At 68.0% G+C, this 42,597-nt stretch carries 26 protein-coding genes and 3 pseudogenes; 21 read left to right on the top strand and 8 right to left on the bottom strand.

Going from position 1 to position 42,597, the window contains the following annotated elements; all coding sequences use genetic code 11:
* The 3 genes and pseudogenes from R6Y94_RS44320 to R6Y94_RS44310 form a co-directional block, all read right to left on the bottom strand.
* Positions 1-273: pseudogene (locus R6Y94_RS44320) on the bottom strand (glycosyltransferase); the annotation flags it as partial.
* Complete coding sequence (locus R6Y94_RS44315; RefSeq protein ID WP_318403299.1) at positions 270-710, bottom strand: glycosyltransferase; 441 nt, start codon at positions 708-710, stop codon at positions 270-272. The gene R6Y94_RS44315 and the pseudogene R6Y94_RS44320, both read right to left, overlap by 4 nt.
* A 47-nt stretch (positions 711-757) precedes the next feature.
* Positions 758-2,176 carry an FAD-dependent oxidoreductase gene (locus R6Y94_RS44310; RefSeq protein WP_318403297.1) on the bottom strand — a complete coding sequence of 473 codons (1,419 nt, stop codon included), beginning with the start codon at positions 2,174-2,176 and terminating at the stop codon, positions 758-760.
* Positions 2,177-2,322: 146 nt separating this feature from the next.
* Between R6Y94_RS44310 and R6Y94_RS44305 the strand changes: the two genes are divergently transcribed.
* The 17 genes and pseudogenes from R6Y94_RS44305 (at position 2,323) to R6Y94_RS44225 (ending at position 30,382) form a co-directional block, all read left to right on the top strand.
* The gene (locus R6Y94_RS44305; RefSeq protein WP_318403295.1) at positions 2,323-3,108 is read left to right on the top strand and encodes a FadR/GntR family transcriptional regulator; all 786 of its coding nucleotides are present in this window, start codon (positions 2,323-2,325) and stop codon (positions 3,106-3,108) included.
* Complete coding sequence (locus R6Y94_RS44300; RefSeq protein ID WP_318403293.1) at positions 3,105-4,349, top strand: ABC transporter substrate-binding protein; 1,245 nt, start codon at positions 3,105-3,107, stop codon at positions 4,347-4,349. The genes R6Y94_RS44305 and R6Y94_RS44300 overlap by 4 nt, the downstream gene beginning before the upstream one ends.
* An 80-nt stretch (positions 4,350-4,429) precedes the next feature.
* Positions 4,430-5,365 carry a sugar ABC transporter permease gene (locus R6Y94_RS44295; protein ID WP_318403292.1) on the top strand — a complete coding sequence of 312 codons (936 nt, stop codon included), beginning with the start codon at positions 4,430-4,432 and terminating at the stop codon, positions 5,363-5,365.
* A complete protein-coding gene (locus R6Y94_RS44290; RefSeq protein ID WP_318403290.1) occupies positions 5,358-6,194 on the top strand; it encodes a carbohydrate ABC transporter permease in 837 nt (278 codons plus the stop codon). The genes R6Y94_RS44295 and R6Y94_RS44290 overlap by 8 nt, the downstream gene beginning before the upstream one ends.
* A 28-nt stretch (positions 6,195-6,222) precedes the next feature.
* Positions 6,223-7,131 (top strand): dihydrodipicolinate synthase family protein, encoded by a 909-nt coding sequence (locus tag R6Y94_RS44285; RefSeq protein ID WP_318403288.1) that lies wholly within the window; start codon positions 6,223-6,225, stop codon positions 7,129-7,131.
* Positions 7,124-8,749, top strand: a complete 1,626-nt coding sequence (locus R6Y94_RS44280) for an FAD-dependent oxidoreductase (protein ID WP_318403286.1) — start codon at positions 7,124-7,126, stop codon at positions 8,747-8,749. The genes R6Y94_RS44285 and R6Y94_RS44280 overlap by 8 nt, the downstream gene beginning before the upstream one ends.
* A 15-nt stretch (positions 8,750-8,764) precedes the next feature.
* A complete protein-coding gene (locus tag R6Y94_RS44275) occupies positions 8,765-10,411 on the top strand; it encodes an exo-alpha-sialidase (RefSeq protein WP_318403284.1) in 1,647 nt (548 codons plus the stop codon).
* Positions 10,412-10,572: 161 nt separating this feature from the next.
* Complete coding sequence (locus R6Y94_RS44270) at positions 10,573-12,936, top strand: beta-galactosidase (protein WP_318403282.1); 2,364 nt, start codon at positions 10,573-10,575, stop codon at positions 12,934-12,936.
* 4 nt (positions 12,937-12,940) lie between these two features.
* Positions 12,941-16,675: a glycosyl hydrolase gene (locus R6Y94_RS44265; RefSeq protein WP_318403280.1), complete on the top strand. Its 3,735-nt coding sequence runs from the start codon at positions 12,941-12,943 to the stop codon at positions 16,673-16,675.
* A 117-nt stretch (positions 16,676-16,792) separates the two neighbouring features.
* Complete coding sequence (locus tag R6Y94_RS44260; RefSeq protein WP_318403278.1) at positions 16,793-16,915, top strand: hypothetical protein; 123 nt, start codon at positions 16,793-16,795, stop codon at positions 16,913-16,915.
* 118 nt (positions 16,916-17,033) lie between these two features.
* Entirely contained in the window at positions 17,034-17,225 is a 192-nt protein-coding gene (locus R6Y94_RS44255; protein ID WP_318403303.1) for a transposase, read from the top strand.
* Positions 17,226-17,270: 45 nt separating this feature from the next.
* Positions 17,271-17,513, top strand: coding sequence for a hypothetical protein (locus R6Y94_RS44250; protein ID WP_318403276.1), 243 nt, complete (start codon positions 17,271-17,273; stop codon positions 17,511-17,513).
* 69 nt (positions 17,514-17,582) lie between these two features.
* Positions 17,583-18,023, top strand: a pseudogene (locus R6Y94_RS44245) (transposase); the annotation flags it as partial.
* A 334-nt stretch (positions 18,024-18,357) separates the two neighbouring features.
* Positions 18,358-18,774 carry a hypothetical protein gene (locus R6Y94_RS44240; protein WP_318403275.1) on the top strand — a complete coding sequence of 139 codons (417 nt, stop codon included), beginning with the start codon at positions 18,358-18,360 and terminating at the stop codon, positions 18,772-18,774.
* A gap of 225 nt (positions 18,775-18,999) precedes the next feature.
* Positions 19,000-20,889: a BTAD domain-containing putative transcriptional regulator gene (locus R6Y94_RS44235; RefSeq protein WP_318403273.1), complete on the top strand. Its 1,890-nt coding sequence runs from the start codon at positions 19,000-19,002 to the stop codon at positions 20,887-20,889.
* 202 nt (positions 20,890-21,091) lie between these two features.
* The gene (locus R6Y94_RS44230; RefSeq protein WP_318403271.1) at positions 21,092-29,737 is read left to right on the top strand and encodes a DNRLRE domain-containing protein; all 8,646 of its coding nucleotides are present in this window, start codon (positions 21,092-21,094) and stop codon (positions 29,735-29,737) included.
* A 21-nt stretch (positions 29,738-29,758) separates the two neighbouring features.
* Positions 29,759-30,382, top strand: coding sequence for a hypothetical protein (locus R6Y94_RS44225; RefSeq protein WP_318403269.1), 624 nt, complete (start codon positions 29,759-29,761; stop codon positions 30,380-30,382).
* 497 nt (positions 30,383-30,879) lie between these two features.
* Here R6Y94_RS44225 and R6Y94_RS44220 read toward each other — a convergent pair whose 3' ends face one another.
* Positions 30,880-31,914 carry a beta family protein gene (locus R6Y94_RS44220; RefSeq protein WP_318403268.1) on the bottom strand — a complete coding sequence of 345 codons (1,035 nt, stop codon included), beginning with the start codon at positions 31,912-31,914 and terminating at the stop codon, positions 30,880-30,882.
* 607 nt (positions 31,915-32,521) lie between these two features.
* Between R6Y94_RS44220 and R6Y94_RS44215 the strand changes: the two genes are divergently transcribed.
* On the top strand, positions 32,522-33,643 hold the full coding sequence (locus tag R6Y94_RS44215) for a recombinase family protein (RefSeq protein WP_318403266.1): 1,122 nt from the start codon (positions 32,522-32,524) through the stop codon (positions 33,641-33,643).
* Between the two features lie 701 nt (positions 33,644-34,344).
* Here the strand turns inward: R6Y94_RS44215 and R6Y94_RS44210 are convergent.
* The 3 genes from R6Y94_RS44210 to R6Y94_RS44200 form a co-directional block, all read right to left on the bottom strand.
* A complete protein-coding gene (locus R6Y94_RS44210) occupies positions 34,345-35,097 on the bottom strand; it encodes a hypothetical protein (protein WP_318403264.1) in 753 nt (250 codons plus the stop codon).
* A 67-nt stretch (positions 35,098-35,164) separates the two neighbouring features.
* On the bottom strand, positions 35,165-37,351 hold the full coding sequence (locus R6Y94_RS44205) for a hypothetical protein (RefSeq protein ID WP_318403262.1): 2,187 nt from the start codon (positions 37,349-37,351) through the stop codon (positions 35,165-35,167).
* Entirely contained in the window at positions 37,348-38,112 is a 765-nt protein-coding gene (locus R6Y94_RS44200; RefSeq protein WP_318403301.1) for a hypothetical protein, read from the bottom strand. The genes R6Y94_RS44205 and R6Y94_RS44200 overlap by 4 nt, the downstream gene beginning before the upstream one ends.
* 270 nt (positions 38,113-38,382) lie before the next feature.
* Between R6Y94_RS44200 and R6Y94_RS44195 the strand changes: the two genes are divergently transcribed.
* The 3 genes from R6Y94_RS44195 to R6Y94_RS44185 all read left to right on the top strand — a co-directional run bounded on the left by R6Y94_RS44195 (position 38,383) and on the right by R6Y94_RS44185 (position 41,191).
* Positions 38,383-38,856 carry a hypothetical protein gene (locus R6Y94_RS44195; protein ID WP_318403259.1) on the top strand — a complete coding sequence of 158 codons (474 nt, stop codon included), beginning with the start codon at positions 38,383-38,385 and terminating at the stop codon, positions 38,854-38,856.
* A gap of 70 nt (positions 38,857-38,926) precedes the next feature.
* Positions 38,927-39,628, top strand: a complete 702-nt coding sequence (locus R6Y94_RS44190; RefSeq protein WP_318403257.1) for a Crp/Fnr family transcriptional regulator — start codon at positions 38,927-38,929, stop codon at positions 39,626-39,628.
* Between the two features lie 267 nt (positions 39,629-39,895).
* Positions 39,896-41,191 carry a recombinase family protein gene (locus R6Y94_RS44185; protein WP_318403256.1) on the top strand — a complete coding sequence of 432 codons (1,296 nt, stop codon included), beginning with the start codon at positions 39,896-39,898 and terminating at the stop codon, positions 41,189-41,191.
* Here the strand turns inward: R6Y94_RS44185 and R6Y94_RS44180 are convergent.
* Positions 41,169-42,435 (bottom strand): annotated as a pseudogene (locus tag R6Y94_RS44180) (IS701 family transposase). The gene R6Y94_RS44185 and the pseudogene R6Y94_RS44180 overlap by 23 nt on opposite strands.
* Positions 42,436-42,597: the final 162 nt, after the last annotated feature.

Below are 42,597 nucleotides of genomic sequence, written 5' to 3'. Positions count from 1 at the left end.
GTGACCGAGCCGGTTGTGGAAGGCGCCGCTGTCGTCCTGGGCGTGGGTGAGGAAGGTCAGGTAGCACTCGGCGAGTTGCAGCACGGCGTCGGGCGGATCGGGTTCGCGGCTGGTGACGACCAGTCCACGGGCGACGTCGTCGGTGCAGTAGCCGTGCTCGCGGCGTACGGTGGCATTCCGGGCATGTTCGAACAGGCCGGTGTCGTCGGTCAGCCGGGCCAGGTGCGCGAAACTGGGCGCGGGCACAGGCACGCGGGATGCGGCTGCGGTCATGCCGGTGCGGCGGTCACGGCAGGCGAGCCACCGGCGCGGACCCTGTCGGTGAGGAGCCGCTCGGCGAGGGCGTGGTATCGGGCCGCCACCGCAGGCCATCGGAGTGTCGAACTCCTGGTGCGGGTGCGATCGGCGAGGCTGCTGGCCAGGCCGGGTTCGGTCAGGATCCGTCGGATGGCGGCGGCCAGTGCCGCCGGATCCTCGTGGGGTACGAGCAGGCCGGGACCGTCGGTGAGCAACTCGACGGCGTGCGGGAAGGGCGTCGCGACGACGGGGACTCCGGCGGCGACCGCCGCGACGAGTACGCCGGAGGTGACCTGCTCCCGAGAGTCGTAGGGCAGCACGACGGCGTCAGCGGAGCGGATCAACCGGCCCAGCGCGCTCTCCTCGTGGTAGACCGGCTGGTAGTCGACGGCGTGCGAGACACCCAGTAACAATCTCGATTACAGGACAGGCCCAAACACGGAAATCGACACACTTCCGATCAGGTGGGCAGGGCTCCGTACCGTTCGATCAGGGCGGGGTCGGCGGGTGGGAGTGTCTCTCGCAGCTGCGCTCCGTCGTGCCGAAGGCGGTTTCGCAGGGAGCTGTACGGAACCTCGCGGGGGTCTTTGTCCCGGGCGGCGGCGAGTGCGGCGACGGTGCCTGCGGCCTGGCCCTGGGCCATGCAGGTTGGTATGACGCGGGTGGACGCCAGGGCCTCGTGGCTGGCGGACACGCACTTTCCAGCGATGAGGAGATTCTCGATCCCTTTGGCGGTCAGGCAGCGCAGCGGGATGTCGTAGGGCCGTACACTCCTGGAGTCGACCCATGAGCCGTCCGGGCGGTGGATGTCGATATGGTAGGCGCCGATGGCGACAGCGTCAGGAAACGTCGCTCCGGTGCTGACATCGTCGGTGGTGAGCAGGTAGTCGCCGTGGACACGCCGACTCTCCCGGATACCGAGCATGGGTGCGATCTCAAGCAGGCGGCAACCGGCGAAGCCGGGGATCGCCTTAGTGAAGAACGCGAGCAGCTGTGGAATCTGGGCGTAGGCCTCGGTGTAGGCCCGGCTGATCGCGGCGGTGTCGGTGGGATCGAAGTCGGCGACTTTCGTGCTGACGGCCGCGAACTCGTCGGTGGGGTGGGTCTTGACGCCGACGACGCGGGTGGCTGGTACATCGATGGTGCCCGCTTGTCTGGCTTCGGCGAGTGCGCGGGTGAACCCGCCGAAGACGATGACGTCCTGCTCGGGGAGCCGGTCGAGTAGTTTGGCCAGGACGGTCGGGTGGTCGGCCAGCAGGTCGCGGAAGAGGCCGTGGTCGCGGCGCAATCCTTCGACCATGGCGGTACGGTCGACGCCGCCCACGCGGAAGACCAGGGTCGGGGCCTGAACGCGTCCGTCAGCCGTGCGGCCCTTGGACCACGTCGCGCCCGCGTGGTATCCGACGTCTCCGTCGCCACTGGCATCGATGAAGATGTCGCCGGGGATGGACTGCCGCCCGGACTTGTTCTCAACGTGCACGGCGGTGACGCGGTCGTCGCGGCGGTCGACACCGACGACTGGACTGTGCAACAGCAGTCGTACCCCGGCGTCGTGGAGGAGTCGCATGACCCGGATCCGGTAGTGGTGGTTGTCCAGCGAGACCGCGGAGCCGCAGACCGGGTCAAGGACGAACCCGGATGCGTGGCCCTGACGGTGGAGGTCGGTGACGAGCTCGGCGGCGATGCCGCGCACGACCTGACGGTAGTCCCGGGAGTGGAATCCCAACCAGGGCAGGATCGCGGAGTTGCCGCCGACGAAGCCCTGTGCCTCGATCAGGGTGGTCGCCGCGCCAGCGCGGGCGGCACACACGGCGGCTGCGATGCCGGCGGCGCCACCGCCGACGACCACGACGCCACGGTTACCAGCAGCCTTCGTCACCTGGACTCCTCTGGTGCCTCTGCCCGGCAGCTGACGTACCGGGTCGGTGCCGTGGTCGGGCTCTTGACTGTCGCTCGCACGGCCCCTACGGTCCAACACATCAGATGAGCCGGAAGGTTAGCAGATGAATCCTCTAAAGTGATCTGATGACTACCGGGAGAATTCCGCTCTACCGGCGAATCCAGGAGGATCTGCGCCGGTACATCGACGAGCATGGCTTGCGCCCAGGGGACGCACTGCCATCGGAGGCCGAACTGGCTTCCGCGTTCAGCGTCAGTCGCCTGTCGCTCCGCGAGGCGATCAAGTCCCTGGAGTCGGTCGGCGTGCTGCATGCGCGCCATGGTGGCGGTGTCTACGTCGCGGAGTTCTCGTTCGCGCCGATCCTGGAGAACCTGCCGTACGGGTTTCAGCTCAGTGAACGCGACCTCCGTGAGTTGCTGGAGCTGCGTGAGTCGTTGGAGGAGGGACTGATGCCGAAGGTGCGCCAGGCGATCAGACCGTCCGACCTGCGGGAACTCGACGCGCTGGCGCAATCGATGCAGCAGGCCGAAGTGGAGCCGATCGCCGCTGAACTGGACCGCCAGTTCCACCGGCGGCTGTTCGAACCGCTCGACAACCGTCTCGTCCTTCAGATGATCGACCTGTTCTGGGAGGTGTTCCACCGGATGCGCCACGGACTGGACCGGACCCCTCCAGCGGCCGACGCCCGCGCCGCCCGGCACCAGGCGATCGTCGACGCGCTGCGGACCGGCGACGACGCAAGTGCCGCTGCCGCGATGAGCGACCACTTCGCCGACCTGCGGGACTGGCTCGCCCGTCGTGACGCCGAACGACTGCTCGCGGGAGCCCGCGAGCGACTCGCCGGCAACGCTCGTCCGTCCACCTCAGACGCTGGTACGCCAACGGCCGCTCCATCGGGAGATGACACATGACCACCATCACCAGACGACGCCTGCTCGGCGGAGTCGCCAGCCTCGCCGGTGTATCGCTGCTGCCCGCGTGCGGCGGCGACGATTCCGGGTCCTCGAACAAGTTGACCATCTGGACCTTTTCCACCAACCAGAAGCAACATCTCGAGGCGTTCGCGGCGGCGCATCCCGACCTCGACGTCGACATCGTCAGTTACTCGCTCGACGACCTGCACGAGCGGCTGCTCGTAGCGCTGACCGGCGGTACGGGCCTGCCTGATGTGACCCAACTCGTTCTGCGCCGATCCGACGAGTTCTTCCGGACCCGGCAGTTTCTCGACCTCACCGACACCCTCGGCCCGCTCGAGAAGGACTTTCCGCCCGGCTATCTGCTCGGCTTCAACGGCAGGATCCACGCATTTCTCATGGGTCCGGGCAACATGGGGCTCTGGGCCAACCGCGAGGCCCTCGCCCGGCATGGCATCGACGTCGACACCCTGGACACCTGGAGCGCGATGGCGGAGGCCGGTCGTGCGCTCAAACAGGCCACCGGCGGCAAGAAACACCTGTTCCTGCAGCCGGGTGGCGTCGACGGGTTCAACTACTTCAACGGCTTCTACCACTCCAGAGGCGGGCAGTGGATCGCCGAGGACGGCACGGTCGTCGCCGATGCGGCGCTGGTCGCCGACACCCTTGACTACTTCGCGCAGCGCCGGAAGGAGGAGATCGCCTACCGCGGCTACTGGGCGGAACCGTCGTTCTTCGACGCGGTCAAGTCCGAGACGGTGGTCGGGTTCGGCGCCAACTTCTCGGTGGGATCGCTCACCCTGCCGAAGAACGTGCCGGACCAGGCGGGCAAGTGGCGCCTGCTGACCTGGCCCAAGTGGGCCGCTGACGCACCGGTCCAGACCGGTGGTTTCGGCGGCAGCCTGTACGCGGGCCTGGCCCGTACCCGCAACCCCGACGGTGTACGCCAGTTCGTCAAGTGGTGGCTGACCCCGGAAGGGCTCAAGGCGCAGCAGCAGGCACTCGGCCTGATCGGCTACAAGCCGGCCGCGCAGTTGTTGGAGCCGGAGCAGCCGAACCCGTACTTCGGCCAGAAGATCGGCGCTGACCTGGCCGCAGTTACTCTGCCGCCGTTCAGCTATGCCGACTGGGCTGCGGTCACCAAGACCGTCCAGTACGCGCTGGACCAGACCCTGCTCGGCAAGTGGACACCGCAGCAGGCTGCGAGCGAGTCCCTCGCCGAACTGCGGCGTCGCTAGCCGTGCGAGCGATTCGTCCCGGTAGCCAATCCGAGGGCCGGACACCGATCGCTACCAGGTCTGTTCAGAAAACCGCCGAGGTGGTGCCGCCCCCGCCACCCGCGCCGGAGGCACCGGGCATTCGCCGTCGTCGAGCCAGGCGCGACCAGCGCCCGTACCGGCCGTACCTGCCGTACCTGTTCATCGCCCCGTTCTTCGCCCTGTTCCTCCCGTTCGGTGCCGGTTCGGTCGTACTGGCCGCGGGGATGAGCTTCGCCGACTGGCCGATCGGCGCGAGTCCCACGTTCAGCGGCGTCGACAACTACAAGCGGGCGATCGACGATCCCATCTTCGGGACCGCGCTGGGGAACACCACCACGATGCTGCTGTCCTACCTGGCGCTCCTGCTACCCGTGTGCCTGGTCGTGGCAGTCGGGCTCGGCCAGCTCCGCGCGCGGACCCGCAACGCCGTACAGATCCTCGTCTTCATCCCGGTGACCATGTCGCTGATCGCCGTGTCGATGGTCTTCGACCTGCTGTACAACGAGAACCTCGGGTTCATCAACCAGAGCCTGGCCAGGCTGGGCGTGGAGCCGATCGGGTTCCTCAGTGACCCGGCCCTGGCTCCGTGGTCGATCGTCGTGCTGCGGGTCTGGCGGGTCGTCGGGTACTACGCCATCATCCTCTTCGCCGGCCTGCAGGCCATCCCGCTCGATCTCTACGAGGCCGCACAGATCGACGGCGCCGGGCCGTGGCGCCGGTTCTGGAACATCACGCTGCCACTGCTGCGCCCGGTCACCATGTTCGTCCTCGTCGCGTCGTCGATCGCCGCGTGGGAGCTGTTCGCCGAACCGCAGGTTCTCACCGAGGGCGGCCCGGCCCGGTCGACCCTCACTGCGGTGATGTACATCTACCAGGCATCCTTCCTCGAGTTCGACCTGGGCAAGGGCGCGGCGTCGTCCGTCCTGCTCGCTCTTCTGATCATCACCACCACCTTGGTGATCACCCGGTTGCTGAGGAGCAAGACCGATGCGTGAACGCACTCTGGCCCGGCGGCTGCCCTACTATGTGATGTTCGCGGTCGTCGCGCTGTTCGCCGCCGTTCCGCTGTACTGGCTGGTGCTGTCCTCCATCAAGCCGGTGGAGGACCTGTCGGACCCGTCGCCGGTTCCCGCCCGGCTGACCCTGGACAACTACCTCATCGCGTTGACCGATACCGAGATTCCGCGGTGGTTGGGTAACACGCTGCTGATCGCCATTGCGACCACCGCGCTGGGACTGGCGGTCAGCGCGCTGGCCGCATTCAGCTTCGCGCGGCACGTCTTCGCCGGGCGTTCCGTCCTGTTCGGGATGGTGATCGCCAGCCTCGCGATCCCGGAGTACGTTACGGTCATTCCCCAGTACACGATCATGCGGGAACTCGGCCTGCTCAACACGTACGCGGCGGTGGTGCTCCCGCTGGCGGCGCACGCGCTGACCCTCTTCCTGCTCCGCCAGTACTTCCGGCAGCTACCGGACGAGCTGTTCGACGCCGCCCGCCTCGACGGCGCCAGCGAGTGGTCGACCTTCCTCAAGGTGGCGTTCCCGCTCATCCGGCCGGGGCTCGGCGCGGCCGGCCTGATGCTGTTCCTGAGCAGCTGGAACGCCTATCTCCTCCCACTCATCATGCTGCAGAGTTCGGACCAGTTCACCCTGCCGATGGGCCTGGCCTTCCTGCACAGCCAGATCCAGCTCGGTGACGCCGCGATCTCACCCTGGTCGGCGATCACCGCCGGGACCGTGTTGTCGATCCTGCCGTTGGTGGTCTGCCTGCTCGCCATGCAGCGGCACTTCATCGCCGGCATCACCCAGGGTGCCGTGCGCTGAGGCAGACCCCATCCATGGAAGGAACCACGTGATCGAACTGCGGGGCAACATCCCACCGGTCATCACCCCACTGCGTCCGGACGGCACGGTGGACCTGCCGGCGGTGGCCCGGCTGACCGAACACCTCGTCCACGGTGGAGTGTCGGGGCTGTTCGTTCTGGGATCCTGCGGTGAGGGCCCGACCCTCACCACGGCCGTCCGCACCGAAGTCGTCAAGGCGTTCCAGGCGGAGGCGGCGGGGCGGGTGCCGGTACTGGCCGGCGTACCCGAGGCAGGAACCCGGCGGGTGATCGAGGCCGCCGAACAGGCCATGGCCGCCGGGGCCGACGCCGTGGTCGTGATGGCTCCGCAGTACTTCGTGTTCGACGGGCACGAGCCCGTCGCGGAGCATCTGCACGCCGTGGCCGCCAGCACCCCGGCCCCGATCGTCCTGTACAACCTGCCCTCGGCGACGCAGAACCCGATCACGCCCGAGGTGGTCGACGCCGTGGCGGTTCTGCCGAACGTGGTGGCGCTCAAGGACTCCAGCGCGGACTGGGACGCGTACACCCAGCTGTCCGACGCGGCCCGGCAGCACGGTCTCGCGGTGTTCCAGGGTGCCGAGCGGCTCATCGCCCGCAGCCTCGACCATGGCGCGGACGGGGCCGTGGCCGGCATCGCCAACATCGACCCGGACGTGGTGACCGCCGCGATCGGGGCCGCCGCCGCAGGGGACCGGGCCGCCCTGGCCCGGGCCCAGGGGCGCATCGACACGTTGTTCGGGTTGTACGAGGCGGGATTCTGGCTCAGCGCGCTGAAGACGGCCGCGAGCCTGCGTCGGCTGTGCGGCCCCGAGCTGACCGCACCGCTGCCCCGCCTCGGCCCGGGCGGGGCGGATCGTATCCGCGCCGTGCTGCGTCGAGCGGGCGTACCCGTCCTGGACGCGGCCGATGAGTGAGCTGCGCACCGGGATCCTCATCGTCGGCGGCGGGCTCGGCGGGGTCGCCGCCGCGCTCGCCGTGGCACGCTGCGGGCATCGCGCGATTCTCACCGAGCCGACCCGGTGGCTCGGCGGTCAGCTCACCTCCCAGGCGGTGCCACCGGACGAACATCCGTGGATCGAGCAGTTCGGGGCGACGGCCAGCTACCGCTCGCTGCGCGACGGCATACGCGAGTACTACCGGCGCTGGTATCCACTGTCCGCCCGGGCGCGGGCGGTCCGCCACCTCAACCCGGGACGCGGTTCCGTGTCCGCCCTGTGTCACGAGCCCACCGTCGCCCTGGCCGTCATCGAGGCGATGATGGCGCCACACCGCGCGGCCGGCACCGTCCAGGTGCTCCACGCACACCGTCCGATCGCGGCCACCGTGGACGCCGACCGGGTCAGCTCCGTCCGATTCGTCGACGAGGCGACCGGTCACGAGGTCGACATCCACGCCGACTACGTCCTGGATGCCACGGAAACGGGTGACCTGCTGCCCCTGGCCGGGGTCGAGTACGTCACCGGAGCCGAGCCGGCCGGCGAGACCGGTGAGCCGCACGCCGCCGCAGACGCCGAGCCGCAGCGGATGCAGGGATTCACCGTCTGCTTCGCGATGGACCACCGGGCCGGGGAGGATCACACCATCGACCGGCCCGTCGACTACGACCGCTGGCGGGCGGCCGATGCCCCGGTCCGCCCCGCACAGCAGATCGGCTGGCCGAACCCGGAACCCGGCCACGGAGTCCTGCGACCGAACCCGGATGCGGCGTCGGACGAAAAGGTCATCGTCTCCGCCTCCCACACCGGCCGGTTTGCCCCGCCGGCCGGCTGGAGCCCGATCGCCGACCTGTGGCGCTTCCGGCGGCTGCTGTGCCGACACAACCTCACGCCGTCCCCGCCCAGCGACATCACCCTGGTCAACTGGTCGGCCAACGACTACCACGGCGGGTCCATCGTGGACGTGCCGGCGACGTTGGCGGAGGCCAACCTGCGTGCGGCGCGGCAGCTCAGCCTCAGTCTGTTCTACTGGCTGCAGACCGAGGCGCCTCGGGCCGACGGTGGCACCGGATTCCCCGGCCTGCGGCTGCGTCCTGACGTCACTGGCACACCCGACGGCCTGGCCATGGCCCCGTACATCCGGGAGAGCCGGCGCATCCGGGCGGTCACCACCATCCGGGAACACGACATTGCCGTCGCCGACCGTGGTGAGTACGGCGCCGTCCGGCACGCCGACAGCGTCGGCATCGGCAGCTACAAGATCGACCTCCACCCCGGAACCCACGGCGGCGCGCGAATGTACGCCGCCGCCCACCCTTTTGAGATCCCCCTCGGTGCCCTCCTGCCGGTGCGCATGCGCAACCTGCTCCCGGCCGCCAAGAACATCGGTACCACGCACATCACCAACGGCTGCTACCGCGTCCACCCCGTCGAATGGAACGTCGGCGAGGCCGCGGGACACCTTGCCGCCTACTGCCTGGGCCACGGCACCGAACCTCACCAGGTGCGGGAAGATCCCCGGCACCTGGGCACCTTTCAGAGCATCCTCACCAGTCACGGCGTCGAGCTGCGGTGGCCCGAGGTCCGTGGCTACTGATCGAAAGGACCGACCTTGAAACCGCGAAGACATCTGCTCGCAACCGCTGCCGTCGGCGTCGCCGTCGCGCAGGTTTTCGCCGCCACCCCCGTCGCGGCCTCGCCGAATCGACGACCCGTGCCGCAGGTCGTTTTCGCGCACGCCACTACCGCCTCCAGCGTCGCACTGGCCTGGCGATGGACGTACGGCGTACCACGCCCGCAACGGTTCGAGATCGAGGCCGGCACAGTCGCCGACGGCGCCGGCGAACCCACACCCGCCACCTGGACCGCCCAGGGCTCGACCCCCGGTACCGCCCATGCCTTCACCGCCGGCGGTCTTGCCGCCAGCACCACGTACGTGTTCCGGATCCGGGCACGGACCGCGAAGGGTGACACCGACTGGGCCGTCTCGTCCCCGGTGACCACGGCGGCCATCAACTCGCTGACCCGTGCGACCGTGGTGGCGCCCACGATGCTCGGCAATCCCCGCAACGGCGAAGGTTCGCTGGTGGAGCTGCGCGACGGCCGGCTGATGTACACCTACGGTCGCTACGAAGGGCTGGGCGACCTTTCCGCGTCCACCATTGCCGCGCGTACCTCGGGCGATGGCGGTGCCACCTGGTCCGCCGAGTCGGTTCTGTTCGGACAGCTCGGCGGTACGCAGAGCTTCATCCAGCCGTCGGTCGTCCGGATGGCCGACGGTGGCCTGGGCCTCAGCTACACCGTCGCCGAGGCGACGGACTCCGCTTGGAAGGTCTTCAGCCGCAGCTATGACGAGGGCGTCACCTGGAGCAGTCCGACGACCATCACGGACGGTTCGTTCGGCTACATGACGGGTAGCAACGCGCGCCTGTACGTGCTGTCCACCGGGCGGCTGTTGCAAGCGATCAACATCAAGCTGTCGGATCCGGACAGCCGCGCCGTCATCATTTTTACCTCCGACGACAACGGCCGGACCTGGACCAACCAGACCCCGGGCGGGTTGCGAGCCGACATCCGGCTCGGTCTCATCGAGCCGGCCATCGCCGAGTACGGTCCGGGCCAGTTGCTGATGCTCATGCGCACCACGCAGGGATTCCTGTGGCAGTCGCGATCCCGGGACTTTGGCGCGAGTTGGACCACGCCGGAACGCAGCGACGTCACTCACCCGGCCGCGCCACCGTTGCTGACCCGGATGCCGAACGGCCCCGGGATCGTGCTCATCACCACGGCAGACGCCCCGGAGGGCAGCCGACGGGTGCTGGCGTCGAGGATCAGTCTGGACGGCGGCGTCACCTGGACCAACTACCGGCAGATCGAGTACCGGAGCAACGCCCGGGTCCACTATCCAGCCATGCTCTACGCACGGGACCGCATCCACCTCGTCTACTACACGGCTCCGGGGAGCTTCGGCGGGACGGGTCACCTGTCGCTGCCGAAGGACTGGTTCCGGGCCAGGGAGGCGTTCCCGTACGGTCCGTCGACAACTGTCCACATCGCCGGCGAGACGGCCACGTTCACCGCGGTCAGCGGCGGTGCAAACCCGGTGGCGGGCACCGAAGTACTCGTCGACGGCCGGCCCGTCACCCTGGTGGACGGCCGGTTGATCCTCGCGCCGGGCTACCACACGGTCGCCTACCGGTCGACCGACACCGCCGGGTCCGCCGAACGCTGGCGGGAAACCGCTGCCGTGGTGTGGTGATGCGGGAGTCCGGCTAGCGTACGGCCGCGGTCCTCGATCAGCCTGTCTCCGCCCCCGGGGATGGGCTGACCGAGGCCGTCCATATTGGATCGGTGCCCCGTGTGACCAGGGCGGATGATGGGCCATTCGGCCGCACGAAACTTATTGACAGTGCAAGGTGGATGTCAGTAGGTTTCCGACATAGATCAGGTGCAGTTCCCGCCTTCGAGGAAGGACGGCTCGCCGAGATGTCCAATCCGAACCTGACGCGACGAGGCCTCATTACGACGACGGCGCTGACCGCGACGGCCGCTGCCCTCGTCCGAGCCGACCCCGCATTCGCCACCGGCCAACACCCGTCGCGCCGCCGCGTCACCGTCGGCGACCACAACGGTGCCCCGGCCATCCTGCTCAACGGCCAGCCACTGCCCGCGGTCGCCTACATGACCTATCTCCCGCACCGGGGCCAGTTCGGTGACTTCGCCGACGCCGGCTACCGCCTGTTCAGCGTGGCCTCGTTCCTCGGCGACCGGGGCATCAACTCCACGAGCGGTATCAGACCTTTCCGCCCCGGCATCTGGAAAGGGCCGAACGAGTACGACTTCACTCCCATCGACGAAGACCTGGCGCGGGTGCTCGACGCGTGTCCGGACGCGCTCGTGCTCCTGCGGGTCAACCTGGACGTACCCGAGTGGTGGGAGGCGCTCCATCCGGACGAGCTCAGCGTCGCCTCGGACGGCGGTACCCTGCGCCAGTCGTTCAGCTCGACGGTGTGGAAGCGGCAGGCGGGCGACGTGCTGCGGGCCCTCATCCGGCACAACTCGCGGTCGCCCCTGGGGCGGTCGGTCATCGCGTACCACCTCGGGGCCGGCCAGACCGAAGAGTGGATGTACCACGGCAACCGCGACCGCTTTCCGGAATACAGCCGGTCACACCAGCAGGCTTTCCGCGTTTGGCTAGGTCGTACCTACCGGACCGACCGGGCCCTACGCGCAGCCTGGCAGGACGACACGGTTTCGCTGCACACGGCGACCATCCCGGACGCGACCGCGCGCCTCGGCGACGAGAGCCGGATCCTGCGCGACCCGGTCACCGAGCAACCATCCATCGACTACTACCAGTTCCACTCGCATGCGGTGGCCGACGCGGTCATCCACTTCTGCCGCGTGGTCAAGCAGGAGGTCGGTGACACCGCCCTGGCCGGCGCGTTCTACGGCTACAACATGGAAACCACCCAGGTGGACGTGGGACAGAACGCCCTACGCCAGGTCCTCGCGTCGCCGCAGGTCGAATTCCTCGCCAGTCCGAACAGCTACGTCCGTCGCCAGCCCGGCAACGACTGGGCCTACTTCAGCCTCACCGACTCGGTCAAGCTGCACGGCAAGTTGTGGATGAGCGAGTCGGACACGCGTACCCACCTCAGCCAGGGTTTGTCGGTCGTCGCGCCGGAGGTCAACCCGACCGGCAGCGTGCCCGGGCAGTATGACAGCAGTCTGTGGCTGGGCCCTGAGGACCCGGCGATCACGTTGGCGCTGCTGAAGAACAACCTCGCCCGGGCGCTGGCGACCGGCGCCGGGCTGTGGTGGTTCGACATGTGGGGCGGCTGGTACGACGACCCCGAAATGATGGCCTTCATGGCGAACGCGCGCGGCCTGGTGGCCGAGTCGATGCGTGCGGACCGCCGCTCCGCCGCCCAGGTCGCGGTGGTCGTGGACGAGGAGAGCTACGCCTACTTCAGCCACAGCCGCAACCACAACCAGCAGTTCCTTTACGGGCAGCGACTCGAGCTGGGGCGCATGGGCACGCCTTACGACATTCTGCACGCCCAGGACCTGCACGACCGTCGGACGCACCACCACAAGCTGTTCATCTTCCTGAACAGCATCAAGGTCGACCGCCACCTACGTCAGGTCGTCAAACGACTGCGCGACCAGGGCAGAAGCTTCCTGTGGGGCCACGGCGCGGGTTGGTTCGGCCACGGCGCCCCCGGTGTGGCCGGGGTTCGCGATCTGACCGGAATCGAGGTGGCGGCGCCCGAGCTGCCCACGGTGGACCTCCGAGTGAGGACGTTGGCCAGTGACTCCCCGGCGCTGTCCGGCGTCGCGACGGGCACCCTGTTCGGCACCACGAGCGTGAAGGGGAACCCGCTGATCCACCCGACCGGTGTCGACGCCGAGGTGCTGGCCAACGTGAACGGCACCACGCTTCCCGGCGTCGTCCGCGTCCCGCACCGTCGGGGCGGCTACTCGACGTACACGGTCGGGCCGCGCATTCCACCGCGATTCCTACAGAATGCCGCCAGGGGAGCGGGGGTCCACATCTACAACGACGTGGACGACGTCTTCTACGCCAACCACGAGTTCATCGCTCTCCACGCGACGCAGGGCGGGCCGCGTACGATTCGCCTGCCCCGCACGGTGGCAGCCGTCACCGACGCCTTCGACCCGAGTCGCACACCGTTGGCGCGCGATACCGACAGCTTCACCATCGAGTGCGGCGAGCACGAGACCTACCTCTTCCGGCTCGGCCGGGGTCGGCGGGGGTGATCCGATGAGACTCGTTCGTTCACGCCGCCACCGCGCCGTCGTCTACCTGCTGGCCGTCACCGTCGCGGCCACCTCACTGGTCGTGACCGGCTCGACGGCGACCGCCCACCCCGACGTTGCATCCAGCACCCGTCCGGTCGCCGTGCCGCTGCTCACCCGGGACAGTTTTGCCGACCCGCCGACCTCGGTGCGGCCGAAGTATCGCTGGTGGATGCCGCTGGCGTACACCGACGACCAACAGTTGGCCGCCGAGCTTGCCCAGATGAAACAGGCCGGTGCGGGCGGCGCCGAAGTCGCCCCGTTTCTGTCCGAGGGTCCCGGCTACCGCACCAACCCGTTCCTGTCCACCTACGGCTGGGGCACGCCGCTGTGGACGGAAAAGGTGGAGACCATGCTCTCGGCGGCCCGGGACACCGGTCTGAATCTCGACTTCAGCATTGGCCCGCGGTGGCCGGCGACCGTGCCGACGGTGGCCGACGTGAACCACCCGGCCGCAGCCCAGAAGATCGTCTTCTCGCACGAGTTCGGCGCCGGTGGCACGAGGCGCACCGGAGCACTACCCACGAACTTCGACACCGCGCCGCCGGCCGGGGCCAATCGGACCCTCATCGCCGCGCTGGTCGCGAAGTGTGTCGACCCGCAGTGCGCCAGCCAGCCATCGCCCCGGCTGCTGGACCAGGCCAGCGTCACCGACGTCACCGCCCAGGTAGCCGCCGACGGCACGCTGGACATGGTGTTCCCGGGCGACGCGGAGAGCACCTACGCGCTGATCGCCTTCTACCAGACCCCGAACGGTGGCAACCTCAACGGCTACACCGCGACCGTCACGAACTACGCGCTCGACACGTTGAGCCCGGCCGGCGCCCAAGCGGTGATCGACTTCTACGAAGACAACATTCTCACCCCGGACGTCCAGGCACTCCTGGAGCAGTTGGCCACCACCGAGTTGTTCGAGGATTCGCTGGAGCTGGGTGCCCAGAAGTGGACGTCGAACCTCGTCGCCGAGTGGACGCGACGGCGGGGCTATTCCCCGGTCAGCCTGCTGCCGGCACTGGCCGGCGCCGGCGCCCAGGGCGGACTGCCGGGTCGGTTCCCCGGCCAGCCGTACTTCGACTTCGCCGACGGTGTTGGTGACCGGGTCCGTACCGACTACCGGCAGACGCTCAGCGACCTGTACATCGCGTACCGACTCGACGTGCTGCGCGAATGGACCCGCGAGCACCACATGAAGACCCGTGCGCAGCCGTACGGAGAGGCGATCGACGCTGCCGAGGCGGCCAGCCACATCGACGTCCCCGAGGGTGAGTCGCTGGCGTTCGGCCGTAACGACAGTGCGCACAGCAACGTGCAGAACTACAAGGTCGTGGCCGCCGGTGCCCACCTCTCCGGCGCCCCGGTCGTCTCCGACGAATGCTGCGCGTTCCGGGGCAAGGTCTGGGGGTCCACGGTGGGCGACGCCTCCGACACCTCCAACCTGCAGGCGGTTTACCGGGGTTACGCCGGTGGCGTCAACCAACTCGTCTGGCACGGCTTTCCGTACCTGAGCCGCGGTCCGGCCGGCTCCGCCGCGCAGTCGATCTGGCCCGGAATGAGCTACGGCGGCAACGCCTCGTACTCGGAGGCGTTCGGCGCCAAGGGCGGACCGAACTGGGCCGACTACCGACAGGTCAATGACCACCTGGCCCGGATGCAGCTGGTACTGCGCCAAGGCAAGCCGCGCTTCGACCTGGCCGTGTACTGGCAGGATTTCGGCATCGGCCTGACCGGCACGTCGGCGAACAAGCTGATTCCCGACTCGTCGGCGATGGCTTCCGCCGGGTACACCTACGAGTACGTCAGCCCGGCCCACCTGCGTGATCCAGACGCGACGGTACGCCACGGCACGCTCTTTCCCAACGCGTCCGCGTACCGCGCGTTGCTGTTGAACAACCAGACGACCCTGCCCCTGGACACCGCCCGCACCATCCTGCGGATGGCCCGGCAGGGCCTGCCCGTGGTGATTCTCGGCGAGTTGCCCAGCAGCACCCCGGGCTACCAGCCGGACCAGGACCCCCAGCTGCGCGCGGTCATCGCCGAGCTGCTGCGCCAAGGTGGGGTGGTGCGGGTCGACAGCGAGGCCGCTGTCCCAGGTGCGCTGCAGCGCGCCGGGATCCGCGCCGCCGCCGCTCACGTGAGGCCGTCCGACGCGATCCTCGACGTACGCCGGCACGGTGCCGGGGTCGACTACTACTACCTGTTCAACCAGAGCGCGTCCACCACCTACCAGAATCTGACCCTGACCGGCGACGGCGTGCCCTACCGTCTGGACACGTGGACCGGTGGGATCACACCGATCCCCGGTTACCGCAAGGGTCGGGGGACAGTCACCCTGCCGGTGCGGCTGGCCGGGCACGATGCGATGGTCATCGCCGTCACCGCCCGCCGCGACACGACGTTCCCCGGCCCCGCCATCCGCGATTCCGTAGCCTCCGGGACCGGGCCCGGCGGCCTGGCACCGCAACCGGTGCGGCTGACCGACTGGTCGCTGACCGTGGACAGCTGGACGCCCGGACCGTCCGGCCTGCCTGGCGACACCGCGCACACCACGATCGGGCCGGTGGCCGTGCCCGCCAACCCGGACCGTACGCTGCCCGCGTGGTCGCAGCTCGATGACGATCTCGCCGACGTCTCCGGGGTCGGTACCTACACCACCCGGTTCCGGCTCGGTCCGGACTGGACCCGGGTGCGTGGTGCACACCTCGATCTCGGCACGGTCGTCGACACGGTCAGGGTCAACGTCAACGGCCGCGACCTGCCACCGGTCAACCCGATGGACCTCGGCCGCGTCGACGTCAGCGCCCATCTGCGCCCCGGCGACAACACCATCACGGTGCGGGTCGCCTCCACCTTGCGCAATGCCGTCCGGGTCGCTCCGGGCACCGGTGCCGCGTCCCAGCCCCGAATGGATTATGGTCTGCTCGGCCCGGTATCGATTCGCCCATACGCCGCCACCGCCGCAGTGCTCACGGTGGAGCCGACGCAACGGATGCTTCCGCTGGCGGCCGGGGGGTACACCGAGGCGGGAATGCTGGTTACCAACGCCTCGAACCAGCCGGTACGGGTGAACGTCGATGCCACCGGCCCGATCGGAATCACTGCGACAGGGCCACCGGCCATCGTCGTCCCAGCCGGCGGCTCGGCGATCATCCCTGCCGCAGTACGCAACTCCGGTCCCGACTCGGGCACCAGCGTACTGACCGTAACCGCCCGGGCCAGCAACGGCCTGACCGCTACCACCCAACAGTGGCTCAGCCACTCGAACAACCTCGCCCTCAACACCGAGGGAGCGCGGTACCCACGGCTCATCGCGGAAACCGGCCAGGATCGTTTCCCCGCAGAGCTGGCCGTGGACGGTCAACCGGGCACGTACTACTCGTCGTGGGGCAAGTCCGCCGGACAGGGCCCGACCGCAGACAACCCCGCGATGTTCGGGTTCGACTTCGGCGCGCCAGTCTCGATCAGCTCGGTCACGGTCGGCGGACAGTCGGATTTCGGCGTCCGTACCTTCACCATCGAGGCGTCGAACGACAGCAGATCGTGGCGGACGGTCGCCACCGTGCCCGGCCATCCTTCCGCCGGCGGCACCGTTTCGTTCGCCGCGATCACTGCCCGGTACCTGCGGCTGCGCATCACCGACACCTGGGATCCGGTTCGTCCGACCAGGAACGTCCAGATCAGCGAGGTGGCAGCCAGGGCATGAGTGTCGATGTCGGGTGGTGGGGCCGGTCCGAGGGCGAGCGGGTGGGCCTGACCCGGTTGACGGACATCCGAGATCAGGGCTGTGAGCCTCCTCGGGAGGATGTTCATCATGGAAGGCATGGGTAAGAAGCCACGCCGACCGCGTCGGGCGTTCACGCCGGAGTTCAAGGCGGAGATCGTCGAGGTGCGCCGGCGGGGTGACCGCGCGGTCTCGGTCAGGTCGCGAAGGACCTCGACCTGACCGAGACCGCGGTGCGGGACTGGGTCAAGCAGACCGACCTCGACGCCGGCACCCGTACGGACGGGCTGACCAGCGCGGAGCGTGACGAGCTGGCGCGGTTACGGCAGGAAACACCACAATCGAGACTTGGTGGCCACAGATCCTTGCGTTCATCCGCACCGGAATCACCAACGCCGCCTCCGAAGGCACCAACCGGGTGATCAAGACCGTCGCCCGCGACGCCTACGGCTTCCGTAGCCCCGTCAACCAGCGACTACGCACCCGCTGCGCCACCACCCGACGCACCCGAGGTCACCTCGACCCCCGCTAACTTCGTTGAGCCGCCAAGCTGGCCGACTTCCTGGTCGCCGAGGGGGTGATCGACGACATCAGCCACGAGGGCCTACGGGTCCTGCTCCGCGAGGAGGGCGTGTCGTTTCAACGCGTGAAGACCTGGAAGACCTCCCGCGACCCGGACTATGCCGCCAAGAAGGCCCGCGTCGAGCACCTCTACGCGATCGCCGACGGCGAGGTCGTACCCGAGGTCGGCGAGCCCGAGGTCGTGTTCTGCCTGGACGAGTTCGGTCCCCTGAATCTCCAGCCCCATCCTGGCCGGTAGTGGGCCGAGCGGGGTGGACGGCACAAGGACCCTGGTCGGGAACCCCGGGCACGCCGGCGGGCGACCTACACCCGCCCGCACGGCGTCCGGCACCTGTTCGCCGCCTACGACCTGAGCACAGACCGGCTCTACGGCCACATCAAGCCGAAGAAACACCGGACACGGTTTCTGGAGTTCTGCCGATACCTGCGCAGCCTCCACCCACCCGAGATCCGCATCGCGATCGTGCTCGACAACTACTCTCCGCACCTGAGCACAAAGAAGGACACCCGTGTGGGTGACTGGGCCCCGGCGAACAACGTCCAGTTCGCCTACACGCCGACCAACAGTTCCTGGCTCAACCGCATCGAGGCGCAGTTCACCGCCCTGCGCTACTTCGCACTCGACGGCACCGACCACACCAGCCACACCGAGCAGGGCAGCATGATCCGCCGATACATCATCTGGCGGAACAACCACGCCGTCGACGAACGCCTACGCCAAGTAGTCAACAGGGCGAACGCTGCCTGATGCGGCACTAGCTGGCGAGACACCTCGCTGTGGAACAGGCGCTCCGCGCACGCCAGCACGATCCGCGCCCGAACCGCCAACGCCTGCACCGTCTTCGGCCGGCGAGCCAAACTCCACAACGCCTCCCGCTCCTCAGCGGTCAGCTCCGACAAGGCCAGCTTCGGACGACGACCATCCCCCTCCCACTCAATATGGACCTCGGGGAGCGAGCGAGCCGGCTCAAGTTCCTGATCCGAGACCGGGACACCAAGTACACCGCCATTTCCACGGCATGATCAGTGAATACTCCCAGGCCGCCTAGTCAGAACGGGGTTCACGAACGGCACGGGTCCGGGTGCCGCTGACCGGCGACATCGTCTACGGCACCGGGATCGACGCCAACGGCATCGCCCGGACCCCGGACCGCAAGGCTCTGCTGATCGTGCAGTCTGGCACCGGCCTGCTGTTCCGGGTCGATCCGGCCACCGGGTCACCCGGACCGTCGACCTCGGAGCGAGACCAACGGCGACGGGCTGCTGCTGGACGGCGGAGGCTGTACGCGGTGCAGAACCGGCTCAACACCGTCGCGGTGATCCGGCTCGGCCGGACCGGCCGGACCGGGCGGGTGGTCGAGCGGCTGACCGACCCTGGGTTCGACGTACCGACCACGGTGGTGGCGTACGGCAACCGGTTCCACCTGCGGAACGCCCCGTTCACCACGCCACCGACCCCGGAGACGCCGTACACGGCGGTGGCGGTCCCGCGCCCCTGAACCGCGAGAGCGGGTGCCGCGGTCCACCGCCGGCGTACCCGTACCGGGTTGGTGCCCGGGCCGCTGGCCCTGCGGGGAGCGGTGCGGCACGCTGCGGCGTTACGCGGACTCGCCGTTCTGCGGGAAGACATTCATCACTGTGGCGAGCATGGATCGGTGCCTTGAAGTCGCGATCATCATCACTTAGCGTGGGCGAGTGATCACCAGCCAACGGGGGCGCTGAACATGCGGGTCGAGGTCCGGTTGCTCGGCGCGGTGCAGCTGTACGGTGACGGTCGGCCCGCAGCCCTGGGCGCGGCAAAGCGGCGGGTCATGCTCGCGGCGCTGGCGCTGGAGGCCAACCGCTCCGTCTCGCTCGGCCGAATCTCCGAGATGGTCTGGGCGGGTCCGCCGCCCCGCTCGGCGATCGCCAATCTGCGCAGCCACGCCGCCGCGCTGCGGCAGATCGTCGGCGACCGCCTCGTCGCGGAGCGCGGTGGGTACCGGCTACGGCTGGCGCCGGGGGAGCTGGACGTCGACGAGTTCCGGCGGTTGGCCGAGGCGGGCCGCGACGCGCTCGCGGCGGATGACCCGCATCTCGCGGTGTCCCGCCTTACCGCGGCGCTGCAGATGTGGCGGGGCCGGGCCGGTGACGGGTTGCCCGGTGGTACCGCCGTCGAGGCCCGGCTGGCCAGCCTCGACGAGCAGCGTCTGCCCGTGGTCGAGGATCTGGTGGAGGCGCGGCTGCGGCAGGGTGAACACCTCAAGGTCGTTCCGGTGCTACGGCAACACCTGCACCACGATCCGCTGCGGGAACGCGCCTGGGGCCAGTTGATGCTCGCCCTCTATCGGGGCGGGGACGCAGCGGCGGCACTGGGCGCGTACCAGGAGGTTCGGCGGGTCCTGGACGAGCAGCTCGGGGTGGCGCCCGGTCCGGAGCTGTCGGCGCTGCACCGGGCGGTGCTCGACCGGGCACCGAGCCTGAACCCGACCCGGGACCGGATCGTGACCACGTCCGGTGGGCCGGAGCTTCGCCTGGCAGTCGAGGCGCCGCGGGAGCTGCCTCCGGACGGGGTGGAACTGGTCGGCCGGGACGCCGAGGTCGCCGAACTGCTCGCGGCCGTACGGGGGGCGGGACAGGTGCCCACCACCGTGGCGGTGTCCGGTCCTGGCGGCAGCGGAAGGTCCGCGTTGGTGGTCCGGGTGGCGTACCTTACGGCTGCCGAGTTTCCCGACGGCCAGGTCTTCATCGCCCTGCGTCGACACCAGGCCGCTGCCGCGGCCATTGCGCCGGCCGAGGTGGTGGCGAGGGCGCTCCGGGCGCTCGACGTGCCAACCGCGAGTTCGTCCGACGGGCTCGACGAGCTGACCGGCCGGTACCGGTCCGTGCTGACCCGGCGTCGGGTGCTGCTGGTCGTCGACGACGCCGAGCATGCCGCCCAGGTGCGTCCGCTGGTGCCGGCCGAACCGGGCTGCGCGGTGATCGTCACCTGCCGGGGTCGGCTGCACACCCTGGACGGCGTACGACACGTGTCGGTGCGGCCATTGGCTCCGGCGGACGCGTACGCGCTGCTCGCCGGCCTCGTCGGCGCGGCACGGCTGGCCGCCGAGCCGGAGGCCACCGCCGAACTGGTCCGGCTCTGTGCCGGGCTGCCACTGGCGATGCGGGCGGCGGGGGCGCGGCTCGTCGGCCGACCCGAGTGGCCGGTCGCACTGCTGACCGAGCAGCTCGCCGACGAACGGCAACGGCTCGACGTGCTGACGTACGGGGATCTGTCGGTCCGGGACAGTGTCGCCGCCGGCTACCACGCGGTGCGGGCGACCGACGAGCTGGCCGGACAGGTGTTCCGGCTGCTCGGAGAGCTGCCCTCCCCGGTGCTGCCGGCGCAGGTCGCGGCCCGGCTCGACGTACCGGCGGCGCGGGCCTGGCGGGCCCTGGAGAGCCTGGTCGACGCGCAGTTGGCCCGTGCCGAGGCGCGGAGCGGGTACCATCTGCTGCCGTTCGTCGCGGAGTACGCCGTGGAGCTGACGGCGCGATCCGGGCCGGCGACGCAACCTGCGGTGGTGCCCCGTCCCCGGTCCGGTCGGGACCCCTCGATCCGGTCCGCCGCCGTCCGCACCCTGCAGGCCGGCTGAGCCTTCGCGCGGCCGGAACGGCCGGGTCTCCGGGCCGCCTTGCCTGGCCGTGTCGTGGCTGGTCGAGGCCGGGAACGAGGATCGTTGGCGGGCGCGATCGGATCGATACATTCCCGCGAGTATGTCGGCGATAGCGGCGAAGGTATCTCCGGCTTCTACCGTCGGCCTGACGTGCCTGCGTCGGTGCGGAGGGTGAGGGCTGATGGGAAAGCTGCGCGGGGTGCTGGCCACCGTTCTGGTGCTGGCCCTAGTGGTCACGCTCGGTGGGGTGGAGTCCGTGCCGTCGGGGCAGTCGGCGCGGACCGGGGCCGCCGGTACCGGCGGCGACGACGGCTGGCTTTCGCGGCTGGGTGATGCGGCGCGGAGTCTGGTCGGCGCCGGGCCGCGCCGGGAGCGCCCGGAGCCGGTGAGTCCGGGGCTGGCGGTGGATCAGGCGGCGCCGGCTGGCCGGGAGGTGAAGCCGGCGAAGCGGGTACGCGAGCTGACCGGCCGGCGATCGGCCACCACCCGATTCTTCGAGATGTCCGACGGCCGGACTCAGGCCGAGGTTTCGACCGGAGCCCGGTTCTACCGCGACCCGACGGGACGGTTCCAGCCGATCGACACGACGCTCCGCCCTGGCGGCGACGGCGGGTTCGCGAACACCAGCAACACCTTCGGCAGCCGGTTCGGCGTGCGCAGCGACGACCTGGTGCGATTCGATCTGGGTGGCGAGCGGATCCGGCTCGGGCTGGCCGGCCCCGCTCGCCGGGTGACCCCCACGGTGGACGGTGACACCGTCACCTACCGGGACCTGGCCGATGGGGTCGACGTGACCTACCAGGTGACCGGGGAGACGCTGAAGGAATCGATCATCCTGCGCCGCGCCTCGGCCACCGCCTCGGTGACCTTCCAGCTCGACCCCGGTCGGTTGGCCGTGTCGCAACGCGACGACCAGGCGCTCGAGTTCCGGGACCCGGACAGCGTCCAGGTGCTGCTGGTGATGCCGGCACCGTTCATGTTCGACGCGCGCGACGACGCGGAGTCGCCGTACGGGAAGACCTGGAGCGACAAGGTCACCCAGCGGCTGGACACCTCGGGGCCGGTGCCGACCCTGACCGTCTCCGCCGACCGGGAGTGGTTGGCCGATCCGGCTCGGGTCTTTCCGGTGACGGTGGACCCGACGATCAAGATTCAGCCGACGCCGTCGGAGTCGGCGGACGCGATGATCGTCTCCGACGACCCGGCCGGCAACTACGACGGGAACTGGCGGCTGTCGGTGGGCACCACGACGTCGTCGCAGGTCCGCAGCCTGGTCAGGTTCGACCTGACCGGTGTCCCCCGGAACACGACGATCGACTCGGCGTCCCTGGAGATGTACTTCGACCAGGAGCACACCACCAACGCGTACGACGTGCCGATGGAGGCGCGGCAGGTCACGGCGCCGTGGACCGAGTCGACGGTGACCTGGAACTCGGTCAACGCGAGTACGGGTGTCGGGGCGGCGACGGTGGTCACGGTCGACGACACCGACACCACGAAGACCGCGATCAGCGGGGACTGGCCGGCGTCGGCGAACCCGGACTTCATCAAGTACGGGATCAACGGCACCTACAAGTACAACAAGAACAGCGTCTCCGGTGAGACGTTCACCTGGATTCCGACCCTGCCGGAGGCGGGGGCGTACACGGTGGACGCGCACTACGTGACCGCGTCGGACCGGTCGACGGCGGCGCCGTACCGGGTCGTGCACAGCGGCGGCACCACCCCGAAGAGCGTGAACCAGCAGGTGCCGGGGGTTGCTGACTGGGCCACGCTGGGGACGTTCGGGTTCACCGCGGGGACGACCGGTCGGGTGGTGCTGGGCGACGCCGGGGTGTCCAGTTCGGTGGCGGTGATCGCCGACGCGGTGCGGTTCACCAAGGCCGGTGCGGTGAAGGAAGCCGAGGAGTCGAGCGTCTGGCACCGGTTCCCGGTCACCAACGTGGTGCAGTCCTGGCTGACCGGTACCGCGAACCACGGGTTCATGCTGAAGGCGGCGGACGAGGCGACCCTCGGCCGGGGCGGCCCGCGCTACGAGGCGGCGGAGTACGCCTACAACGGCGAGAACGAGAACAGCCCCAAGCTGATCGTCAACTACGGCCGGCCCGGGGTGACCCTGGCGGCGCCGACGACGATCCACTCGACCGGCGCGGAACTGGCCTGGTCGGACTACCCCGGCAGCGACCTCGCCGAGTACCAGGTGCACCGCTCGGTGTTCCAGACCTTCACCCCGTCGGCGGCGACCCTGGTGGCGCCGGTGCCGGACGGGACGACGACCTTCACCGACACCACCGCGACCCCGACCCCGGTGGACTCGGAGGACCCGTTCGGGCAGGTCTACTACTACATGGTCGCGGTGAAAACCCGGGACGGCACGCTGATCCCGGCACCGACCCAGATCGTCCGGCTGCCCCGGGCCGGCCGGACCGTCCAGGTGCTCCAGGGCGACGCCCCAGACACCACGCTGGCCTCGGCCCAGCCGTCGACCGGGCACGACGTACTGGCCGGCAACCCGTGGCTGATGGTGGGGAACAACTCCGGCACCTACGGTACGGCCCGTAGCGTGGTCCGGTTCCCGGGCGTGTCGTCGATCCCGGCCAACGCCCAGGTGTTGGAGGCCGAGTTCGACCTGTGGTCGGTGACCACGCCGACCCCGGCGAACGCGACGTACGAGGTACACGCGCTCAACCAGACGTTCGACGAAGCATCGGCCTCCTGGGACAACGCCGCCACCGGCGTCCCGTGGACCAAGGGCGGAAACTACGACCCAGCGGTGCCGGACACGGTCACCGGGAACACCGACGACCCGGCGTGGCGGATCTGGTACGTCAAGGACCTCGTGCAGCGCTGGGTCTCCGGCGGGGCCGCCAACCACGGCTTCCTGGTGAAGCTGGCGAACGAAATCAGCCCGGCGGAGCGGACGCTGTTCCTGTCCAGCGAGGCGGCGGAACCACAGTTGCGGCCGAAACTGGTGGTCACCTACACCACGCCGACCACGGCGCAGACCTACCACGCCCCGGACACGCCCCGGGAACTGGCGCCGGCCAGCACCTACACGGTGCCGGTGACGGTGTCGAACCCGACCACCACCACGTGGTCGGCGGCGCAGTGGGAGCTGTCCTACCGGTGGGCCCGGGCCGACGGTATTCCGCTGGACGACCCGACCCACCGGGCGGTGACCCCGCTCGGCAAGGACATCGGTGCCGGGGACGCGGTCTCGGTGTCGGCCCAGGTGAAGACGCCCCCGCCGAGCACCGAGGGGAACAAGCGCACCGACTACGTCCTGAAGTGGGAGCTGCACAAGAAGAACACCGACGAGTGGCTCTCGGACACGGTGCCGATCGCCGCGCTGGACCAGATCGTGTCGGTCGCGGAGCCGACCTCGAACCAGCTCGGGCTGGAGAAGTTCTACTCGTATGCCGGGAAGAACACCGGCGCCGGCGGCACCCTGATGAACAACCTGTACGCCGGCAACACCGTGTGGTCGTACGACGCGTTCAGCAACCCGTCCCGCGGCCTGGCGACCTTCGTACGGCTCGCGTACAACTCCCTGGACACCACCGACACGGTCGCCGGGTACGGCTGGTCCCTCCAGGCGTCCTCGCTGATGCGGCTCGGCACCCCGCTGGACTTCCACCCGAACCCGAACCCGACCAAGGTCACCCTGACCGACGGCGACGGCACGAGTCACTGGTTCACCTGGGACCCGACCGCCGGCCAGTGGGTCAGCCCCAACGGCGTGCACCTGTACCTGCAACGGCTGGTGACCTGCGGCAACAAGACGGAGGAGTCGCGGGCCTGGCAGTTGACCAGGCCGGACCGGACGAAGTTCTTCTACGACTGTGACGGCTACATGTCGGCGGTGGTGGACAACAACCTCAACGAGCTGCTCCTCACCTACGAGGAGCGGAAGTCAAACAACAAGCCAACCAAGTTCCTGAGGTACCTGACCGACCCGACCGGCCGGCGCACCCTGACCATCGACTACTACGCCAAGGGTGCCGACTACTCCTACATCGACGACACCACGTGGACGAAGCGGTCGGCGTCGAACCTGACCAACCCGCACATCATCGACCACGTCTCACAGATCACCGACATCTCGGGGCGCAAGCTGACGTTCACGTACACCGACAAGGGCCTGCTCGGTGAGCTGGTCGACGGCGCCGGCTCGACCAACGGCGCCCCGAAGGTGTTCAAGTTCGCCTACGACATGACCCAGGGGAACAAGAACGTCAAGCTGGTCAGCGTCACCGATCCCCGGGGCCACGCCACCGAGCTGGCGTACTACTCGCCGCCGCAGGACGACCCGAAGTTCCACTGGTGGACGAAGACCTACACCGACCGGCTCGACCATCCGACCCAGTTCGCGTACACCGATCCGGACGGGCCGCAGGAAGACACCATCCAGACGGTGGTGACCGACGCCGAGAACCACACGACGACGTACCTGATGGATGCCTTCGGGCGGCCGGTCCAGACCACGAACGCGAAGAACCAGGTCATCAAGCTGGACTGGGACGACGACCACAACGTGGAACGGCTTGAGGAAAACAACCGCGCCGTCTCCACCTGGCGGTACGACCAGAAGACCGGCTACCCGCTGGAGATCAAGGACGCCGAAGCGGTCAAGAACGGCTGGCCGGGCACCACCATGGCCTACCAGACCGGCCTGGACGGGTACACCGCTGACCTGGTCGCCAAACAGTCCCCCGAGGGTCGGAGGTGGACATTCACCTACACCGCCGAGGGCGATCTGGAGACGGTGACGGACCCGATGGGACCGACCACAACGGACCCGGACGACTACACCACCCGATACACCTACGACACCTGGGGTCAGCAGCTCACCGCCACCGACGCCAACGGCAACACCACCAGATATGGCGACTCGGCCGCGGCCGATTCCGGCTTCCACCCCAGTGGCTACCCGAAGACCATCACCGAACCGCAGCCGTTCAACAACGCGACCGGCTACGAGTACGACGAGCGCGGCAACGTGCTCACCGTCACCGACGCTCTCGACCATCACACGACCCAGACCTACGACACCTACGGTCGTCCTCTGGTCAACCGGGTCCCGGTCGACGAGGAGCATGGCCGGTTCATCACCACGCCGGCACCGAAGTACGACGCCAATGACAACGTCACCGAGGCGACCGCACCCAACGGCGCCGTCTCCACCGCGGTCTACGACGACGCCGACCAGATCGTCTCCGCGACCGCACCGAAGAACTCCGACTCCGGCTCCGCGCCGGAGCGGATGACCACCTACACGTACGACAAGACCGGTCACGTCCTGACCATCACGGAGCCGAACGGCAACGCCACCGATGACCCGACCGACTACACCACCACCAACACCTACAACGAGATCTACCAGTTGACCGACGTGGTCAACGCCCTCGGCGACAAGATCTCCTACCGGTTCGACGACGTCGGCAACCTGGTCACGGTCATCGACCCGAAGAAGAACGCGACCGCCGATCCGGACGACTACTCGGTGAAAAACGCCTACGACCTCCGGCACCGGATCGTCTCGATCACCGACGCGCTCGGCAAGACCAGCTCGATCAGGTACGACAAGGACTCGCTCACCCTCGCCACCCGTGACGCCGAGGGCAACGAGACCCTCAACGTGTACGACGAGCGGGGCAAGCTGGTCGAGGTCAAGGTCCCGTACTCCGGCACCGGCGACGACATCGTCCACCGGACCACCCGCTACGAGTACGACGAGGTCGGCAACACCGTCCGAGTAATCAGCCCGCGGGGCACGCAGACGGAGAACCGCGACGACTTCGCCACCCGCACCGAGTACGACGCGCTGAACCGGCCGGTCAAGCAGTTCCAGCCGTACGACCCGGCCGACGGGCGATACAACAACGCCGAGGTCTACACGCAGACCTTCTACGACGAGGTCGGCCGGGTCAGCAGGACCTCGCTGCCGCCGTCCGAGGGGCAGAAGACCCGCAACGACACCACCTACACCTACTTCGACAACGGGTGGGCCAGGTCCTCCACCGACCCGTGGGACATCGTCACCAGCTACGACTACGACGAACTCGGCCTCCAGACGTCCCGCACGCTGACCTCGGCGGACGGGGAAACCAGCCGCACCATGGGCTGGTCCTACTACCCGAACGGCGCCCGGAAGACGAAGAGCGACGACGGTGTGCCGGTGGGCAGCGCGGTGCCGCTGGTCGACAACTCCGACGTCCAGCACGTCACTACGACCGGGACGTGGGACACCGCGGAGGCTGCCGGGCAGCAGGGCATCGATCACCGGGTGCATGCGGCGGGTGCCGGCACGGACACGTTCACCTGGACGCTGAATATCCCGAAGGACGGCAAGTACACCGCGTACGTCAAGTTCCCGGCCGTGGCCGGAGCCGCGACCACCGCGAAGTTCTCGCTCACGCACAGCGGCGGCGTCACGGACAAGACCGTGGACCAGACCAGCGGGGCGGGGACCTGGGTCAGCCTGGGCAGCTTCGACTTCGCCCAGGGCAACGGTGCCAAGCTGACCCTGACGCAGAACGCCGCCGGCGTCGTGGTCGCCGACGGGGTCAAGCTCGTGCGCGACACGTCCGGGGAGACCGACGAGGAAAAACATGATTTCCGGTACGTCTACGACCTCAACGGCAACCTGACGTCGATCGACGACAACTCGTCCGGGGCGAAGATCGACGCGTACACCCTCGCCTACACCGAGCTCAACCAGGTGAAGTCGGTGACCGAGGCGGTCGAGGGCGAGGCGAACCGGATGACAAGCTACACGTACGACGAGGTCAACAACCCGTTGACGGTCAGCCACCCGAAGCAGTTCTCCAAGTACACCTACGACCTGCGGGAGAAGGTCGCGTCGGTGTCCGTCGGCGACTCGGCCGACGACCCGTCGCCGCAGGTCTCGTCGTACACCTACACCGACCGCGGACAACTGGCGACCGAAACCAAGGGCAACGGCAACGTCGTCACCAACACGTACTACGCCGACCAGTCGGTGCGCAGCTCCACGGAGAAGAAGGCCGACGGCTCGGTGGTGGCCTCGCACACGTACGAGTACGACGCCAACGGCAACAAGGCGAAGGACGTCGCGGCGAAGATGAACGCCGACGACCACTCGGCGACCCTCTCCTCCACCACGGAGTACAGCTACGACCCGGCGGACCGGATCGCCCAGTCGGTCAAGACCGGCAACGGCGCCACCACCGAGACGTACGTCCACGACGACAACGCCAACGTGATCAGCCAGAACGTCGGCGGGCTGTCCACGACGTTCCGCTACGACCGCAACCGGCTACAGACCTCGACCACGGATGGGGCGGTCTCCGGATTCACCTTCGACCCATTCGGCCGGCAGGAGTCGGTCACCCGCGGCGGCCAGGTCGTCTCCCGCAGCGTCTACGACGGCTTCGACCGGGTCACCGAGTCCCAGCAGCGCGATGCCGACGGGTCGATGAAGTCCACGAAGTACACCTTCGACCCGCTGGACCGGACCCTGTCCACCACGGCTGGCGGGAAGACCACCGACTACACGTACCTGGGCTTGTCCGACGAGGTCCTGCTCGAGGAGGTGAACGGGCAGCTCAGCAAGTCGTACCGGTACAGCCCGTGGGGGCAGCGCCTGTCGCAGGTCAAGGTCAACGACGACGGGACGACCGAGGACGGCTACTACGGCTACAACAGCCACACCGACGTCGAAACGCTGACCGACGAGGACGGGGACACTCGGGCGACGTACGGGTACACCGCGTACGGCAACGAGGACAAGTCCGAGTTCACCGGCATCGACAAGCCCGACCCGGCCGACCTCACCAAGGAGCAGTACAACTCGTTCCGGTTCAACGGCAAGCGGTGGGACCCGAACTCGGAGACCTACGACATGGGCTTCCGGGACTACTCCCCGGGGCTCAACCGCTTCACCACGCGGGACATGTACAACGGCGCGCTGGCCGACATGGGGCTGGGTAGCGACCCGTTCACCGGCAACCGGTACGCCTTCACGGGCGGCAACCCGATCAGCAACGTGGAGGTCGACGGACACTTCGCTATCGCGGCCGTGCTCCCGGCCCTTGCGGTTGTGGTGGTGGCCGTAGTGGCCTACGTCGTCATCCGGGAAGCCGTCAAGAACGTGGCCGAGGAGATCCAGTCCCGGGACTGGACCAGAGACGAGGATGAGCCCGAGCCGGAGCCCAAGCCGACGCCCCGTCCGCCGGGCCCGGGCACCGATACCGATACCGACGAGAAGGGGGACTGCACCCGCAACGGCCAGGGCTGGGTCGAGCACGGCGAGACGGACGCGGGCAACGGCAACCGTGCCACCGGTGTGGAGGCCTGCCTGACCGGGGAGAGCATCAAGGGTGGCACGCCGACGACGCAGACCATCAGGCCGCCGGGATACAATTGGGCCGGCCGGACCGCCGCCTTCCTCGGGAGTCGCGACGTGCGAGGCGACGTCAACAACTGCCACTTACTCGGCAAGCAACTCGGCGGGTCGGGCACTGATCTGAAGAACCTGGCCACCTGTTCCGCGCAGGCCAACTGGAAGGGCACCAGCCAGGGCACGAGCATGCGCATGTACGAGGACCAGGTCCGAAGGGCGGTCGAGACCGGCAAACAGACGGTCCACTACGCCGTGACGCCGCTCTACGACGGCAACCGCACGGTGCCGGTCGGCTTCCACATCACCGCCTACGGCACGAATCCCGACGGCACGCTCGGCATCGCGATCGACGACATCGTACCGAACACGTACAACGGGACTAACCTCGGAGCGTTCAACGATCCCAACACCGGCGCCGCGGTACCAACTGGGGGCACGAGTTGATTGCCGAGCTGAGGAGACGTGATGCCTGAACCCGCGGAGTTGGAGGCGCTGTTGCGCCTCATGCCGCCCGTGACGGAAAGCGACACGGTGGTCGACTGGGACGAGATCAGCGAGTCCTGGGGGAGATCCTTCCCGGCCGCGTACCAGCGCTTCATCGCGGTCTACGGAGTGGGAACGATCGAGGACTACCTGGTGATCGGCGCACCGGAGCCCTGGGCCGAACCGCCCGACGGGGACGACAACGACATGCGTGCTGGTACGGCCTTCGCCAGGGTCCTGTGGCAGGAGTCGCGTAAGGAGCGCGACCTTGAGGGCACGACCCCACGGCTGATCCTGTGGGCCCTGGACGGCAGTGGCGACAACCTGTGCTGGGACGCCTCCGATCCGGACCCCGAGCAATGGCCGGTGCTGCTCTACAACCGCGGCGATAGCATCTGGCGCCGCTACGACTGCGGCATGGTCGAGTTCCTCGTCCGCCACATCGAAGGAGAGTTCCCCACCTGCCCTCTGGGTGACGTCGGCCTCTTCGGCCGTAGGAGCGCCACCTTCCTGACCCGGACGGAGTACATGCGCCGGCTGCGGTCCGGGGTGGACCCGTGGACCGGCGAGCCCGACCCCTTCGCCGGCATGTACAACTACAGATAGCACGACCACGAGTTGAGGCCCGGCCGTCATCGGCCGGGCCTCAACCCTACGTGAACAGCTTCCAGCACTGCGGGTGCCGAGAATCCCGTCTGTGCTGGTCAGGCGGTTCTCGTATTCGTGGAGGATGCCGCTGAGTCGGTCGTGTCGGTGGATGCGCAGGCGTGTCAGCGTCGCCCGACGGTAGCGGCATCGTAGGCCATGACGTCAGCCGGAGCGACCGACTGCCCGAGAGCCGCTCCCAGGAAAGCGCAGAGGCCAACCCCGTCGCCGCGGGGCGGCGTCCTCCGCAGTCCGCCGCCCTGTTGGCCGCGCCCGGCGATCCGGTTCGTCACCGCAGGTCGTCCAAACGATTCCGCGTTCCCCATGCGAGGCGTATTGGGAGCAGCGAGGGCGTGACCGACCTCAACGCCGACCGGTTCGCCCCGGGCCGAGGTGATCGTCGTCGCTACCGTGCCTCCGGCTGCAGAGCAAAGCGGGAGGGGCGCTGTACTGCGAGGTCAGGGGTGGGAGCGGAGGTTGGTATATCCGGATCTGCCTATTTGATCGATGACCTGTGCGAGGTGGTGCGAGGTGGTCCAGGCGCGCCAGTTCGCGGCGTTGCCGGGCCCGCCGAGGCCGTCCGCCCGCGCGGCGATTTGGTGGTCTCCCCAGGAAAAGTCTCGTCCTTGTGGAGGCCAGTGGTCGGAGGCCACCAGTGCCTTGCACAGGTCGTACATTGCGGGTTTGTCGGCCTCGTTCTGTGGCCAACGGTAGATCCACCACAGCTCGTCGTCGGTGTAGCGCAGACTGGGCATGGGTCGCCAGGCCGCTCCGGTCGTTCCCGGATGGGCGATGCCGTAGTCCGCGTACTGGATGCCGAGGTCCTGCACGCGCTGCCACAGTTGCAGATCCCAGCGCCGTAGGGGTGTGGGCGTGTGGACCGGGAGGTGCGAGACGCTTTCCGGCATGGCGCCGGCGGCAACCGTGACCGAACGCCAAGGATAGCGCTGAGCCCAGGACACGCATTTGCGGACGACCGGTTCGACTCTGGTCAGGTCGCGTTCGGATCGCACCTCGAACACGTCAAGGACCAGGTGGCAATGCTCGATGGTCAGGCCGATCTGATTACGAAGCCGATCCAACGCCTCCTCGGCTTCCTCGTCGTCCGGGTCGCGGATGTCGCTGCCCAGTCGGAGAATCGTGTGGCCACCATGGAGGTCGGCCGCGTGTCGAACGTCGGCCAGCCGTGCTGCGGTGTCGTACAGGTGGAGGACTGGCAGCATCGGGATTCCCCAGGCCGAGAGGTCGTCGGCGATGTCGCGCAGTGGCCGACGCACGCCGTCGGTGGGATCGGGGAGATGCCGAACATCAACCGCGATCGTCAGTTCGGCAGGCGCCGACTCGCATACCTGCTTGCCGAATCGGTAGGCATCCTTGGTGGGGCCGTTGGCGGTCGGGACCACCTCAAGGATCGGCAATACGTGCCGGACCAAAGCAGCGGGCAGATGCGCGATCGCCCTGAACTCGCCTTCCCGGCCTTTGAGGATGGGCATGTACGTGACCATGAGTCCGTTCCTGCCGGTTTTGTTCCGAGTCAGGCGCCTCCATCTATGGTCGACGTTACGTGACCTGTTGACAACTCCTCGTTCTCGCTCTGCTGGCAGTCGAGATGTCCCGGCCCCAAGGCTGCGTGGTCAACATCGATGTTGCTGAGGTACCCCTTCGTGGAGCGGTTGATGTGTTCTCCGGTTTGGTTGTCCGGCCACGTCATCGATACGCGCCTGGTTCGTTTGACAGGGTGAGGTATCGCATTGAGGTGATCTCCATGGGCGGTACGGCGAGTGTCAATCAGCCTGATTTCCTGGCCGGGTGGCTGCACAACACGCAAGCCCAGCCCAGAGTCCGAGGGCACCGGCCATCACCTTCTGTCGGTCTCCTGCGGTTCGCGTTCTACGGACGGATCTCCACTGCCGAGTACCAGGACGCCATCTCGTCACGGGCCTGGCAACTCGACTTGGCAGACCGGACCGTCGCCGAGCAGGGTGAGATCGTCAGCGAGTACTTCGCATCGGCTGCTCGCGTCGTCTGCCGTGGCAGGTCCGCCCGCAAGCCGCCGCACTGCTGGCCGCCGTCACCGAGCCGTGCCGGGTGTTCGACGCGGTGATCGTTGGCGAGTACGAGCGCGCCTTCCACGGCGATCAACTCGCCGGCGTCGCCGCCGTGCTGGCCGCTCACGGGGTCCAACTGTGGCTTCCCGAGACCTGTGGGCCCGTCGACCTGAACAACCCCACCCACCAGGCCCTGGCCATGCTGCTCGGGCACCAGTCCAAACGGGAAGTCCTCCGTGCCCGGTTCCGCACCACGATGGCCATGCGCGCGCAAGCCCGCGATCAGGGCCGGCACCTGGGCGGGCGACCGCCCTACGGCTACCGCCTAGTTGACGCCGGACCCCACCCGAATACCGCCCACGCCCGGTGGGGACGTCGACTGCACCGACTCGCCCCCGACCCGGTCACCGCACCGCACGTGCATTGGATCTTCGCGCAGCGGATTGCCGGAACCAGCGCCGCCGGCATCGCCCGTACCCTGAACCACCTGGGTGTTCCGTCACCATCGCAGTACGACCGCGCCCGCAACTGGCATCGGACAGCAGAAGGGTGGACGGTGCGGACGGTCGCGGAGATCCTCGCCAACCCTCGCTACACGGGGCGGCAGGTGTGGAACCGGCAGTACACCGACCATCAGGAAACCGAGCCGGGGGACCGGCGCGCCAGTCGAGGATCGGTACGGCGCTGGAATCGACGAGACCAGTGGGTGCTGTCGGCCCGGTTGGTGCACCCGCCGCTGGTGAGCGAGACGGACTTCGTCCAAGCCCAAACGGTGAACGCGGTCGCCACGCCCGAGGACGGCCAGCCGCGCCGGTATCTGCTCACCGGACTGGTCGTCTGCCGAACCTGCGGCCGACGAGCCGACGCGCACTGGGTACACGGACGGCCCGGATACCGGTGCCGGCATGGCCACACCGGCGCCAGCCCGCCCCTACCCGGCCGGCCCAAGCCGCTGTACCTAGGCGAAGACCTGCTTCTCGCCCACATCGCACGGCAACTCGACGGCCGCACGACCGAAGCGCGCGACGACGCGCGAGCTACCGCCGCGTACCTGCGGGCGAACCAGATCACCATCATCTGCGACGCCGACACCATCACCCTCGACCGGCAGCCGTCGCCGGCACGAATTCCACGCCAGAAGCAGCGACCCCCACCCGAACCGCTCGAAACATGAACGGCTTTGGTGGGGGTTAACGTGTCCGAGGGCGATCGATACCGTAGGCCCACGGTTGGCGTGCATGGACGATGACGTGATGATCGACTACCGACGGTAGCAGGTCGGCCTGGCCTGCTACCGATCCGCCGGCGCCCCGGCTGATCAACCGCACCATCACCCACCGAGGCCGCAACGGCCAGCGACGCAGCTTCGCCTAGACCGGCTACATCGCCCTACTCGCCGCTACCGACCAGCAACTCGGCGGTCCGATCGTGCTCGTGTCGGACGACCTCAACACCTACATCAGCACCGCGTATACGCGCGTTGGTCGCAGTCCGGGGCTGGCTGACCGTAATCCGGCTGCCTGCCTACACCTCCGGACCTCAACCCCGCCGAAGCCGTGTGGTCGCACCTCAAACGCAGCATCGGCAACCTCGCCGTCCGAGGCGCCGACCACCTGCTGGCGATCATCCGCAACCGCTTCAAGCGAAGCCACCACCGCCCGACCTGTTCGACGGCATACTGATCCACACAGGCCTGACCCTCGAACCCGACTCAACCTACAAGATCTGCGATACAGAGATTGAGGTCAGGTTCGGTTCGAGGGCCATACCGGTAGGTGCCATCGCACGGGCTCGCGGGACATCCACCGATCGTGCGATGGCACAGCGTCGTGCCGTTCTTCAGAGCGTGGCCTGGAACAGCGGCCGGAATCCTTTCTATCGAACATTGTTCCTATGTGTCTCGATCAAGACATCGAACGCTTCGGCCTGCTCGAAAGGTTCTCCGTTACGAATCGTCTCATTCAGGAGGTCATGTACACGTTGCGTCTCCGCCTTCTGCTCAGCCACGAGTTTCTCGACCACCTTGGCGAGTTTTTCGCTGGTCATCTGGGCGGCCCCGTCAGCGATGGGGCTACCCACGAGCTTCTCCAGGACGGCCAGCCATTGTCGGCTGAGCCGCTCAGCGTACTGCGCCCGTTTGACATCCACGTCGTGTTCGCAGTCAATTTTGATCAGCTCTTCCCAGTACGGGCGGACGGTCTGCTTGACGTGTTCGTCGAGCTCCACCCAGACGTGGGGTCGGCAGGTGACCTCCATGCCGCCGCGTTCGTACCGCCAGGGTTCCCCGTCAGCCAGCGCCCGCTGGATCTCGGCCTCCAGCTCACGTGCCCGGTGCGCGGGATGGTTGCGGGCGCGGGCTGCGACGAACTGGGTGATCGCCCGGATGGCGTAGGGCATGAAGTACTGCGCCAAGCTACCCAGCATCTCCCTGGGCAGGCCGTCGGACGACCAGATGAAGGTCGCGTGGACGTTGAAGCTGAAGACGTAGCCCCGGGCTGGTACCACGATCGGTTGTGAAAGGCGACGTCGTTCGGTCAGCCGACCAGGCGGTGGCGGCGGTGGCGTGATAGGAACGAACGCCGGTTCCGGTGGCACCAGCGGGGGGGAGAGCCACCGCCAGAACGCCAACAGCCACCTTCCGAGTCGGCGCCACAGGCCGACGCGTGGGGTGTTCGCAATGGGAGTGTCTGTCATGTCACCGGTCCCTCATCGCGGGTTCGATCCAGCCAGGTAGGCCCTCGTTGCGGAACTTGAGGTGTCGGGCCAGGTAGAAGCGCATTCGGCGACGGACGGTGGCGTCGCCCGCCAGCTCGCTGACCATCTCGGTTGCGGGCTTGCGGAGGTTGTCGTCGAGGTCCGCATGGACCATCCAATCGCCGAGGACCGTCCAGCCAGCTGGTGAGGTTTGGCGGATCAGCAGTGCCACACGCCAGATCCGAGCGAGCGCTATGCCATCGACATCGCGCGCGGCCAGCCGCTCCAGCAGATCAGGTGCGCCTCTACTTTCATAGGTGCTCTTGCCGGCCAGAGCGAGCAGGGCGTTGGCGGCGTGCCTCTGCAGCGGCGGGGCCTGTGCCCAGTCGGCAAGCTCAGAGATGATCTGGTGCGTCCGGTCGGTGGCGTAGAGCTGGCTGACGGCCTCCGCTACCGAGCCCATGTTCTGCTGCATCCGATCTTCGGCGATGCGGCGCAGATCTGCCAGGCTCCAGCTGAGGTCGGGCTGTTGCAGGCCGCTCGCGTAGACGAGCGCGGCGGCGTCGCGGTGGTGGTTGAGTCGACCGTTGGCCCACTCGCGTACTTTTTTTCGTACCCGCTGGCTGACGTGGCCGCCGAAGTCCGCAGTGACGATCGCCCAGGCGGCGGCTTGACGTAACCGGGGGCGAGGCGACGCCGCCCACCCGTCGATCAGGTCGCGGCACACTCGATCGAAGTCGTGGTGAGCGAGGAGACCGGCTACCTGGGCGGTTGCCCGGCGTACCAAATCGTCGTCGGATGCCGCCATGGTCTTGAGCCACTTGAGTAGAGCGGGTCGAGTGCTGTCGAAGTCGTGCCAGGCGACGTCGATGATGGCACCGCGCATCTTGGGGTCCCGTAGCCACGCCAAGCGGGAGGCACCTCCGCGTGCCTGGGCCCTTTCTTGCCCTTCCTGCCAGTCCTCCCGCAAAGGCCCGAGGAGTTCGAACACCGGGTGCTGCAGTGCCATCCGACCCCACTCCGGTCGGTTGGCTTCGCCGTCGATCTGCTCCAGCAGCAGATCTGCCGCCTCGAAGACGCAGTGCAGCGGCAGGCGGTGGAAGACGGCGTACGACATCCGGAAAGCCCGCTCGTGCTGGTCGGCGCGCCGGTGTCGTCGGTCTGCCTCTGCGCGCCTAGACCGCAGGATGTCGGCTGCATGTTCGCGGCGCCTCGGCTGAGACAGAGCCAGAATTTCCTTTATCGCGGACTCGTCAACGGGATGACGCTTCGCGATGGCACTGGCGATCGCGACGGCCTCCCGTGGTCCATTAGTGGCGTCCAGAGCCTCGCCGAGCTCCGTGATCTGTAGGTACCAGTCGATCTGCTGCTCGCCTTGCGCGCTTGTCAGGTGCCAGCGCTCGTACAACAGGTGTCGCAGGTGGTGACGGAAGACCTCACGGGGCAGGGGTAGCTGGTGGCGTACCTCAGCGCTATGCCGTACTTTCCCACGAAAATCGTCATCCCTGATCAGCAGCAGCGAAGCCGAACGTCGGCGGAAGGTGTCGGCGAGACAGCGCATGACGGTGACGTGTCTGTCACCGGCCAAGCGAAGGACGTAGCCGTGATCCTCAGCGATGCAGTCCGGGTCGCGGACGATGACGTCAGGCTCGACGTCCGCAGGCAGCAGCACCTCGCGTACCCGGTCGGCACGGTGGTGTCTAGCCAGGGCGGCACATGCCGTGCTGAATCTGCCGGTGTTCGACAATCCCGTCAGGCAGGCCGTGGAGCGGTGGTTCAGGACCGCAGCGAGGGACTCGTCAGCGGCGCTGTACGCGTACACCTTCAGCAGGTCGGGCACTGCTGGAAGGTGCCGGATGATCGGTTTGGCCGGTGGTTGACCCTCATAGGTCACGTAGACGGTGTTGTTGTCCCCGAACGCCGCTGGCCCGTGCGCGTTTATGTCGGCGTAGGAACTTCCGGTGAACTGGTCACCGTACAACTCCTCGCCGACCTGCGGATCCATCCACAACGAGTCAGGCTCGATCGTCTCATCAGGTTCGCTGTATGACGTGTCGCGGTCATCTATCGGCTGGGCTAGAGCCTCCGACACGGCCGCGAGCTGTGGGACCGGATCGTCCTGAAGCTCAGCCTCCGCACTGGCTGACGGGGCGAAAGCCCCGTTTGACGACAGCGGATCCTCGTTCATCGACGGGGCCACCTCGGATCGACTACGTCCTGAGGGTTGTTCGTAGAGACGATGTTGCCGTTACCGTAGGCCGTCGGCCCATGTGAGGTGATGTTGTGAAACACCTGGCCGCCGCCGGTCGTGCCTGGCACAGGACGGTCCCTGCGGTTAACAGTGCCATCGTCGGGATGATCTTCGGCCTGCCCCAAACGTTCGTGGTCCGTCGGTCGTCGGCCAGCCGCGTTCTCGCCAGGGATGTAGATCCAGGCGGGTGCTTCGAACTTCTTGTCGGGCAGGCTGGCCATTACCCGGAGGAAGTGCTCCGGCCGTAAATCTTGGTAGTGCCGAACGACGTCCTGGTAGATGCGGTCCGAGACGATGAGCGCCGCTTCCGCACCGGGGAAGCGCCGCAACGCGCTCTTGAGTTGAGGCGAGTCCACCAGCCGGCAGACGTCCACGACGGCGTCACCGGGATAGCCGTTGGCGCCGTCGAGGTGGACCGGGCCCTCGTGCACGGCAAGACGCAACCGGACCCGCGCCTCGGGTGCCAGGCCACGGTTGTGCTCCCGCAGCAGCCGGTCGATGAGCGGTGTAAGCCGGGTGGCAACAACTCTCTCGCTGGTCCCGGCAGGAAGGATCGCGAGTTGACCGTCACCGCCCTGCTGGACACGCCACTTGGCACGGTCGAGCCCCGCCTCATCGCAGGCGTTCTGCATGATCTTCTGCAACGCCTGCTGTGCCCGGTACTGCAGGACGTTGTCTCGGACGCTGTAACTCTCCATGTCTACGGCGACAAGAACCCGCCGGTGCGGATCTGCGAAGTCGGCCACCCGTTCAACCCCTCAATCAGTAGCTCGAACAGTCACGTCCATCTCTACCGGCCGCCAGCAGAGAAGACTCCATACAAGTACGGGTTGTCGCGTTCACGGCTGCGGAACGAGAACCGATACTTGGACGCCCTGCACACCGTCGTGGTCCCGTCCCCTGGGAGCATGGGAGCTTCTTGCCAACCGCGCAGACCCTCGACCCTCGACCCCTGGCGTGACATTCAGGTGGGCCTGGCCACCGCCACGTCGCTGCAGACGTCCATCCGTCACGCCGATACCAAGGCCGCCACGCTCCTGGCAACGGAAGGTGCGGTGGCCACTGCGGTGACCGAACCCGCCGCGTCGCTACTGTCCGCGGGTACCACCGTGTCGGTTGCAGGGACGGTGCTACTAGTCGGCCTGCTGACCGGGCTGTCGGTTGCCTCTTGGCACCTCATTCGTGCGATGCGTCCACAGTTGGACGGCGTCGCCGGTGACAACAGATTCGGCTTCCCTAACCTTGCAAGGGCCGGCAGGCGACCGACTGCAGCCAACGTGCGTCAGCAACGAAACGAAGCGTGGGAGTTCGTCTCGACGCTTGCCCTGATCGCGATGGGTAAGCACACCCGGGTCCGCAAGAGCCTGCCGTGGCTCGTCATGTCCCTGACAGCAGCTGGCCTGGTGATCGTCATGAGGCTGGCCCTGTCCGTAGCGTCATGACCACAGTGAGAGCATCCTGTAGCCAGAACTGAGCCATGCGTGAGCGCCGAGCCGTACCAGGAGGTTGCACGTGTCAGACCAGCGGTGGCTACCCGGAACTCTGCTCGGCCGCCTCGACACGGCGGCACGCAGTCGACTGCTGTCCATCGGCGTCCGGCGCTCGGTCGACGCGTCACAGGTCGTCCTACACGAAGGAGCCACCGAATCCCACATCGTCCTGCTCGATGACGCTCTCGCGAAGGTCACCGTCGCCATGACGAACGGACGCCAAGCCCTCCTGGCCATCCGCGTGCCCGGTGACATCGTTGGCGAGATCTCCGCCCTGAACGGCACACCGAGAACCGCGACGGTCACGGCCTGCAGGCCGTCCATGATCCGCATCATCCACCGTAGCGAGTTCCGCGCGTTCCTGCGCAGCAACCCGGAGGCGGCCATGGAAGTCGCCGGTATCGTCGCCGACCGACTGCGCTGGGCCAACCGCCGGAGAGTCGACTTCGCGTCCTACAACGTCAAGGTGCGACTGGCCCGGGTCCTCTGGGAGATCGCCACCGCATACGGCAGGCGTGATCCGAGTGGTGTCGTGATCGACATCCGACTCACCCAGGCAGAACTGGCCACCCTCTGCGGCGCGGCGGAGATCAGCCTGCAGAAGGCCCTACGCGCATTGCGTTCGGCGGGCACCCTCGACACCGGCTACCGAGCGATCATCGTGCGAAATATCGAAGAACTGCGCTTTGCCGCCACGGACGGGGGCCAAGAACCCATCACGTAGAGCTGAAGTTAGGCCCATTGTCCGCACAACATCGATGCCCAACGGCGCCCACCAGATGACCAGGCTCGACATGCTGGTAAAGATGCGTGCCAGCAGCTGAGGCCCACCCACTCCGGTGGAGCGATGATCACCTGGCGCGATTGATGCCGAACGGCTCCGTTCGGCTGGTCGATGCCGTTGCCAACCGGCCGGTCGGCAGGCAGCGCCCGTTGAAGGCGGACCGTCTGTCCGCCTATACCACGGGAATTCTTCGGTATGAATGTCCGCGTGTCAGAGGACCAGAGTGAAGATCTCGAAGATTCCCTGGCCCGGTGGTTGAACGAGCAGTCGGAGGCAGGTGCGCAGTCGCGCAACCACCGACAGGGCGGTCTGCGGTTCGCGTTCTATGGTCGGATGTCGACGGTCGAGCACCAGGACCGGGTGACGTCCCGGCACTGGCAGCTGGACTGCGCCAGCGAACTCGTCGCCAATCACGGGGCGATCATTACCGAGTACTTCGACGTCGGCTGCTCCCGCCGCCGAAGCTGGCGGCACCGCCCGCAATCCGCAGCTCTGTTGGCCAGGCTCGGCGATCCTCTTCGCGGGTTCGACGCGATCGTGGTCGGCGAGTACGAACGAGCCTTCTCCGGGAACCAACTGCCGCACCTGATGCCGCTGCTCGAACAGCACGAAGTGCAACTGTGGTTACCCGAAACGGATGGGCCCGTCGACCGTCACAATCCGACGCACCAGGCGCTGATCATGTTGCTGGGTGTCCAGTCAAAGCGCGAGGTGCAGCGTTCCCGGTCTCGAGTCATCACCGCGATGCGGAGTCAGGCGCGGGAGCAGGGGCGCTACCTCGGCGGCAGGCCACCCTACGGCTACCGGCTCATCGACGCCGGTCCCCACCCCAATGCGGCACACGCTCGATGGGGTCGCCGACTTCAGCGTCTCGAACCCGACCCGGCCACGGCCGCACACGTACGGCGGATGTTCACCCAGAGATTGGCTGGTCACAGCCTCGCGGGCATTGCCCGCGCCCTGAACGACGCTGCCGTCGCCTGCCCGTCCACCGTCGACCCCAGCCGTAACCACCACCGCGCCGGCGAGAGGTGGACCCTTCGAACTGTCGCGGCAATCCTCGGCAACCCCCGCTACACCGGCCGGCAAGTATGGAACCGGCAACGCACCGACGTCGATACCCACGGCGGACCCGACGCACGCGGAACCATCCGCTGGAATCCCACCAAGGACTGGGTGATCTCCAAACAGCAAGCCCACATCGCGCTGGTCACCGAGCAGGACTTCATCGCCGTCCAGGCGATCCGCGCCCACCGGAGCACCCACGACGGCGCCACCCGCAGCTACCTGTTCACTGGCCTGCTGCGCTGCGGCCCATGCGGCCGGAGAATGGAATCCCACTGGGTCAACCAGCGCCCCGGCTACCGATGCCGCCACGGCCACACCAGTGCCCAACGACCCGCCAGCCGGCGTCGCAAGATCCTCTACCTGCGGGAGGACCGCATCATCGCCAGGCTAGTACGGCAGCCGCCGTTCGGGATCATGGTTGGAGTTCGAGGTTGAGGCGGCGTGTGTAGTGGGCTCGGCGGGCTCGGGCTTGATGCTGTCGCCGCCAGCCTGACCAATGCAAACGGTGGGCGAGGTCGCTGATCGGGCGGATGATGCAGGCGTTGATCAGGCGGCGGACCTCGTTGACGGTGAGCGTGATCAGTCCGCTGTCGGCCGGGTCGTCGTCGGTGGCGTCGGCGGCGCAGATCGCCAGGACGGCGAGGGCGGCCAGGGCGAGGGTGGTGAACCGGTGCCAGGAGTCCCAGCGGCGGACTTGGTGCTGGTCCAGGCCGACCTGGCTCTTGGCGGCTTGGAAGCTCTCTTCGATGCTCCAGCGGATGCCCGCGACCCGCACGAACTGGGCGAGGGTGGCCGGTCTGGGGGTCCAGCAGCGGTAGAAGGCCAGCTCACCGGTGCTGGTGTTGCGGCGGATCAGCAGGCTGTGCCGGCCGCCGTCGTCGGGGTCAGCATCGGTGCATACGTCGTCGAGCCAGGCCCAGTCGTAGAAGCGCGGCCCCTTGGATCCGGCGCCGGCGGAGCGGCGCTGCCACGCCGAGACGGGCAGATCAGCGGCGATCCGGTCGGCGCGGATGCGGGTTTTGCCGCCGTCGATCGGCACCAGGTGACTGCGGGACACGGCCAGGACATAGCCGAGTTGATGCTCGCGCAGGTGTGCGCGGAAGACGCTGCTGTTGCCGTAGGCCTCGTCGGCCGCGGCCCACCCGGCCGGCACCCCGGCATCCAAAGCCGCAGTGATCATCTCAGCGGCCAGCTCCGACTTGGTAGCGAACTCGATCTCGTCGGGCACGCCGGCAGCCTGGCAGCGGTCGCGGTCGTCGGTCCACGACGCCGGCAGATACACCCGCCGGTCGATCAGGGTGTGCCCGTCGGCGCCCGCATAGCCCAGGAACACCCCGACCTGGCTGTTCTCGATCCGCCCTGCCGTGCCGGTGTACTGCCGCTGCACCCCGACCGTGTAAACGCCCTTTCTTCAGGTCGCCGGTCTCATCGACGGCCAAGACCGCATCCGGGGCGCCGAACCGGTCGACGGCCAGAGCCCGCAAATCGTCGCGCACGGCGTCGGCGTCCCATACCGCCCGGTACAACAACCGCTGCATCGCGTCCGGCCGGGCATGCCCGGCCTGCTCTGCCAACTGCCAGCACGTCTTGACCTCAAGGTCAGACAGCAGCCCGGTCACGAATTGTCCCGCCGCCCGACGCGGCTCCACCCGCCCGAACCGGCCCGCGAAGCATCCCAGCACCTCGGCCAGCACCCGCTCCCACCGACCAACCGCTACGCTGTGGCACGCGGCCACCGCAAGATCTGAAGTTGTGTCCACAACGCACAGACGATCACGCGGTGGCCGCCTCGCGTCCACCCCGGCACACCAGCAAGATCTCAAACGGCGGCTGCCGTACTA

Source organism: Plantactinospora sp. KLBMP9567 (assembly GCF_033446045.1).
Classification (GTDB): domain Bacteria; phylum Actinomycetota; class Actinomycetes; order Mycobacteriales; family Micromonosporaceae; genus Plantactinospora.
The sequence above is the reverse complement of the archived record's forward strand: the minus strand, read 5'-3'. Positions and strand labels throughout refer to the sequence as shown.

What these genes read in the sequence shown, in the direction of transcription:
- R6Y94_RS44300 (WP_318403293.1), top strand. Translation starts at nt 3,105, where the DNA reads ATGACCACCATCACCAGACGACGCCTGCTCGGCGGAGTCGCCAGCCTC.
- R6Y94_RS44305 (WP_318403295.1), top strand. Translation starts at nt 2,323, where the DNA reads ATGACTACCGGGAGAATTCCGCTCTACCGGCGAATCCAGGAGGATCTG.
- R6Y94_RS44200 (WP_318403301.1), bottom strand. Translation starts at nt 38,112, where the DNA reads ATGGAGAGTTACAGCGTCCGAGACAACGTCCTGCAGTACCGGGCACAG.
- R6Y94_RS44235 (WP_318403273.1), top strand. Translation starts at nt 19,000, where the DNA reads ATGCGGGTCGAGGTCCGGTTGCTCGGCGCGGTGCAGCTGTACGGTGAC.
- R6Y94_RS44225 (WP_318403269.1), top strand. Translation starts at nt 29,759, where the DNA reads ATGCCTGAACCCGCGGAGTTGGAGGCGCTGTTGCGCCTCATGCCGCCC.
- R6Y94_RS44230 (WP_318403271.1), top strand. Translation starts at nt 21,092, where the DNA reads ATGGGAAAGCTGCGCGGGGTGCTGGCCACCGTTCTGGTGCTGGCCCTA.
- R6Y94_RS44280 (WP_318403286.1), top strand. Translation starts at nt 7,124, where the DNA reads ATGAGTGAGCTGCGCACCGGGATCCTCATCGTCGGCGGCGGGCTCGGC.
- R6Y94_RS44270 (WP_318403282.1), top strand. Translation starts at nt 10,573, where the DNA reads ATGTCAGTAGGTTTCCGACATAGATCAGGTGCAGTTCCCGCCTTCGAG.
- R6Y94_RS44290 (WP_318403290.1), top strand. Translation starts at nt 5,358, where the DNA reads ATGCGTGAACGCACTCTGGCCCGGCGGCTGCCCTACTATGTGATGTTC.
- R6Y94_RS44260 (WP_318403278.1), top strand. Translation starts at nt 16,793, where the DNA reads ATGGGTAAGAAGCCACGCCGACCGCGTCGGGCGTTCACGCCGGAGTTC.
- R6Y94_RS44205 (WP_318403262.1), bottom strand. Translation starts at nt 37,351, where the DNA reads ATGAACGAGGATCCGCTGTCGTCAAACGGGGCTTTCGCCCCGTCAGCC.
- R6Y94_RS44220 (WP_318403268.1), bottom strand. Translation starts at nt 31,914, where the DNA reads ATGCCCATCCTCAAAGGCCGGGAAGGCGAGTTCAGGGCGATCGCGCAT.
- R6Y94_RS44265 (WP_318403280.1), top strand. Translation starts at nt 12,941, where the DNA reads ATGAGACTCGTTCGTTCACGCCGCCACCGCGCCGTCGTCTACCTGCTG.